Source organism: Pseudomonas sp. NY15437 (assembly GCF_048068435.1).
GTDB lineage: Bacteria > Pseudomonadota > Gammaproteobacteria > Pseudomonadales > Pseudomonadaceae > Pseudomonas > Pseudomonas nitroreducens_B.
The window spans coordinates 109495-162490 of sequence record NZ_JBLUQC010000002.1 but is presented as its reverse complement, the minus strand read 5'-3'; the positions used below and the strand labels follow the sequence as shown (position 1 = coordinate 162490).

Below are 52996 nucleotides of genomic sequence, written 5' to 3'. Positions count from 1 at the left end.
AAGCGGTGCCGGGCGCGCCGACACCGATCATCTGGCACCGGGACATCGAACGCGGCGTACTGGCGGGCGTGCGCAGCGCACTGGCCTTTCTCTGCATCGCGGGTTTCTGGGTGGTGACGGCCTGGCCCAGTGGCCTGGGCGCGGCGTCCATCACCGGCGTAGTGCTGAGCCTCTTCGCCAGTCGCGACAATCCAGCCGCCGCCGGCCTGAACTTCCTGCGCGGCATCGTGATATCGATTCCGGTCGCCGCCGTCGCCTTGCTATCGATTCTGCCACTGTGCGAGGGCTTCGCCGCGCTGTATGGCGTGCTGGGCGTGCCGCTGTTCATCGCTGCGCTGTGCATGACCCGGCCGCCCATCGCGGCGATGGCCTCGGCGTTCTGCATCTTCTTCGTCAAGAACGTGGGGCCGAGCAACCAGATGGTCTATGACCTCGACCACTTCCTCAATGGCGCACTGGCCACCGTGCTGGGAGTGGGGTTTGCCGTGCTGGTGTTCAGCCTCGTCGAACTGCGGCCTGGCCAGCGCCACTACCGGCGTGTGCTGGGCGCACTGCTGGCCGACCTCGCCTGGCTGACCCGCGGCCCGCTGGCGAAGCTGGAAGGGTGGTTCGATGGCCGCAGCGCGGACCGCCTGTTGCGCCTGATGCGCTACCAGGACAGCCTGCCGGAGGAGCGCCGCGCCCGTTGGCGGGGCGGGTTGTTCGTGCTGGGCATGGCCGATGAACTGTTGTTCCTGCGCGACAGCCTGAGCCAGGCGCGCGGGCCGTTGCGGCGGGCACGCGAGGCCTACCTGGCGCGCCTGCGGCAACTGCTGCTCGATGGCGGGCCGCGCCGCCATCGCGAACAGGCCCTGGACGAGGTGGAGCAGGTGCTGTTGCACGCCCTGCAGGCCAACCCATGGCTGGACGAAGGTGCCCGTCGCCAGGCGCGGGCCGCGCTGGGCCAACTGCGTGCCATCTGGGTGCGCTGGTGCCACGAGATGCCGCGCGAGACCTTCTCGCTGCTCGCCGGTATCGGCCTGGCCGACCGGCGCAATTGACCGTGGCCTGCGCCAGCCACTAAGCTGCGCGCCTGCTTCAGGTGCTCTCGGCGCGAGCCGCGAGTGAAACAGGGAAGCCGGTGACGTCGATGCGCAATCGACCATTCCGGCGCTGCCCCCGCAACGGTAAGCGAGCTTCGAACCGCATTCCGCCACTGTGCTCCGGCATGGGAAGGCGCGGTTCCTTCGGAAACGCCAGGCGCTTCCACTCGCAAGCCCGGAGACCGGCCTGCTGCATCGCATGGCATCGCGGGAGGCGCTGCCGACGTCGGCGCATCGCGCCGCGCGTTGCCGTCCTCCGCCTGCCCCGACTGGTCAGTGCCGCGCGGGTGAGAGCGGCGGAGAATCCTTCAGGTGAAATCCCTATTCCCCGGGTCGCCAGCCTTTGCGCTGGGCGGCCACTACCGCGTGGCGCCGTCGTGCACCGGCGGTGCGTCCCTGCTTTTTCCTCTTCCCGCGCGCTGCCACCTGGCCGGCAGGCCGACGCTCGTGCATTGCCTTTCAGGAGTCCCCTGCCATGACTGAATCCCCGGACAAGGACGAGCGCCATCGTTCGCGCATGCAGCGCAAGAAGGCGGTGATCGACGAGAAGATCGCCCAGGCCCAGGGCGAGCGCGGGGTGTTCCTGGTCAACAGCGGCAACGGCAAGGGCAAGAGCAGCGCGGCCTTCGGCATGGTCGCCCGTGCCCTCGGCCACGGCATGAAGGTGGGCGTGGTGCAGTTCATCAAGGGTGCCGCGACGACCGGGGAGGAAGCGTTCTTCCGCCGCTTCCCCGAGGAGGTTAGCTTCCACGTGATGGGCGAAGGCTTCACCTGGGAAACCCAGGACCGCCAGCGCGACATCGCCAAGGCCCAGGCCGCGTGGGACGTCGCCCGCCAGTTGCTCGGCGATCCGCAGGTCGGCCTGGTGGTGCTGGACGAAGTGAACATCGCGCTCAAGCACGGGTACCTGGAACTGGACACCGTGCTGGCCGATATCGCTGCGCGCCCGCCCATGCAGCACGTGGTCGCCACCGGCCGTGGCGTGCAGCCGGCGATGGTCGAGGCCGCCGACACCGTGACCGAGATGGGCCTGGTGAAACATGCCTTCAAGGCCGGCATCAAGGCGCAGAAAGGGGTGGAGTTCTGATGTGCGTGGCTCGCCCTCACCCCAGCCCTCTCCCGAGGGGAGAGGGAGCAGTTGGGTGCGTCCTGCTGCAATGCCATCAGTCGATTGACGACTACGCTGCCGTTGCGCTCCCACAGAACAGTTGCTGGCGAGCACCGATGGAGCGCGGCACGCCGAACGGCCCTCTCTCTCCCTGGGAGAGGGCTGGGGTGAGGGTGCTCTTTACTCACCACGGGGAGCGCTCCCGATGACGGCGCGCCAATGCCCCGCGCTGCTGATCGCCGCCCCCGCCTCGGGCCAGGGCAAGACCACCGTGACCGCCGCCCTGGCGCGCCTGCACACGCGCCTCGGGCGCACCGTGCGGGTGTTCAAGTGCGGCCCGGATTTTCTCGACCCGATGATCCTCGCCCGCGCCAGTGCCGCGCCGGTCTACCAGCTGGACCTGTGGATGGTCGGCGAGGAAGAGAGCCGTCGCCTGCTCTGGGAAGCGGCCGGCGAGGCCGACCTGATCCTCATCGAAGGGGTGATGGGCCTGTTCGACGGCTCGCCCTCGGCCGCCGACCTGGCGCGGCGTTTCGCCGTGCCGGTGATGGCGGTGATCAATGGCCAGTCCATGGCGCAAACCTTCGGCGCCATGGCCGTTGGCATGGCAACCTACCAGCGCGACCTGCCGTTCTCCGGCGTGCTCGCCAACCGCATCGGCAGCCAGCGTCACCGCGACCTGGTGCGCGACAGCCTGCCGGAGTGGATCCGCTGGTACGGCGCGCTGCCGCGCGATACCGAGGTGGAGCTGCCCAGCCGCCACCTCGGCCTGGTGCAGGCCGACGAGCTGGCCGACCTCGACGCCCGCCTGGACGCCGCCGCCGATGCCCTGGCCGCCAGCGCCAGTACCGAGCTGCCAGCGCCGGTGAGCTTTGCCGCGCCCGCGCCGCGCCGCGCGTCGTCGCGCCTTGATGGCGTGCGTATCGGCGTCGCGCGGGACAATGCTTTCGCCTTCCTCTACCAGGCCAATCTCGATCTGTTGCGTGAGCTGGGCGCCGAGCTGGTGTTCTTCTCGCCGCTGCGTGACGAGGCCTTGCCGGCGGTGGACAGCCTCTACCTGCCCGGCGGCTACCCGGAACTGCACTTGCCGGCGCTGGCGGAAAACCGCGCCATGGCCCAGGCCATCCACGCGCACCACGAGAGCGGCAAGCCGATCCTCGCCGAGTGCGGCGGCATGCTCTATCTGCTTGACGCGCTGACCGACGTGGCCGGCGAGCGCGCAGAGCTGGTCGGCCTGCTGCCCGGCGAGGCGCGCATGCAGAAACGCCTCGCCGCGTTGGCGCTGCAGGCGGTGACGCTGCCCGAAGGCACCCTGCGCGGGCACACCTTCCACCATTCGCTGCTGGAGAGCGGCGACGCGCCGCTGGCCCGTGGCGTCTGCCCCAACGACAAGCCGGTGGCCGAAGCGGTGTTCCGCCGCGGCCGGCTCACCGCGTCCTATATCCACTTCTACCTGCCGTCCGACCCGGACGCCGCCGCCGCGCTGCTGAGACCATGACCGAGCACGCCTACAGCCCTGAGGAGCGCGCCGCGCTCTACCGCGCCATCGCCGAGCGCCGCGACATGCGCCACTTCTGTGGCGGCGAGGTGGCGCCCGACCTGCTCGCGCGCCTGCTCGAAGCTGCGCACCAGGCGCCCAGCGTCGGCCTGATGCAGCCGTGGCGCTTCATCCGCGTCACCTCGCGGGCGCTGCGCCAGACGATCCACGGCCTGGTGGAAGCGGAGCGCGTGCGCACTGCCGAGGCATTGGGCGAGCGTTCCGACGAATTCATGCGATTGAAGGTCGAGGGCGTGCTCGACTGCGCCGAAGTGCTGGTGGCCGCGCTGATGGATGGCCGCGAGGCACACGTGTTCGGCCGCCGCACTTTGCCGCAGATGGACCTGGCCTCGCTGTCCTGCGCCATCCAGAACCTCTGGCTGGCCTCGCGGGCCGAGGGGCTGGGCATGGGCTGGGTGTCGCTGTTCGACCCGGCGGCGCTGGGCGAACTGCTCGGCCTGCCGGCGGGCGCCGAGGCCGTGGCGGTGATCTGCCTGGGGCCGGTCAGCGAGTTCTACCCGGCGCCGATGCTGGCCCTGGAAGGCTGGCGCCAACCGCGCGCGCTCAGCGAGCTGCTGTTCGAGAACCGCTGGGGAGAGCAGCCATGAGCCTGGCCCTGCTGAGCGTCCTTGGCGTGGCGCTGGATGCCCTGCTGGGCGAGCCGAAGCGCTGGCACCCGCTGGTGGCCTTCGGGCGCCTGGCGGATCGGCTGGAGCGGCGGTTCAATCGTTCGCGAGTGGCGGATAGCACCGAAAAGCCCCCTCTCCCTAACCCTGGCTGCGCGCCCCGCTCCGAAGGGAGAGGGGATATTCGAGCTGTGCCAAATTTCGAGGCTTCCGGCGAGCGCACTGCTGGCCTGCAGCTCCAGACTAACTCCCTCTCCCTTCATGGGGGGGACGCCCAGTCAGAGGGCGGGGGAGAGGGGCCTCCCACCTGCTCCGAAATCTCAGGAAGCGACACCCCCGGCCTCGCCTGGCGCAGCCACGGTGTCACCGCCTGGATCATCGCCGTCATCCCGCTGACCCTGATCGCACTGCTGCTCAGCCTGCTGCCCTGCGTCGGCTGGGTCGTCCAGGCGCTGGCCCTGTACGCTGCGCTGGGCCTGCGCAGCCTGGGCGAACATGCCGAGCCGGTGGCGCTGGCCCTGCGTGCCGGTGACCTGAGCGAAGCCCGGCTGCGCGTGGGGTACATGGTCAGCCGCGAAACCGCCGAACTGGACGACACCGCCGTGGCCCGCGCCGCCACCGAATCGGTGCTGGAGAACGGCAGCGACGCGGTCTACGCCGCGCTGTTCTGGTTCGCTGTGGCGGGCGCGCCGGGCGTGGTGCTCTATCGCCTGAGCAACACCCTCGACGCCATGTGGGGCTACCGCAACGCGCGCTTCGAGCGCTTCGGCTGGGCCGCGGCGAAGATCGACGACGTGCTCAACTACATCCCGGCGCGCCTGGTGGCCTGCACCTACGCGCTGCTCGGCCACACCCGCCTCGCCCTGCGCTGCTGGCGCACGCAGGCGCCGCAGTGGGACAGCCCCAACGCCGGGCCGGTGATGGCGGCCGGCGCGGGCGCGCTGGGCGTGTCCCTCGGCGGCGCCGCCCGCTACCACGGCGAGCTGCACCAACGCCCGCAACTGGGCGACGGCCCGGCGCCGACCGCTGCGGACATCTGGCGCGCGCTGGCCCTGGTGCGCCAGGGCGTGCTGCTGTGGCTGGCGGTCATCCTCATCCTCGGAGTGCTCTGATGCTCGAACATGGCGGACGGCTGCGCAAAGCGGCGCAGCAATACGGCATTCCACTCGCCGAGTGGCTGGACCTGTCCACCGGCATTTCGCCCTGGCCCTGGGCGCTGCCCAGCGTGCCGGCCGCCGCCTGGATGCGCCTGCCCGAAGACGGCGACGGCCTGGAAGCCGCCGCGCGCCGCTACTACGGCGCCGAGAAGCTGCTGCCGCTGCCCGGCAGCCAGGCGGCGATCCAGCTGCTGCCGCGCCTGCGCCGGCCGGGCAAGGTCGGCGTGGTGTCGCCCTGTTATGCCGAGCACGCCGAAGCCTGGCGTGCCGCCGGGCACATCCTGCGCGAGGTCAGCGACCAGGAAGTGCCCCATCACCTGGAGCGCTTCGACGTGTTGGTGGTGGTCAACCCGAACAACCCCACCGGCCGGCGCATCGATGCCGGCGTGCTGCTGGAATGGCATGCGCGCCTGCTGGAGCGCGGCGGTTGGCTGGTGGTGGACGAAGCCTTCATGGACTGCACGCCCGAGCACAGCCTGGCGCCCAGTTGCGCCAGCCGGCCGGGGCTGATCGTGCTGCGCTCCTTCGGCAAGTTCTTCGGCCTGGCCGGCGCGCGTCTGGGCTTCGCCTTCGCCGAGCCGCGCCTGCTGGAGAGCCTGGCGAAGCTGCTCGGCCCCTGGTCGGTGAACGGCCCGACGCGCTGGATAGCCCAGGCGGTGCTGGGTGAGTTTCAAGAGCAGATCCAGCGCCGCCGCGACCTGCATGACGGCAGCCGGCGGCTGGCCGGGGTGCTCGGCGAGCACGGCTTCGCCCCACAGGGCGGCACGGCGCTGTTCCAGTGGGTGGTATCGATGCGCGCCCAGGCGCTGCGCGATCACCTGGCGCGCCAGGGCATTCTGGTGCGCCTGTTCGAAACCCCGGCGAGCCTGCGCTTCGGGCTGCCGCCGGACGAGAAGGGCTGGCAGCGCCTGGAGCACGGCCTGCGCACCTTCAACCAGATGGAGAGCCTGCGGTGAGCACGCTGATGGTGCAGGGCACGACCTCCGATGCCGGCAAGAGCACTTTGGTGACCGCACTGTGCCGCTGGCTGCGCCGGCAGGGCGTGGCGGTGGCGCCGTTCAAGCCGCAGAACATGGCGCTCAACAGCGCGGTGACCGCCGACGGCGGCGAGATCGGCCGCGCCCAGGCGGTCCAGGCGCAGGCCTGCCACCTGGCGCCGCACACCGACATGAACCCGGTGCTGCTCAAGCCCAACAGCGACACCGGCGCCCAGGTGATCATCCATGGCCGCGCGGTGACCAGCATGAACGCCGTGGCCTACCACGACTACAAGCGCGTGGCGATGCAGGCGGTGCTCGAATCCCACCGGCGCCTCTGCGCGCAGTACCCGGTGGTGATGGTGGAGGGCGCGGGCTCGCCGGCGGAGATCAACCTGCGCGCCAACGACATCGCCAACATGGGCTTCGCCGAGGCGGTGGACTGCCCGGTGATCCTGATTGCCGACATCGACCGCGGCGGCGTGTTCGCTCATCTGGTCGGCACGCTGGAGTTGCTCAGCGAGAGCGAGCGTGCGCGGGTGAAGGGCTTCGTCATCAACCGCTTCCGCGGCGACATCGCGCTGCTGCAGGACGGCCTCGACTGGCTGGAAGAGCGCACCGGCGTACCGGTGCTCGGCGTGCTGCCATACCTCATGGACTTCCACCTGGAGGCCGAAGACGCCATCGACACCCGCCAGGCCGCCAAGAGCGGCGAGCGCCTGCGCGTGGTGGTGCCGGTGCTGCCGCGCATCAGCAACCACACCGATTTCGACCCGTTGCGCCTGCACCCCCAGGTGGAGCTGACCTTCGTCGGCCCCGGCCAGCCGATCCCGCCGGCGGACCTGATCATCCTGCCCGGCTCCAAGAGCGTGCGGCCGGACCTGGCCTTCCTCCGCGCCCAGGGGTGGGAAGAGGCGATCCGCCGTCACCTGCGCTATGGCGGCAAGCTGCTGGGCATCTGTGGCGGTTTGCAGATGCTCGGCCGGCGCCTTGCCGACCCGCACGGCCTAGAGGGCGCTGCAGGGGAGAGCGACGGCCTGGGCCTGCTGGACTTCCACACCGTGCTGGAGCCTGAGAAGCAGCTGCGCAATGTCAGCGGCCGGCTGGCGTTGGAAGACGCCCCGGTGAGCGGCTATGAGATTCATGCCGGCGTCAGCAAAGGCCGGGCCCTGTCGAACCCGGCCGTGCGGCTGGGCGACGGCCGCAGCGACGGTGCGCTCAGCGAGGACGGGCAGGTGATGGGGACCTATCTGCACGGCCTGTTCGAGTCCGCCGCCGCCAGCTCGGCGCTGCTGCGCTGGGCCGGCCTGCGCGAGGTGCAGAGCATCGATTACCACGCCCTGCGCGAACGCGACATCGAGCGCCTGGCCGACCAGGTCGAGGCGCATCTGGATACGGAAAAACTGAGGCGGCTGTGCGGACTGTAGGGCGGATAACCGTTCGCAGTTGCCCGCCGTTTCTGCTTGCCAATGTTCCGGCGGATAACGCTTGGGGCGTTATGCGCCCTACGGCAGCTTTTCGTAGGACCGAGGGGGACGCCCCAGTCCTTGCTCGCGAACCGCACGACACTGACGTGGCCGGCAAAAAACGTTCGCGAGCAAGCTCGCTCCTACAGGTCATGGTTTGCGCGGAGACAATATGCTTGAACTGATCCTCGGCGGCGCCCGTTCGGGCAAGAGCCGCCTGGCCGAACGCCTGGCGCTGGAAAGCGGTCTGCCGGTCACCTACGTCGCCACGGCCCAGGCCGGCGATGGCGAGATGTCCACGCGCATCCTCCAGCACCGCGAGCGCCGCCCCGCACACTGGGGCCTGGTGGAGGAGCCGCTGGCCCTGGCCGATGCGCTGGAGCGCCTGGCGGCGCCGCAGCAGTGCGTGCTGGTGGATTGCCTGACCCTGTGGGTCACCAACCTGCTGATCCATGAAGACGGCTGGCGTCTGCGTGGCGAGATCGATTCGCTGCTGGAAACCCTGCCGCAACTGCCCGGGCGTATCCTCCTGGTCAGCAACGAAACCGGGCTGGGCGTGGTGCCGATGGGCGAGCTCAGCCGCCGATATGTCGACGAGGCCGGCTGGTTGCACCAGTCGCTGGCCGAGGTCAGCGAGCGCGTGGTGTTCACCGTCGCCGGCCTGCCCATGGTGCTCAAGGGGGAAGCGTTATGAGTCTGCAATGGTGGCTGCAATCGACCCAGCCGATCGACCGCGTGGCGCAGGACAAGGCCGCCGCGCGCCAGGACCAGCTGACCAAGCCGCGCGGCGCGCTGGGCCGGCTGGAGGAGGAGACCATCCGCCTGGCCGGCCTGCAGGGCCGCGAGCGGCCGGGCCTGGAGCACCTCTGGATCGCCCTGTTCGCCGGTGACCACGGTGTGGTGGCGGAGGGCGTGTCGGCCTATCCGCAGGCGGTGACCGTCGAGATGTTGCGCAACTTCGTGCGCGGCGGTGCGGCGATCAGCGTGCTGGCCCGCGACCTCGATGCGCGCCTGGAGGTGATCGACCTCGGCACCGCCACGCCGCTGGAGCCGCTGCCGGGCGTGCTGCACGTGATGGTGGGCGCCGGCACCGCGAACTTCACCCGGGAGCCGGCGATGACCGCCGCCCAGTGTCTGATCGCCCTGGAGACCGGCCGCGAATCGGTGCGCCGCGCGCAACAGGCCGGTGCGGAGCTGTTCATCGGCGGCGAAATGGGCATCGGCAACACCAGCTCCGCGGCGGCTCTCGCCTGCGCCTTGCTGGACGAGCCGGCGCAGGCGCTGGTGGGCCCCGGTACCGGGCTGGACCCGCAGGGCGTCGCGCGCAAGGTCGAGGTGATCGACCGCGCGCTGGCGCTGCACCGCGCGCACTGCGACGAGCCTTTCGAGGCGCTGTGCCGTCTCGGCGGTTTCGAGATCGCTGCGCTGGTGGGGGCCTACCTGGCCTGTGCGCAGAAAGGCATCCCGGTGCTGGTGGACGGCTTCATCTGCACCACCGCCGCGCTGTGCGCCACGCAGCTGAACCCCGGTTGCCGCGACTGGCTGCTGTTCGCCCATGCCGGCGCCGAGCCGGGGCACAACCGCGTGCTCGCTGCGCTCAATGCGCAACCGCTGCTGGACCTCGGCCTGCGCCTCGGCGAAGGCAGTGGCGCGGCGCTGGCCGTACCGCTGCTGCGCCAGGCCTGCCGGTTGCACGCGGGCATGGCGACCTTCGCCGAGGCGGCGGTGTCGGATCGCCCGGCATGACGCTGCGCCTGGAGCTGCTGCGCCACGGCGAGACCGAACGGGGCGGCGGCTTTCGCGGCCGCCTGGATGACGCGCTGACCGAAACCGGCTGGGCGCAGATGCGCGGCGCGCTGGGGGATGCGTGTCGCTGGTCGGCGCTGGTCAGCTCGCCGTTGCAGCGCTGCGCGGCGTTCGCCGAGGAACTGGCGGCGCGCCACGGCTTGCCGCTGGGCTTCGAGCCGCGGTTGCAGGAGTTGGACTTCGGCCAGTGGGAAGGTCTGTCGCCCGCTACGCTGATGGAGACCGACGCCGCGGCGCTGGAGCGCTTCTGGAACGATCCGTACGCCTACCCGCCGCCCGGCGGCGAGGCGATGGGCGACTTCGAATCCCGCGTCTTCGCGGCGCTGGAACGCGTCTACCAGGCCCATGCCGGCTCGTCCGTGCTGGTCATTACCCACGGTGGGGTGATGCGTCTGCTGGGCGCCCTGGCCAATGGCCTGCCGGCGAAGCGGCTGTTGGAGGTGGTGGTGGCCCATGGCGAATGCATGGCGTTGGACGTGACCCGCGACGGCGCCGGCTGGCGCATCCACAAGGCAGAGTGCTGATGAACGACCCGCATCCGCAGCGCGAGCAAGAGCCAGCTGGTCCCGCCGAGCCGCTCAACGACTGGCTGCTGCCCCTGGTGGCGGTGCAGTTCCTCACGCGCCTGCCGGTGCGCCTGCGGCACATGCCGACGCCGGAGCAGTTCGGCCGCGCCACCCTGTACTACCCGCTGGTGGGCCTGCTGATCGGTGCCGTGCTGTTCGCCCTGGGCGAGCTGCTCAGTGGCGTGCACCTGCTGTTGCAGGCGGCGCTGATCCTGCTGGTGTGGGTGGCCCTGACCGGCGCGCTGCACCTCGACGGCCTGGCCGACACGGCCGATGCCTGGATCGGCGGGCTGGGCGACCGCGAACGCACCCTGGCGATCATGAAGGACCCGCGCTGCGGCCCGGGGGCGGTGGTCGCGCTGGTGCTGCTGTTGTTGCTGAAATTCGCGGCGATCAGTGCACTGCTCGGCAATCACCCGCACTGGGGATTGCTGCTGGCACCGTGGCTGGGGCGCTGCGCGCTGCCGCTGCTGTTCTTCACCACCGACTACGCGCGCAAGGGCGGGCTGGGCCAGGCGCTGGCCGACCACCTGCCACGCGGCGCGCTGCCGTGGATGCTGGCGGCCAACGCGGCGCTGATGGTGCTGGCGGGGCTTGCCGGACTGCTTGCGCTGGTGGTGGCACTGGTGCTGTTCGTCTGGCTGCGCAGCCGCTTCATCGCCCGCCTGGGCGGCACCACCGGCGACACCGCCGGGGCGATGCTGGAGATGATCGAGTGCGCTGTGCTGGTGGCGTTGGCGCTGTGAGGATGGATCTGCTCAGTATCCGCGCGGACTTGAATCTGTAGGAGCGAGCTTGCTCGCGAACTGCATGGCACGGGTGCGTCCGGCGAGATCGCTCGCGAGCAAGCTCGCTCCTGCAGCAAGCGCGTCAATCGAAGGCGAAATGCTCCGTCTTCAGGCCCATGATCGAACGCACCGGTTTGGCCATCGCCGCCGCATGCCCCTTGGCGCGTGGTAGCAGGCGGGCGAAGTAGAAGTCGCTGGTGGCGATCTTGGCCTTGTAGAAGTCGCTCGACTCGCTGCCGCCCTGGCGCAGGCGCTTGCGTGCGGTGGCTTCCTGCAGCGCCCAGGCGTAGGCCAGCGCGGCGTAGCCGGAGAACATCAGGTAGTCGTGGCTGGCGGTGCTCACCAGGTCGCGCTGCTTGCGGGCGGTGAGGGCGATGCGCAGGGTCAGCAGGTTCCACTGCGCGCAGAGTTTCAGCAGGGTGAGCGCGCGGCCGCGCATGGCCGGCTCCTGCTTGAGCAGTTCGACGGCGAACTTCGCCACCTGGGCGGTGAAGTCACGCACGGCCTTGCCCTGGGTCATCAGCAACACCTTGCGGCCGAGCAGGTCCAGCGCCTGGATGCCGGTGGTGCCTTCGTAGAGCGTGGCGATCCGCGCGTCGCGGACGATCTGCTCCATGCCGTGTTCCTTGATGTAGCCGTGGCCGCCGAACACCTGCATGCCCAGGTTGGCGCTCTCCAGACCCAGTTCGGTCAGGCAGCCCTTGAGGATCGGCGTGAGGAAGCCGAGCTTGTCGTCCCAGCGGTCGTACTCGGCGTTGTCGTGGGTCAGCAGGCCCTGGATCATCTTGTCGGCGTACTGGGTGGCCAGGTAGATCAGCGCGCGGCCGCCCTCGGCCACGGCCTTCTGGGTCAGCAGCATGCGGCGCACATCGCCGTGGTGCATCAGGCTGTCGGCGATCTCACCGGGCTCCTTGGTGCCGGACAGGGCACGCATGGAGCGGCGCTCGCGGGCGTAGGCGAGCGCGCCCTGGTAGGCCAGCTCGGCGGTGGCCACGCCCTGGATGGCGGTGCCGATGCGCGCGCTGTTCATGAAGGTGAACATGCACTCCAGGCCCTTGTTCGGCTCGCCGATCAGGTAGCCGGTGGCTGCGTCGAAGTTCATCACGCAGGTGGCCGAGGCCTTAATGCCCATCTTCTTTTCCAGCGCGCCGCAGGTCACGCCGTTGCGCGGGCCGAGGCTGCTGCCTTCGCCCGGCAGGAACTTCGGCACGATGAACAGCGAGATGCCGCGCGTGCCCTTGGGCGCATCCGGCAGGCGTGCGAGGACGATATGCACGATGTTCTCGGTGAGGTCGTGCTCGCCCGAGGAGATGAAGATCTTGGTGCCGGTGATGGCGTAGCTGCCGTCGGCATTGGGTTGCGCACGGGTCTTCACCTGGCCCAGGTCGGTGCCGCACTGCGGCTCGGTCAGGCACATGGTGCCGCCCCAGCGGCCTTCGGTGAGCGGGGTGAGGTAGGTCTGTTTCTGTTCCTCGGTGCCGTGCTGCATGAGCGTGTTCATCGCCCCCAGCGACAGCCCCGGGTACATGGAGAACGGCCAGTTGGCGGTGCCCAGCATTTCCTGCTTGAGTGCGCCCAGGCTCATCGGCAGGCCCTGGCCGCCGTATTCCACCGGGTGCGACAGGCCCTGCCAGCCGCCCGCGACGTAGGCGTCGTAGGCTTCCTTGAAGCCCTTTGGCGTGCGCACTTCGCCGTTCTCCAGGTGGCAGCCTTCCTCATCGCCGCTGTGGTAGAGCGGGGCGATCACTTCCTCGCAGAGCTTGGCGCATTCGCCGAGGATGGCATCGACCATGTCCGGCGTCGCGTCGCCGCCGTTGACCAGGTTCTGGTAGTGGCGGGGGAAATCGAAGACTTCGTTGAGCAGGAAGCGGGTGTCGCGCAGCGGGGCTTTGTAGATGGGCATCGGGGACCTCGGACCGTGATGCGCCCCGTCGAAAGCGCGGGGCTGGATGGCCGCAGTTATACGACCGGGGCGCCGCGGTGCCCTTGGCTGCGCCAACGCCGGGCGCTGGCAGATGGGACAATCGGTCGCGCCGGCCATTGACCGGGCGATTATGCGGGTATATACACGTATCCATGCTGACGACCCAATGCCTGTGTACCAAACTGCGCCGCTCGGCCCGCGCGGTGACCCGCGTGTACGACGATGCCCTGAAGGGTATCGGGCTGACCACGGCGCAATTCTCCCTGCTGCGGCACCTGTCGCGGCTGGAGCAACCAAGCATTTCCGACCTGGCTGACGCGATGGGGCTGGACCGCAGTACCCTCGGGCGCAACCTCAAGCCGCTGGAAGCCGAGGGCTTGGTGAAGCTGGAAGAGGGTGAGGACCAGCGCAACCGCATCGTGGTGCTGACGCCGACCGGGCTCGAACGCATCGTGCGCGGTCGCGATGCCTGGGATGCGGCGCAGCAGGACGTCGCCGCGCACCTGGGTGAGGAAAAACGTCGTCAACTGGAAACCCTGCTGGATGAGCTGGCCGCGCTGGAGCGCTAGCGGTGGCCGCCTTGCAACGGTAGGAATGCATAAAAGCGGGCATATACCCGCATAGGAGCAATCGATGTCGAAGCTGTCGCGCACGGGGTTCTGGATACTGCTATCCGGCGCCCTGATCCTCGCCCTGTCACTGGGCATCCGCCATGGCTTCGGCCTGTTCCTTGCGCCGATGAGCGCGGAGTTCGGCTGGGGCCGCGAGACCTTTGCCTTCGCCATTGCCCTGCAGAACCTCATCTGGGGCATCGCCCAGCCCTTCACCGGGGCCATCGCCGACCGCTTCGGCGCCATGCGCACGGTGGTGATAGGCGGCATTCTCTACGCTGTCGGGCTGGTGCTGATGGGCTATTCCGACTCGGCCTTCAGCCTGTCGCTGAGCGCTGGCCTGCTGATCGGCATCGGCCTGTCGGGCACCTCGTTCTCGGTGATCCTTGGCGCGGTTGGCCGCGCGGTGCCGCTGGAGCGGCGCAGCATGGCCATGGGCATCTCGGCGGCCGCCGGCTCGTTCGGCCAGTTCGCCATGCTGCCGGGCACCCTCGGGCTGATCGGCTGGCTGGGTTGGTCCGCCGCATTGCTGGCGCTGGGACTGCTGGTGGCATTGATCGTGCCGCTGGCGGCGCTGATGCGCGACAAGCCGCTGCCCGCCCAGGGCCATGAACAGACCCTTGGCGAGGCGCTGCGCGAGGCGGCCGGGCATTCCGGCTTCTGGCTGCTGTCGCTGGGCTTCTTCGTCTGCGGTTTCCAGGTGGTGTTCATCGGCGTGCACCTGCCCGCCTACCTGGTCGACCGCCACCTGCCGGCCACCGTCGGCACCACGGTGCTGGCGCTGGTGGGCCTGTTCAATGTGTTCGGCACCTACATCGCCGGCTGGCTCGGCGGGCGGATGAGCAAGCCCAAGCTGCTCACCGGCCTGTACCTGCTGCGCGGCGTGGTGATCGTGACCTTCCTCTGGGCGCCGCTGACGGTGTGGACGGCCTACCTGTTCGGCATCGCCATCGGCCTGCTCTGGCTGTCCACCGTGCCGCTCACCAACGGCACGGTCGCCACGCTGTTCGGCGTGCGCAACCTGTCGATGCTCGGCGGCATCACCTTTCTGTTCCACCAGGTCGGCGCCTTCCTCGGCGGCTGGCTGGGGGGCTACGTGTATGACCACACCGGCAACTACGACCTGGTCTGGCAGATTTCCATCCTCCTCAGCCTGCTGGCCGGCCTGCTCAACTGGCCGGTGCGCGAGCGCCCGGTCGAGCGCGTCGCGCTGGGGGCAGCGTGAAGCGCCCGGTGCTGCTCGCCCTTGCGCTGGGCCTCGGCCTGGCGCTGGCGGGCGCCGCGTGGTGGGGCTGGCAGCGTGGCGGACTGGCGCTCATGCAATTGGGCATGGGCAGTTGCTGATACCCGGCGCGCGGGGTAGCGTGGCCTGATCACCGGAGGATTCCCACGATGCGCCCACGTCTTTCCCTCCTCGCCCTGACCCTGCTGCTGCCCCTGGCGGCGCAGGCCGCCGACTGCCCGGCACTGCTCAAGACCCAGGGCGAGCTGCCCAAGCTGCGTTCCAAGGACGTGCTGGACCTTTGCGAGCTGTACGCCGGCAAACCCCTGGTGATCGTCAACACCGCCAGTCATTGCGGCTTCACCCCGCAGTTCAAGGGGCTGGAGGCCGTCTACCAGCAGTACAAGGGGCAGGGGCTGGAAGTGCTGGGCGTGCCTTCCGACGATTTCAAGCAGGAAGACGCCGACGCCGCCGAGACCGCGAAGATCTGCTACGGCAACTACGGCGTGACCTTCAACATGACCTCGGTGCAGCACGTGCGCGGCGACGAGGCGATCCCGCTGTTCAAGGATCTCGCCCAGCAGGCGGACCAGGCGCCGCGCTGGAACTTCTTCAAGTACGTGGTGGACCGCCAGGGCAAGGTGGTGGCGCAGTTCTCCAGCCTGACCAAGCCGGATGATCCGCAGCTGCAAGCCGCCATCGAGAAGGCCATCGCCAGCCAGCCCTGAGGCGCCGTTTTTCTTTTTTCGTAGGAGCGAGCTTGCTCGCGAACAGATCCTTGAACATCTGTATCAAGCGGTTCGCGAGCTAGCTCGCTCCTACAGGCAGCCATCAAGCCCGGCGAATGCCGGGCTTTTTTGTGCGCATGTGCCGAATGAGCAGAAAATTCCTGTTACAGAATCCGATGTGAATGCGACAATTCGCGTCCGGCGCCACGCCCGTTGGCCGCCGATGTCATGGATTCGATTCAGGAGATTTTCCCCATGGATGGCAAAGCCCTTTTCCTCGTTGCCCTGCTCGCCCAGGCCGTTGCCGCACCGGCATTCGCCGCGCCTGCCACGTCCAACCAGAACGAAGCGCCCGCCGCCACTGCGCCTGCCGCGGCCGCCGAGTCGGACGAGGAGATGTCGCCCGAGACCTTCGTCGCCAGCCTGCACTTCCAGAAGGGCAAGGTGGTGGTCGGCGACAACCTCGCGACCTTCGACCTGCCCGCCGATTTCGTCTTCCTCGATGGCAAGGATGCCGAGCGCGTCCTCGAGGCCTGGGGCAATCCGCCCAGTGCCGAGCCGCCGCTGGGCATGCTGATGCCCGCCGGTGTATCGCCCTTTGCCGCGGAATCCTGGGCGGTGACCGTGCAGTACGAGGAGAGCGGTTACGTCTCCGACGAGGACGCGGCGAAGATCGACTACGCCGAAATGCTCAAGGACATGCAGGACGACCTCAAGGAAGCCAATCCGCAGCGCGAGCAGCAGGGCTTCGAGGCGATCCAGCTGATCGGCTGGGCCGCGCCGCCGCACTACGATGCCGCCGAGAAGAAGCTGTACTGGGCCAAGGAGCTGCAGTTCGGTGACGCCAAGGAGCACACGCTGAACTACAACATCCGCGCGCTGGGCCGCAAAGGCGTGCTGGTGCTGAACTTCGTTGCCGGCATGGAGCAACTGCCGGAGATCGAGAAGAACGTCGGCAAGGTGCTGGCGATGACCGAGTTCAACCCGGGCAACCGCTACGTCGACTTCAACCCCAGCGTCGACAAGGTCGCCGCCTATGGCCTGGGCGCGCTGATCGCCGGCAAGGTCGCGGCCAAGGTCGGCCTGTTCGCCACCTTGCTGGTGCTGCTGAAGAAGCTGTGGATCGTCCCGGCCCTGGCCATCGGCTGGATCGCCCGGCGCTTCAAGCGCAAGCCGTCGAACGAAGGCTGATGCGCCGCTAAAGAAAAGCCGGGCAGATGCCCGGCTTTTTCGTTGTGGGTAGGAGCGAGCTTGCTCGCGAACGTGGATTCCGGCGGTGTCGGTGCCAAGCGGCTCGCGAGCAGGAAATGGGCGTCCCCTCATCCCGGACCTCTCCCGAGGGAGAGGGGGCAGACCGTGCCCGGCTGGCGCCATGGTTTCACCTTGCACCGACCGGTTCCCTCTCCCTCTGGGAGAGGGCTAGGGTGAGGGCGCGCCTTCGCGCAGGATTATCGACGGAGGAGCGAGCCTGCTCGCGAACGTGGTTTCCGGCGGCGTCGGCACCAAGCAGTTCGCGAGCAAGAGCTGGGCGCCCCCTCGCTCCTACAGGTCCGGTCTTGTGCGTGGCGCAGAAATGAAAAAGCCGGGCATCTGCCCGGCTTTTCGTCTGCGCTGAAGGATCAGCCTTTCTCGCCCTGGACGGTCCTGCCGCCCACGGTGCCGTCCTTGAGCATGATCTGGTATTCCTTGCCGTCGGACTCCTGCTGGTACAGGCGCACGAGGAGGAAGTCCCAGTCCTTGGCAAACCACAGGATGGTCTTGCGGTTGCTCTTGGTGGGATCGCGCACGCGCTCCACCTTGATCGCAGTGATCAGGCCGGCCTGGGTGCGGACCTTCTCTTCGCCGAGCACGCGGAAGTCGTAGGTATCGGTGTCGGTACCCTCGATCACCTGGTAGCTCATGGCCTTCTTGCCGACGGCCACATCGTGCTGCAGCGCGAGCTGGTAGGTGGACTTGTCCAGCTGGCCCTTGTTCAGTGGCTGGCGCACCTGGTCGCCACGGTCGCTGCCCAGCACCTGCTTCTCGGCCCAGTCGAAATCGAGCTCGGTCTGCTTGTTCTTGCCCAGGCCTTCGCGGGCCCAGCGGTAGGTCAGCGGCAGGTAGGTGTCGTTTTCCACCTTGAACGTGCTGCTTTCAGTGAGGCTGGCGAGCAGCATGGACGCCTTGAAATCCAGTTCCCAGCGGCCGCCGTCGCCTTGCTTGAGGCTGCGGGAAGCGGTCCCGCTGATCGGCATCTGTTTCCAGTCGGCGGTGTAGCTGGCCTCGAACGGCTTGAGCTCGAAAGCCTGGGCCGGCAGGGTCAGTACTGCCATCAGGAACAGCAGGGCTCTACGCATCGCGAATCTCCTAGGTTCGGTACGAATAGCCGGAGGCGGGCAGAAGCTCACCATCCAGCATGGCGCCGTGTTCGCCCAGCCGTACCCGGCCTTCGGCGAACCAGCGCATGGCCAGCGGATAGATCACATGTTCCTGCACGTGAACGCGCTGCGCCAGCGTTTCCGGCGTGTCGTCAGACTCTACCGGGATTGCCGCCTGTACGACCAGTGGACCACCGTCAAGTTCCTCGGTAACGAAGTGCACGCTGCAGCCGTGCTCGGCGTCGCCAGCCTCCAGCGCACGCTGGTGGGTGTGCAGGCCCTTGTACTTGGGCAGCAGGGACGGGTGGATGTTCAACAGGCGGCCCTGGTAATGACGCACGAAGTCCGCGCTCAGGATGCGCATGAAGCCGGCGAGCAGCACGAGGTCGGCGTCGAAGCTGTCGATGGCCTGGACCAGTGCGGCGTCGAAGCTTTCGCGGTCGGCGTAGGCCTTGTGGTCGAGGAAGCGGGTCTCGATGCCGGCCTGGCGCGCACGCTCGAGGCCGTAGGCATCCGCGCGGTTGGAGATCACCGCGCGGATGACGGCCGGCGTGTCAGCGCCGGCGAGACTGTCGATCAGGGCTTGCAGGTTGCTGCCGGAGCCGGAAATCAGCACCACGACATTGCAAGGTGTGGACATCAGTGGCCTTTCAGGTTGTTCAGGACCACGCGCTCGGCGTCGGCGGCGCACGCGTCGATGCTGCCGATGACCCACGGCTGTTCGCCGGCGTCACGCAGGGCCTTGAGCGAAGCCTCGACCTGGTCCTGGGCCACGCAGATGACCATGCCCACGCCGCAGTTCAGCACGCGGTGCATTTCGGTCTCGTCGACGTTGCCTTTTTCCTGCAGCCAGTCGAACACCGCCGGGCGCTGCCAACTGGCCACGTCGATGACGGCCTGGGCATTGTCCGGCAGTACGCGCGGGATGTTGTCCAGCAGGCCGCCGCCGGTGATGTGGGCCATGGCCTTGACCGCGCCGGTCTGCTTGATCAGCTGCAGCAGCGGCTTGACGTAGATGCGGGTCGGGGCCATCAGCAGGTCGGCCAGGGGCTTGCCGTCCAGCTGGGTGGCTTCGATGTCGGCGCCGGAGACTTCGATGATCTTGCGGATCAGCGAGTAGCCGTTGGAGTGCGGGCCGGAGGAGGGCAGGGCGATCAGGGCGTCGCCGGCGACCACTTTCGAGCCGTCGATGATTTCCGATTTTTCCACCACGCCGACGCAGAAGCCGGCCAGGTCGTAGTCTTCGCCTTCGTACATGCCCGGCATTTCGGCGGTTTCACCACCGACCAGGGAGCAGCCGGCCAGTTCGCAACCGGCGCCAATGCCGGTGACCACGGTGGCGGCCACGTCGACGTTGAGCTTGCCGGTGGCGTAGTAGTCGAGGAAGAACAGCGGCTCGGCGCCGCAGACCACCAGATCGTTCACGCACATGGCGACCAGGTCCTGGCCGATGCTGTCGTGCTTGTTCAGGTTCAGTGCCAGGCGCAGCTTGGTGCCCACGCCATCGGTGCCGGAGACCAGCACGGGTTGTTTGTAGCCGGCCGGGATTTCGCACAGAGCGCCAAAGCCACCCAGGCCGCCCATGACTTCCGGACGCGCGGTACGCTTGGCCACGCCTTTGATGCGTTCGACCAGGGCTTCGCCGGCGTCGATGTCCACACCGGCGTCCTTGTAGCTCAACGAGGGTTGCTTGTTGCTCATAAATCCAGGCCTATAGAAGGGATGATTCGTCTTGCCGCCGGTGCGCCGTTCGCGCTTGCCGGCCTGCGCGGGAGGCGCGGGATTTTATCAGGCTTGCCCGGCAGCGGCCATCTCGCGCTGTTGCTGCTGGCCGGACGGCTGTTTAAGGTATAGGCCTTCCTTGCCGACTCGTAGCAGTCGGTATTTCTGATTTTTCCCGCGAGAGCCCGCCATGCGTCTGACCGCCCGCCTGTTGATCCTCTGCCTGTCGCTGCTCAGCCTGCCGTCTTTTGCTGAAACGCTGGGCAACCTCTACCAGGTGCACGAACCGGTCGCCTCCCAGCAGCCGGACGAGCGCAACGCCGGCCTGACCCGCGCCCTGCAGACCCTGGTGCTGCGCCTGACCGGCAACACCGGCGCTGCGCAGAACCCGGCCCTGGCGGGGTACTTCAAGGATCCGCAACAGCTGATCAGCCAGTACGGCTACGAGGACGGCCCGCCCCTGGCGCTGGTGGTGGACTTCGACCCGACCGCCACCGACAACGCCCTGCGCCAGGCCGGCCTGCCGGTCTGGGGCGCCAGCCGCCCGAGCGTGCTGGCCTGGTGGCTGAACGAAAGCGCCAGCGGCAGCAGCCTGGTGGGCGACAGCCAGGAAGCGTCCGCGCCGCTGAACCGCGCCGCCCAGCGCCGCGGCCTGCCGCTGCGCCTGCCGATGGCTGATCTTGGCGAACAGCAACTCGGCACTGCCGAGAACCTCAACGCCGCCCAGCCGGACGCGTTGAAAGCCGCTTCCGAGCGTTACGGTGCCGATGCCCTGCTGGCGGTGGACGCCAAGGAAGCCGACGGCAAGTGGACCGCCACCTGGCGCGTGTGGATGGGGGACAGCCGCGAGCAGGGCCAAGCCCAGGGCGATACGCCGGACGCCCTGGCCGATGCGGTGATGCTGGGTGTCTCGCAGCGCCTGTCGCAGCGTTTCGTCGGTTCGGCGGGCTCGGCGTCCGCCCAGGTCCTGCAGATCGAGGGCGCCGACCTGGCGCGCTACGCCGAAGTGTCGCGCCTGCTGGAGCCGATGGGCGCCAAGCTGGTCGAGGTGCAGGGCGGCAATCTGGTGTACCAGGTCACCGCCAGCCCCGAACAATTGCGCGCCCAATTGGGCCTGGCCCGCCTGCAGGAAGCCCCCGCGGAGCCGGCGCAAGCGGCGGTGGACGCCAACGGCCAGCCGGTGCCCAACGCGGCCGTGGCCAAGCAGAACACCCTGCGCTTCCGCTGGTGATCAACGCTGCGGGGGCGGGCAAAGTCCCGCTTCCCGGCGCCGGCGGCTCTGAGTCGCACGTGGTAGCTGCGTTATCCTTCTGATTTGGATAAACTTTCAGTCACCAAGGCCCACCCCAAGCGATTGAAGAAACGCCCGGCCCGGCATGACTCCTATGCAGCTCCCACTCAGCGTACGTCTGCGCGATGACGCAACGTTCGCCAACTACTACCCCGGTGCCAACGCCGCGGCGCTCGGCTACGTCGAGCGTCTGTGCGAGCCCGAGGCGGGGTGGACGGAAAGCCTGATCTATCTGTGGGGCGCCGAGGGCGTGGGCCGCAGCCACCTGCTGCAGGCCGCGTGCATTCGTTCCGAACAGTTGGGTGAGCCGTCGGTTTACTTGCCCATGGCGGACCTGGTGGCCTATGGCCCGGAAATCTTCGACAACCTCGAACAGCGCGAGCTGGTGTGCCTGGACGATCTCGACGCCCTGGCCGGCAAGCGCGAATGGGAAGAGGCGCTGTTCCACCTGTTCAATCGCCTGCGCGATTCCGGCCGCAAGCTGCTGCTGTCGGCCTCGGTGTCGCCGCGCGAGCTGGGCGTGAAACTGCCGGACCTGAAGTCCCGCCTGACCCTCTCGCTGATCTTCCAACTGCACCCGCTGACCGACGACGAGAAGCTGCGCGCCCTCCAGCTGCGCGCGTCGCGCCGCGGCTTGCACCTGACCGACGAAGTCGGGCGCTTCATCCTCACCCGCGGCGCGCGCAGCATGCAGTTCCTCTTCGACCTGCTCGACGAGCTGGACAAGGCCTCGCTGCAGGCCCAGCGCAAGCTGACCATTCCCTTCCTCAAGGAAACCATGGGCTGGTAAACACCGTCAGGTTTCAGCTCAACTCGTTTAGAAACCCCATGATGGCCGTTGCGCAGGGCTGTGCTCGGCTCTGTAGGAGGAAGTGCGGGCCGTCGATTTCTTTCGTTTTGATAGTGCCGCAGCCGTCAGCAGCCATGATGCGTGCACGGCTGGTAACCAGGCGATCATTGGATGGCACCAGGTTCAGGCAGGGAGACGGTAGCGGTTCATTGGTGTTGCGTAGGTCAGCCAGAACTGTCAGACGCGCGCGAGCCAAGGCGGCAGGCATGCGCCTGATTTCATCGGCGATCAGGGCTACCAGCGCTTCTGGCGCGTCTGTCCCTGCACAGAACTGGCGAATCAGGTTGCGCTGCGCGAGGAGCGATGGCGGCAGCACGGGAAGCAATCTGAGAAGGCTGAGAAGCGGGTTCGGTTTGCTGGCAAAGGTTGCCGCGAAGACCACGCCACGTAGCCCGATCGGCCTTCGTCCAGCCAGCATCCGGGCAAGCGGGCCGGAGAATGACTCCCCCAGCAGGACGAAAGGGGCACTTCCAAGTCTGGGATACAGCGAGTCAGCCAGGCTTCGGTAGTCTTGTGGCCCGCACTCAGGTAGTTCGAGACACTCGACCGGCAGGCTGTCTGGGAGGCAGGCTAGCAGTGGGGCGAAGAGGCGGTTGCTACCATTGAGACCCGGCAGGAGTAGCAACCGCACTGATCAGTTCTCGCCAGCCAGCTTGCGGTCGTACTGGAAGCGCCAGCGCGTGTACATCAGCGCCGAACAGAACAGCGACACGCTGAGAATGATCTCTGCCCAGCCGAAGATGGCGTGGTTGGGATCGAAGGCGTTGAGCACGCCGAGGATGAAGTACAGGTTGATCACGTAGCAGGCCCAGGCGTGGCCGCGCGCGCTGCCGATCAGGATGCCCGGCGCTACGACGAGCAGCGGCAGCAGCTTGAAGCCGAGAAACACCCACGGCACCCATTGGGCGCCGCCGTGGGCGTCGGCGAACAGCACATCCCAGAGGACGATGAGCAGGATCAGCCCGATGAAGCTGCCGAGGGCGACCGCGCGGCTGGCGGCCAGCCGGGGTTTGAGCCATTCCATGGGCGGCAGCGGTTTGTTCTTGCGGGCCATTCAGCTCTCCAGTTTGCGCGCGACGTCGGCCAGGCGCTTGCCCAGCGCGCGGCACAGGGTGATTTCGTGCTCGTCCAGGCTTCGCTTGCCATCGGCCGTGGCGAAGTGGCTGGCACCGTAGGGCGTGCCGCCGCCGCGGGTTTCCAGCAGGGCGGGCTCGCTGTAGGGGATACCGGCGATGAGCATGCCGTGGTGCAGCAGCGGCAGCATCATCGACAACTGGGTGGTCTCCTGGCCGCCGTGGAGGCTGGCGGTGGAGGTGAACACCGCGGCCGGCTTGCCCACCAGGCCGCCGGTCAGCCACAGGCTGCTGGTGCCGTCGAGGAAGTACTTGAGCGGCGCCGCCATGTTGCCGAAGCGGGTCGGGCTGCCGAGGATGAGGCCGGAGCAGTCCTTGAGGTCATCCAGGGTAGCGTACAGGGCGCCTTCGGCCGGGATGTCCGGGGCGACCGCTTCGCACTCGGTGGAAACCGCCGGCACCGTGCGCACGCGGGCTTCCAGGCCGCCTTGCTCGACGCCGCGGGCGATCTGCCGGGCCATTTCGGCGGTGGCGCCGTGGCGGCTGTAGTACAGGACCAGGATGTAGGGCGTGCTCAAGGCAGGATCTCCAGCACGTTCTCCGGCGGACGGCCGACGACCGCCTTGTCGCCGACGATGACGATCGGCCGCTCGATCAGCTTGGGATGCCGGGCCATGGCGTCGATCAACTGGTCGTCACTCAACGCCGGGTTGGCCAGGTCCAGCTCCTTGTATTCGTCCTCGCCGGTGCGCAGTAGCTGGCGCACACCGATGCCCAGCTTGCCGAGCAGCGCCTTGAGCTCGGCGGCGCTGGGCGGGGTTTCCAGGTAGCGGACGATCTCCGGCTGGATGCCGCGCGCTTCGAGCAGTTCGAGGGCGCTACGGGATTTGGAGCAGCGCGGATTGTGGAAAATTGAAATCTGGCTCATGTGCCGGGACTCGCAAGGCCGATGAAGTGGCGGCTATTCTAACCGCCTCCTCGGACTGGACTGAACCGCTGTCGTTCGCCGTGATCCATGAGGACGGTTTTTTCGGTGCAGCCAAAGGACACTTCATGCACGAACGCTTGCAGGGCCTGGTCGAATTCGGCCGCTATCTGGTCCAGCGCTTTCTCGCCGACAAGGCGCCCAACAGCGCCGCGGCCCTGACCTACACAACGCTGTTCGCGGTCGTCCCGATGATGACCGTGACCTTCGCCATGCTCTCGGCCGTGCCGGCCTTCGAGGGCATGGGCGAGCGCATCCAGCTGTTCGTGTTCCGCAACTTCGTGCCGTCCACCGGCGAGGCGGTGGAGGCCTACCTGCGCAACTTCACCGTGCAGGCGCGCCACCTCACCTGGCTGGGCGTGGCGTTCCTGGCGGTCACCGCCTTTACCATGCTGGTGACCATCGAGAAGGCCTTCAACGCCATCTGGCGCGTGCGCCAGCCACGCCGGGGCGTGACCCGCTTCCTGCTGTACTGGGCGATCCTCAGCCTCGGCCCGCTGCTGCTGGGCACGGGGTTCGCGGTGTCGACCTATATCACGTCACTGTCGTTGCTCTCCGGCCCCCACGCGCTGCCGGGGGCGGCGATGCTGCTGAAATTCATGCCGCTGCTGGCCAGCGTGGCGGCCTTCACGCTGATCTACGCAGCGGTGCCCAACGCCCGGGTGCCGGTGTTGCACGCGCTGGCCGGCGGGGTATTCACCGCGATCCTGTTCGAGGCGGCCAAATCGCTGTTCGGCTTCTATGTCAGCTTCTTCCCCGGCTACAAGCTGATCTACGGCGCCTTCGCCACGGTGCCGCTGTTCCTGCTGTGGATTTATCTGTCGTGGCTGATCGTACTGTTCGGCGCGGAGCTGGTCTGCAACCTGTCCTCGACCCGCCTCTGGCGCCGTCGGGCGATGCCGCGCCTGCTGGTGATCCTGGGCGTGCTGCGGGTGTTCTTCGACCGCCAGCGCCACGGCCTGCCGACGCGCCTGGCGCACCTGCACCGCGCTGGCTGGCTGTTGCCGGAGGACGAGTGGGAAGAGGTGCTGGACTTCCTGGAGGGCGAACAACTGGTCTGCCGCGCCGGTTCGACCACCGCCGCCTGGGTGCTGTGCCGCGACCTGGGCAGCTACAGCCTGCATCACCTGCTCAACCGCAGCCCCTGGCCACTGCCGTGCCTGGAGGCGTTGCCGGCGCAGCTGGACGAACCCTGGTACGCGCAATTGCGCGAGACGCTGGCGCGCTATCAGGCTGATCGTGAGGCGCTGTTCGGGGACAGCCTGGCGAAATGGTTGAAGCCGTCACATTCCGAGTGACGCAAAACGTCAGTTTGCGGCGAAACTGTTGCTTGCGCGATGTTGCACTGGTCCTGACGGGGCACCAATTCTCGCTATTTCAGAATTGGCACACTTCTGGCTATAGATCTGACAGGACAAAGGAGTCCTTCAGAAGTTCCTTCAGGGCCAGTAAATCCATGAAAAAAGACCAGAACAACGTAGTGCACCTGCATCAGCGCGATCTGACGAGCGCTCTGGAGCGGTTGAATAGAATCACTGGTCTGCATTTCAGCAGCTGGCCCGAATCGCTCCTGCCGTCCGTTCCGCAGGAAACCACCGAACCCGTTGCGGCCCAGCCGTCGGACGACACCCTGGTGCGTCAGCTGGGCTGATGCGTCACAGGCTGGTGACGGCCGGGCGCGCCGCGCCTGCCTGCTGCTCCACCGCCTGCATGAAGACCTCCTCGGCGATGACCCGCGACAGGGGAACGGCCGCGCGCAGCTTGATCTGCGCTTCTTCGATCCGCTGGGAGAACGGCAGCCGCGCCACCCCGGACAGCAGGATGCGGCTCTGCTTGTTGACCGTGCCATGGTCGATCACCACCTCCCGGCTGCGCTCGCCATCGCGGTAGCTGAGCAGCAGCGTTACCGGCAGGTCCGCCACGCCGGGCAGATGCAGCCACACCGCGACGTTGAAGTCGGCCAGCCGCCCGCCATTGGCCGCATTGGCCGGCCGCGCACTGGCGACGATATGGCTGGGTACCTTGCTGACAAGCTGGTCTGTGGGCTGCATCGGGCTGTCCTGTCGATGAAGGCCGGCGTACGTGGCGCCAAGCGCATTCTGAAGGTCGCTGAGTGATCGGCGAGCGAGAATCGTCCCGAAAGTCAGAACGAACGTTCGAATTATAAAAAGGTGGGCGCCAGGCAATCCGGGCGTACTGCCGATCTTGCCTGTGACTTCTCTCCCAAATTCGACAATCAGGCCAGGCGCAGTGGGTGGCGAGCTACCAAGGGCGTGCTGAGGTTGGCGACGGGCAGCGGCAGGATGGTCTGGTTGTCGAAACTGGCCAGCTGCAGCCAGAGGTTCTCCCCTTCGACGAACTGCCCCTGGGCTACCCACAGCCCGTGATACCAGCCATTTCCCGGTTCCGGTGTGCTCTGCAGGACGCCGGGGTGCCGCTGGGCGTCCGGTGCGCGGCGCAGCCAGACTGGGCGAGGGAGTCCTTTCAGATAACGCAGCCCCAGGTGCAGGCCATCGCTGTTGAGATGCCGCCAGCGCACCACGGCAAGGGTGGGTGTGCCGCCGTTGCCTGGGATCAGCAGCAGCTGGCCGACGGGCAGTTGTCCGGCTTGCTGCCCGGCACAGAGGATGCGCGCGCCGCCAGGGCTGGCATCCATCAGCGCCGCTTCCCGACAGGGGCTGGCCGAACTGTCCAGCAGGTGCTGCTGGATTGCCGGGAGACCCACCACGACGCGGCAGGTGCCGCTTTGTTCGGCGCGCTCATGGCGACGCGGCTGATGCCCGAGCCAGTGGTGGCGCACGCGCTCCAGAAGTGCGCCTTGTTCGAGGCGGCGCAGCGGCGCCGGATCGTGCAGGGCGATCAGCAGGGCGCCCAGCTCCAGGCGCCGCAGCTGCTCGGCCGGCGCATCGGCGGCCTGCTCGGCGGCGAGGCAGGGCTCGTCCGAGCCAAGGTCGACCACGAAGCCTTCCTGTTCATCGTCATCCCACGGCAGCAGCCGGCCCAGCGCGGCCAGGGACGCCAGGGCGCTGAACAGTTGCGGTGCTTCGCCTTCGGTCAGGTGGAACGGGTTGCTCAGGGCCAGCAGCAGTATCTGCTGGTAGAGCCCGCGCAGGGTGCCGGCCGGGACGGGATCGAACGCCGCCGCCACCGGCTCGTCCAGGCAGTCCTGATGCTCGCCGATCCAGTACAGCAAATGGCTGTCGCGCCACAGGCTGCCCGGCGGTTGCTGGTACTGCTGGTAATGGCGCAGCAGGGCTTGGGCAAGAAAGTGCTGGGCCATGTATAGACACCAGGCCATGTGCGGCCGCGATGGCTTGCGGCCGTTGAGGATCTGCAGCAGCAGGCGCTTGAAGCCGGCGGCGAGTTCGCTGCAGAAGTGTACGAACAGCGCCGGCGGCGTCTTTTCCTGGCGGATCAGGCGTTCGTAATACCGGTATTCTTCGCTGAGGCTTTGCAGGGCGCGTTGCCTTTCCAGTAAGGTCAGCGCGCACCGGTTGAGGCGGAACAGCGTGCCCAGGGCTCTCTGCAGACCTTCCTGCAGGGGCTGAAGCCGCGATTCCTGAAGCCTGACCGCCAGGTTGCTCATTGCCTCGGCATCTTCTTCGAGGATGTCCGGCACCTCCAGGCGCAGGGCATCGAGCATCATGACCACCCCGCATACACGAGGATTGAAGGCATGGGAGTGCGGCTCCGTATTGTGATGGGCGTGATGGCTGGCCTGATCCTGGCCGGTTGCTCGGCGGACTATGGCACCGATCAGCATGGACAGAAAGTACCCGCTGCGAAGGTAGATGGCCAGTGGCTAGTGATCAATTACTGGGCCGAGTGGTGCGCGCCATGCCGCAAGGAGATTCCCGAGCTGAACCAGCTGGCGGAACAGGGCAAGACGCAGGGCTTCCGGGTGCTGGGGGTGAACTTCGACGGGCTGCGCGATGCTGAGCTGGCGAAGGCCTCGCAGGCCTTGGGCGTGCAGTACACCGTGCTGGCCGACGACCCCGCGCAGCGTCTGGGCCTGCCACGCAGCGACGCGCTGCCTGTCACCTATATCGTCGACCCTGATGGCAAGATGCGCGAGCAGTTGCTCGGCGAGCAGACCGCCCCCGGCGTGCAGGCGCGCTTGAGCGCATTGCGCGAGGAGAAGCAGTGATGGCCAGGATCTGTCTGCACGGCTACATCAGCGGCAAGGTGCAAGGCGTGTATTACCGCCAGAGCACGCAGGAACAGGCCGAGCGCCTGGATATCGACGGCTGGATACGCAACCTCGACGACGGGCGCGTGGAGCTGTTGATCGAGGGAGAGGACGATGCGGTGCGCGAGCTGGAGAAGTGGCTGGCGCGAGGGCCGGTGAAGGCCAAGGTGGCCGCAGTGGAGCTGGAGCCGATGACGCCCCAGGGCATCACCGGCTTCATCGTTCGCCGCTAGGCGTCAGTTGCTGACGCCGGGGTCCGCTGCCAGGCGACCGGCGTCGGTCATCAGGCTGTGGAGGAATTCCTTCTGCAGCTCCGGATCGTTGCGGGTCAGTTCGATCAGGCTCTGCTCCAACTCGCTGGCTTCTTCTTCCAGGCCGAGGTCGGACAGACGCTTTACCCGGTGCACCCAGCGGTGCACGTCCTCGCCTTCCAGGTCGTCATAGATCAGCGCGTGGGCTTCCTGCAGCTTGCCGCGCAGGGAGCGGCTGACCAGCAGGCTGGCATCGGCGCGGGTGTCGTCCGACGGGTCCTGGACGCTGAACTGCAGACGGCCGATGCGGCTGACTTCGTCGTCGCTGAACGGGCCTTCCAGCAGGTTCAGGCGCAGCACGCCATGGCGATCGGTGAGCAATTCCTGGGAGTTCTTGCCGGCGGTGACGGTCACCGGGCGCTCCGACCAGGGCAGGCTGGAGTACTCGGTGCGCTTGTCGCGCTGCGTCTCGTCGATCGAGGCCAGGTTCTGCTCGGCGCGGCCGTTGGACTCGACGTTCATGAACGGGTTCATGCCATCGATGCCATAGCGGATCCAGCCGCGGGTGATGCTCTCGGGCAGGTTGCCGAGGGCGAACACGTTGACCACGTTGGCGCCGATGCCGCCGACGAAGGCGACGACGCCCAAGGGCATTTCGTACACCTTGCGCCAGCCCTGGTAGGGCGTGTAGCGGTCGTAGCGACGGGTGACCTCGAACTCGGTGACTTCGAAGGTCTTCTGTTCCTGCACGCGAATGCGGCGCTGCGGCAGTTCCAGGGTGGCCGGCGTGCCCACGTCGATCTGCAGGCTGTGGTCGAGCAGCTTGCGCTCGACGCGCTCTTCATGCTCGCTGCGTTGCGGCAGCTGGTTGGCGCAGCCGCTCAGCAGGAGGCTGCCGCACAAGGCGGCAGCCGCGAGGCTGGAGGTACTTCCGGTGGACATCGCTCTGCTCAGTTGCGGATCTTGGCCGTGATGAAGGCTTGCAGGTCGGACAGGGCGACAGGCTGCGACTCGGCGTCACGGCGGCCCTTGTACTCCAGGGTGCCTTCGTCCAGGCCGCGCTCGCTGACCACGATGCGGTGCGGAATGCCGATCAGTTCCATGTCGGCGAACTTCACGCCGGGGCTGGTCTTCTTGTCGCGGTCGTCCAGCAGCACTTCGAAGCCGGCGGCGGTAAGGTCCGCGTACAGCTTGTCGGCGGCGGCGCGCACGGCTTCGTTCTCGTACTTCATCGGCACGATGGCGATCTGGAAAGGCGCCAGGGCGGCCGGCCAGAGGATGCCGCGGTCGTCGTAGTTCTGCTCGATGGCGGCGGCGACCACGCGGGATACCCCGATGCCGTAGCAGCCCATGATCAGCGTGACCGGCTTGCCGCTCTCGCCCAGTACGGAGAGCTTCATGGCTTCGCTGTACTTGGTGCCGAGCTGGAAGATGTGGCCAACTTCGATGCCGCGACGGATGACCAGCGTGCCCTTGCCGTCCGGGCTCGGGTCGCCCTCGACGACGTTACGCAGGTCGGCGATTTCCGGTACCGGCAGGTCGCGTTCCCAGTTGACGCCGAAGTAGTGCTTGTCGTCGACGTTGGCGCCGGCGGCGAAGTCGCTCATCAGCGCGACGGAGCGGTCGATGATGCAGGGCAGCGGCAGGTTCACCGGGCCGAGGGAGCCGGGTGCGGCGCCAATGGCAGCCTTGATGTCGGCTTCGCTGGCCATCTGCAGGGGGCTGGCCACCAGCGGGTGGTTGCCGGCCTTGATCTCGTTGAGTTCGTGGTCGCCACGGACGATCAGGGCGATCAGCTTGCCTTCCTCGGCGGCGTGAACCACCAGGGTCTTGATGGTCTTCTCGATCGGCAGGCCGAACTTTTCCACCAGGGCGGCGATGGTCTTGGTCTCGGGAGTGTCGACCAGGCGCAGTTCTTCGGTGGCGGCGCCGCGAGCGGATTCGCGGGGCAGGGCCTCGGCCTTCTCGATGTTGGCGGCGTAGTCGGTGGACTCGCCGAAGACGATGTCGTCCTCACCGGAGCCGGCCAGCACGTGGAATTCGTGGGAGCCGCTGCCGCCGATGGAGCCGTTGTCGGCCTGTACGGCACGGAAATCCAGGCCCAGGCGGGTGAAGATCTTGCTGTAGGCCTGGTACATGATGTCGTAGGTGGCCTGCAGCGAGTCCTGGCTGGTGTGGAAGGAATAGGCATCCTTCATGATGAACTCGCGGCCGCGCATCAGGCCGAAGCGCGGACGGATCTCGTCACGGAACTTGGTCTGGATCTGGTACATGTTGATCGGCAGCTGCTTGTAGCTGTTCAGCTCGTTGCGTGCCAGATCGGTGATCACTTCCTCGTGGGTCGGGCCGACGCAGAAGTCGCGGTCATGGCGATCCTTCAGGCGCAGCAGCTCGGGCCCGTACTGCTGCCAGCGGCCGGATTCCTGCCACAGTTCGGCGGGCTGGATGGCGGGCATCAGCACTTCCAGGGCGCCGGCGGCGTTCATTTCCTCGCGAACGATGGCCTCCACCTTGCGCAGTACCCGCAGACCCATTGGCAGCCAGGTGTAGAGACCGGACGCCAGCTTGCGGATCATGCCGGCGCGCAGCATCAGCTGGTGGCTGATGACGACCGCATCGGAAGGGGTTTCTTTCAGGGTGGACAGCAGGTACTGACTGGTACGCATCTTTGGCCGTTTTGTCGGTTGCGAAGGGGAATATAGGCTGGGCATTGTACGGTGCAGGTCTGGCTGCGTACAGGGCGCGGCGGGCGGAGACGGAGGAGTGGCGTGAGTCGTTTGAATGCAGCCCAGGTACAGGCGTTCATCCGCGCGGGATTGCCCATGGCGGACGACATGGATTTCCGCATCGATGCACTGGAAGGGCGCAGCGCCTTCGCGCGGATACCCTTCCATGGAAAGCTGGTACGCCCCGGCGGAACGGTGTCCGGGCCGACCATCATGGCGTTGGCGGATGCGGCAATGTATGCGGTGATCCTCGCGCAATTGGATAACGTCGAGATGGCCGTGACGTCCAACCTGAATATCAATTTTCTCAGCAAACCCAAGCCCGAAGACCTGTTGGCGGAAGCGAAGATATTGAAGCTGGGGCGCCGCCAAGTGGTGTGCGAAGTGGCTGTCTATTCGGTCAGTAATCCGCAGGAGTTGGTGGCCCATGTCACCGGCACCTATGTATTGCCGATGTAACGGATACGTTCGAAGTTGTAGGTAAGTTGCAATAAAAAAGCCCGGCGCAAGCCGGGCTTTTTTGTTACCTGCAGTTCGTTCTGGATTACAGAACGGACAGCGGGTAGTCGACGATCAGGCGGAACTCGTCGATATCGCCTTCGCCCTGGTCGGCGTTGGCACGGTGCCAAGATTGACGGATGCGGAACGACAGATCCTTGGCCGGGCCGTCTTGCAGTACATACTTGGCCTCGACGTTGGTTTCGTGGTGTTTGCCGTCCTCGCCGTACAGACCGACGTAATTGAACTCCCCGTTGGTCGGGGCGTTGGTGCCGTCGATGTCTTTACCATTGATGTAACGGGTCATGAAGGTCAGGCCAGGTACGCCGTACTCTTTCATGTTCAGGTCATAGCGAGCCTGCCAGGATTTTTCGCCCGGGCCGTTGAAGTCGGAGTACTGAACGGAGTTGGCGAGGAAGATCGAGTCGCCGCCCTTGTTGTTATCGCCGATACCGATGTAGTCAAACGGGGTATCGCCATTCACCTTCTGGAAGGCCAGGGTGAAGGTGTGCGCGCTGTAGGTGTAAGCGGCAGCCAGCGAGAAGGTATTGTTGCTGATATCGCCGGCCTTGGCCGAGCCTTCGTCGCGGGTGTTGTAGTAGTTGAAGTCGAAGCCCAGCGACTGCGCGTCAGCAATCGGCAAGGTGTAGTTCAGGTTGACGTAGTACTGATTCCAGATGTCTTCCAGCTTGGCGCCGTAGAGCGACGCGCTGAAGTTATCGGAGAATGCGTACTTGCCACCGATGAAGTCGGCAGACTTGGCGGTGGCGCCAGAGTAGTTGGCCCAGATTTCACCGTCGTGGCTGGTATCGTTTTGGCTGGTGCCGGAGTAGTAGTGGCCGCCTTCGACGTCCAGGCCAGCAATTTCACTGCTCATGATCGCCAGGCCGCTTGCGGTCTGGGGCAGAAGGCGAGAGCCGCCCACTGCGAATACGGGAGCGGTGGGTTGCATGTCGCCGGCTTTCAGTTCGGTCTTAGAAACACGAACCTTGACAGCGCCACCAGCTTTGCCAAAGGAGTCGGAAGGCTCACCGTCGCCGTTGATGGCGAGGTTCTCAGAGCCGGTACGGCCGCGACCGGAGTCCAGTTTCAGGCCCAGGTAACCGAAGGCGTCAACGCCAAAGCCGACGGTACCCTGGGTGAAGCCGGAGCTGTAGTTGCCCCAGAAGCCTTGGGTCCATTCTTCGCGGTAGCCGTTCTTGCGGCCATGTGCTGCGGCGGTGGGGTTGTCGCCTTCGCGGTAATCGCGATTGAAGTAGTAGTTGCGAACCAGGAAGTTCAGGCTGCTGTCTTCGACAAAGCCTTTTGCATCAGCCTGATTGCCTACGAAGGGCTCGGCCATTGCCAGTTGCGTGGTGCCTGCAGATACCGCCAGGGCGATGGCGCTCCACTTCATCACTTTCATTGTGATTGCTCCTTTGGTTTTGAAATTATCTGCCATCACAGTGCCGCGGTGACGGCTCATTCTTTTTGTCGGCGCTAACTTATAGCACGCGTGTTCAGTTGGCGATAGTTGCCCAAATAAACACACAAAAACTTTACGGGACTGTCGCAAAGCTGCATGACACATGTCGCATTCAAGCAGTTCTCATGTTGCAAAAAGAGATTGCCCCCTGATTGCTTCATTGGTACTTCAGTCCCTGTGGTTCTCTATTCCATTGACCACTTCTTAAGTTCTCCCGCGTCCGCGACCACTTCTTCGAATAGGGGTGGCCGTCGGTGCGATGTCCTTGGCTCTAGCAACAACCGTGCACAAATGCCCGGATGTGCCTTCACAGTGCCCGTCTTGCGACGCGATGACGCATTTCACGGCTTCTGTTGGCGATTTGCAACATGGGCGCGCACCGATGTCGTTTTCCAGCATCCCGTATTTGTAGCTGTTTAATCGATTTTTCGCCGCCGATGGCGGTGATTGCCGTGCAGATTCCCGCACGCGCCTGTTGTCGGGATATGCCAATCCGCGTCATGCGTCATGCTGGTGCGGGGTCTTGAGCGGCCTGCTCCGCGAGGGGGCGCGGGGTGGGCATGTTCGCCGGCGGGGCTCTCTAGTATTCTTCGCGCCCTTCGGCTCCTTCGGGGAGCTAGGCTTAAACAAGCTTCGTCGAACAGGAGAGGTCTTATGTTCGCCCTGGATTCCCGTCTTCAACAGGACACCATCGCGGTGGGTGACTTCCCGCTGAGCAGCCTGCTGCTGATGAACGACTCGCAGTACCCCTGGTTCATCCTGGTCCCGCGGCGGGAGGATGTCAGTGAAATCTTCCAGCTGGACGCCGCCGACCAGCAGCAGTTGTGGCGCGAAGCCACGCAATTGGCCGAAGTGCTCAAGGACACCTTCGATGCCGACAAGATGAACGTGGCCAACCTCGGTAACGTCGTCAGCCAGTTGCACGTGCACGTGATCGTGCGCAAGCACGGCGATGCCGCCTGGCCGGGCCCGGTATGGGGCAAGCACCCGGCTTTGGCATACACGGGCGAGGAGCTGGCGCGGGTGCGCGAGAAGCTGCGCATGGCGCTGGGCGATGGTTTTCGCTTCAGCCAGGAGTGAATGATGGATCTGGAAAACCGCGTGACCGACCTGGAGAGCCGACTGGCCTTTCAGGATGATGCGCTGCAGACCCTGAGTGATGTGGTCTACGAGCAGGAGCGGGTGATCGAGCGCCTGCGCCTGCAGATGCAGGCGCTGCTCAAGCGCCTGGAAGACCTCCAGGGGCAGGTGGGCGTGGCCGATGATGAAGCGCCGCCGCCGCACTATTGATGCGCCCATGAAAAAGCCCGCCTGATGGCGGGCTTTTTCATGGGGTGATACTTAGCGGCGGTTGGGCAGGGCGGCGATCACGTCCTCCGCCTGCAGGCCCTTGTCGCGCTGGACCACCGAGAACTCCACGCGCTGGCCTTCGATCAGGATGCGGTGGCCCTCGCCGCGGATGGCCCGGAAGTGGACGAAGATGTCCTCGCCGGAGTCGCGGGAAATGAAGCCGAAGCCCTTGGACGTGTTGAACCACTTCACGGTCCCGGTTTCGCGGTTCTCCCCGGCGAAGGTTTCGCTCGGCGCACTGCTGCGCCGCGGATTCAGGTTGGCCAGCCACTGCATGACCACCGCGCCTGCCAGGCTCAGCAATGGCAGGACGATGGCCGGCTGCTCGCCGATGAAGGGCAGTGGCGCGAGCAGAATCAGCACTTGCAGCACCACGGCCAGCACCACCAGGGCGGTGGCCAGGCCTTGCAGGGCTGAAGGCTGTTTCACTTGGCCGACCGGCGCGAGGAGCAGGCTGGTCAAGCCGAGCAGGGCCAGGTAAACGGCGTCGCTTTGTTGCAGGTAGGGAAGGGCATCGCTGCGCAGGCTCGGAATAAGAGACAGCACGAGTGCGGCGACGCCCGTCACGAGATGGACGATCTTCAGCATGGCTACGGATTCACCTTGAGCGGTAACGAAAAAAGAAGCAGCCGTCCCTGAGTGCGACGCCGGAAAAGAAAATGAAAGCGTGCCGGACGGCCTATGCGCGAAACGCACGGCGGTTATTTAACAGCAAACCACTTGCCTTCTCAAATCAACCGCTTAGGCCATTCGTAGGGGGAGCAAGCCCGCCGCGCGGCGGGCTTCCTTATATAGGGAGGGATCAGTCGGCGAGCAGGCTGCGCAGCATCCATGCGGTCTTCTCGTGAACCTGCATGCGTTGGGTCAGCAGGTCGGCGGTGGGCTCGTCGGCCACCTTGTCGGCCAGCGGGAAAATACTGCGCGCGGTGCGCACCACTGCCTCCTGGCCTTGCACCAGCAGCCGGATCATCTGCTGAGCATCCGGCACGCCTTCCTCTTCCTTGATCGATGACAGGCGCGCATACGCCGCATAGGTGCCCGGCGCCGGGAAGCCCAGCGCGCGGATGCGCTCGGCGATGCTGTCCACGGCCAGTGCCAGTTCGTTGTACTGCCCTTCGAACATCAGGTGCAGGGTGTTGAACATCGGTCCGGTGACGTTCCAGTGGAAGTTGTGGGTCTTCAGGTACAGCGTGTAGGTGTCGGCCAGCAGCCGGGACAGGCCTTCGGCGATGGCGGCTCGATCCTGCTCGGCGATTCCGATGTTGATTTCCATGGTGATCTCCTCATCGTGGGCATCGGTGGATTCAAAAGCGTTGCATTCGAGGCTATCACCCGGTCCGATGTGAAGCTCTTGGTCTATATCAAGGTAATCGATTGGGAATTTCTATTAACAGGCTGTGCAGCCGGCCGCTTCTTCCTTGCCGGAGCCTGGCTGCAACCTGCGGATTTTTCAGGCTATAATCCGCGTCTTTGCCGCGGGATGCGGGCCCGTGGCAGTGTGATCAGTCAAGGTGTCCCATGCCGATTTACGAGTACCAGTGCCAGTCCTGCGCGCATCAGCTGGAGTCGCTGCAGAAGATCAGCGATGCGCCGTTGGTCGATTGTCCGGCCTGCAAGGCTCCCGAATTGAAGAAGATGTTGTCGGCTCCGGGCTTCCGCCTGGGCGGCAGCGGTTGGTACGAGACCGACTTCAAGACCGGAGCGAAGAAGAACCTCGCCTCCGGCGATGCCCCTGCGGCCTGTCCGGCCACCGGTTGCGGTGGTGGCGGCTGCTCCGCCAGCGAATGAGCGGTTCCCTAGAATTCAAGACTTTCGAGAAGCGAAACACACCATGATGCGCAGCCACTATTGCGGCCAGTTGAACGAGAGCCTGGACGGCCAGGTAGTCACTCTTTGCGGTTGGGTCCATCGCCGCCGCGACCACGGCGGGGTGATCTTCCTCGACGTGCGTGATCGTGAAGGCCTGGCCCAGGTGGTGTTCGACCCGGATCGCGTCGAGACCTTCGCCAAGGCGGACCGCGTGCGCAGCGAATACGTGGTGAAGATCACGGGCAAGGTGCGTCTGCGTCCTGAAGGCGCGCGCAATGCCAACATGGCGTCCGGCGCCATCGAGGTGCTGGGCCACGAGCTGGAAGTGCTGAACCAGGCCGAAACCCCGCCGTTCCCGCTGGACGAGTACTCCGATGTGGGCGAGGAAACCCGCCTGCGCTACCGCTTCATCGACCTGCGTCGCCCGGAAATGGCCGCCAAGCTGAAGCTGCGCGCGCGCATTACCAGCAGCATCCGTCGCTACCTGGACGACAACGGCTTCCTGGACGTGGAAACCCCGATCCTCGGTCGACCGACCCCGGAAGGCGCGCGGGATTACCTGGTGCCGAGTCGTACCTACCCGGGCCATTTCTTCGCCCTGCCGCAGTCGCCCCAGCTGTTCAAGCAGCTGCTGATGGTCGCCGGCTTCGACCGTTACTACCAGATCGCCAAGTGCTTCCGCGACGAAGACCTGCGTGCCGACCGCCAGCCGGAATTCACCCAGATCGACATCGAGACCAGCTTCCTCGAAGAAAGCGACATCATCGAGATCACCGAGAAGATGGTTCGCCAGCTGTTCAAGGAAGTACTGGACGTCGAGTTCGACGAATTCCCGCACATGCCGTTCGAAGAGGCCATGCGCCGCTACGGTTCGGACAAGCCTGACCTGCGCATCCCGCTGGAACTGGTCGACGTCGCCGATCAGCTGAAGGACGTCGAGTTCAAGGTCTTCTCCGGCCCGGCCAACGATCCGAAGGGCCGCGTTGCTGCCCTGCGCGTTCCGGGCGGTGCGAGCATGCCGCGCAAGCAGATCGACGACTACACCAAGTTCGTCGGCATCTACGGCGCCAAAGGCCTGGCCTACATCAAGGTCAACGAGCGCGCCAAGGGCGTGGAAGGCCTGCAGTCGCCGATCGTCAAGAACATCGCCGAGCCGAACCTGAACGTGATCCTCGATCGCGTCGGTGCGGTCGATGGCGACATCGTGTTCTTCGGCGCCGACAAGGCCAAGATCGTCTGCGACGCCCTGGGCGCGCTGCGTATCAAGGTCGGCCATGACCTCAACCTGCTCACCAAGGAGTGGGCGCCGATGTGGGTCGTGGACTTCCCGATGTTCGAAGAGAACGACGACGGCAGCCTGACCTCGCTGCACCACCCGTTCACCGCGCCCAAGTGCACCCCGGAAGAGCTGGAGGCCAACCCGGCCGGCAAGCTGTCCCGTGCCTATGACATGGTGCTCAACGGCACCGAATTGGGCGGCGGCTCCATCCGTATCCACGACAAGGCCATGCAGCAGGCGGTGTTCCGCGTGCTGGGCATCGACGATGCGGAGCAGGAAGAGAAGTTCGGCTTCCTCCTCGACGCCCTCAAGTACGGTGCACCGCCCCACGGTGGCCTGGCCTTCGGCCTGGACCGCCTGGTGATGCTGATGACCGGCGCGGCGTCGATCCGCGAAGTCATCGCCTTCCCGAAAACCCAGAGCGCCGGCGACGTCATGACCCAGGCTCCGGGCACCGTGGATGGCAAGGCGCTGCGCGAGCTGCACATCCGCCTGCGCGAGCAGCAGAAGGCCGCCGAGTAAGTGATTCAGATTGCAGCGGCGCCGGCCACGCCGGGCGTCGCCTGCGAAGCAAACAAGCGATACGGAGTGAGTTATGGCTGGTCATTCCAAATGGGCCAACATCAAGCACCGCAAGGAACGTCAGGACGCCAAGAAGGGCAAGATCTTCACCAAGCTCATTCGTGAGCTGACCGTCGCCGCCAAGCAGGGCGGCGGGGTGCCGGCAGACAACCCGCGTCTGCGCCTGGCTGTGGACAAGGCGCTGACCGCCAACATGACCCGCGACACCATCGATCGCGCCATCCAGCGCGGTGTGGGCTCCAGCGAAGCGGACAACATGGCCGAGCTGACCTACGAAGGTTACGCGCCCAGCGGCGTGGCGATCATCGTCGAAGCCATGACCGACAACCGCAACCGCACCGCGGCCGAAGTGCGCCATGCCTTCAGCAAGTGCGGCGGCAACCTGGGTACCGATGGTTCGGTGGCCTACCTGTTCGAGCGCAAGGGCCAGATCAGCTACGCGCCGGGCGTGAACGAAGAAGCCCTGATGGATGCCGCGCTGGAAGCCGGCGCCGACGACGTGGTGGTCAACGACGATGGTTCCATCGACGTCTTCACCACCTTCGCCGACTTCATCTCGGTCAACGAAGCGCTGAACGAAGCCGGTTTCAAGGGCGAGGAAGCCGAGATCACCATGATCCCGTCGACCACCGCGACCCTGGACCTGGACACCGCGCAGAAGGTTCTCAAGCTGATCGACATGCTCGAAGACCTGGATGACGTGCAGAACGTCTACTCCAATGCGGATATCCCCGACGAGGTGATGGCCCAGCTGGGCTGATCCCACCGCCGGCGATGTGCGAAGCCGGAAGCGGGAGTGGTCGTCAGCGGCGCCTCCCGCTTCCGGTTTTTGTTATGTGAAATGCGCGTTGCAGACTAGGTGTGATCGAACGGACATGACCCTGATTCTCGGCATCGACCCAGGCTCACGGATTACCGGCTTCGGCGTGGTGCGCGACACCGGCCGCGGCTGCGAATACGTGGCGTCGGGCTGCATCCGGACCGGCAACGGCGAGCTGTTCGAGCGCCTGCAGATCGTCTTCCGTGGCGTGCGCGAGGTCATCCAGACCTACCAGCCGACCATGATGGGCATCGAGCAGGTGTTCATGGCGCGCAACGCCGATTCGGCGCTGAAGCTGGGTCAGGCCCGCGGCGCCGCCATCGTCGCGGCGGCGGAAGAGGGGTTGCAGATTGCCGAGTACACCGCCAGCCAGGTCAAGCAGGCCATCGCCGGCACCGGCGGGGCGGACAAGCAGCAGGTGCAGATGATGGTGATGCACCTGCTCAAGCTAACGCAGAAGCCGCAGATCGACGCCTCCGATGCGTTGGCCATCGCCCTGTGCCACGCGCACACCCGGCAGAGCCTGGTGCCGCACGGGCTGGTTGGCGCCCGTCGTCGTGGCGGTCGCCTGCGCCTGTGATATCCGGAAAAACATTGAGCAAGGACAAACACCCGTGATTGGACGCCTGCGTGGCACCCTGGCGGAAAAGCAGCCGCCGCACCTGATCGTCGACGTGAATGGCGTGGGCTACGAGCTGGAAGTGCCGATGACCACCCTGTACCGTCTGCCGAGCCTGGGCGAGCCGGTGACCCTGCACACCCACCTGGTGGTGCGCGAGGATGCCCACCTGCTCTACGGCTTTGCCGAGAAGCGCGAGCGCGAGCTGTTCCGCGAGCTGATCCGCCTCAACGGGGTGGGGCCGAAGCTGGCCCTGGCGCTGATGTCCGGCCTGGAAGTCGATGAGCTGGTGCGTTGTGTGCAGGCGCAGGATACTTCCACCCTGGTGAAGATTCCCGGCGTCGGCAAGAAAACCGCCGAACGCCTGTTGGTGGAGCTCAAGGATCGCTTCAAGGCGTGGGAGAATATTCCCTCCATCGCGCCGCTGGTGGTGGAACCCAGGCTGGTCGCCGCAGTCTCAAGCGCCGAGTCCGATGCGGTCAGCGCGCTGATCGCCCTGGGCTTCAAACCCCAGGAGGCGAGCCGTGCCGTGGCCGCTGTGCAGGAGGAAGGCTTGTCCAGCGAAGAACTCATCCGCCGCTCATTGAAAGGCATGGTCTAGGTAGCTATCGATGATCGAAGCCGATCGCCTGATTTCCTCTGTCTCCGGTCGCGACCGCGAAGAGCAGTTCGACCGCGCCATCCGCCCGCTCAAGCTGGCGGACTACGTCGGCCAGCCGGTGGTGCGCGAGCAGATGGAACTGTTCATCCAGGCGGCCCGTGGGCGTCAGGAAGCCCTCGATCACACGCTGATCTTCGGCCCGCCCGGCCTGGGCAAGACCACTCTGGCGAACATCATCGCCCAGGAGATGGGCGTTTCGATCAAGAGCACGTCCGGCCCGGTGCTGGAGCGCCCCGGCGATCTCGCCGCGCTGTTGACCAATCTCGAACCCAACGACGTGCTGTTCGTGGACGAGATCCATCGCCTGTCGCCCATCGTCGAAGAAGTGCTGTATCCGGCGATGGAAGATTTCCAGCTGGACATCATGATCGGCGAAGGCCCGGCCGCACGCTCGATCAAGCTCGACCTGCCGCCCTTCACCCTGGTGGGGGCGACCACCCGCGCCGGCATGCTCACCAACCCGCTGCGTGACCGTTTCGGGATCGTCCAGCGCCTGGAGTTCTACGGCGTGGAGGACCTGACCAGCATCGTCAGCCGTTCGGCAGGCATCCTGGGTCTTGAAATCGAGCCGGCAGGCGCCTATGAAATCGCCCGGCGCGCCCGTGGTACGCCGCGTATCGCCAACCGCCTGCTGCGGCGGGTGAGGGATTTCGCCGAAGTGCGTGGCACCGGACACATCAGCAGCGACATCGCCGACAAGGCGCTGAACCTGCTGGACGTGGACGAGCGCGGTTTCGATCATCAGGATCGCCGTCTGCTGCTGACCATGATCGACAAGTTCGACGGCGGTCCGGTGGGTATCGACAACCTGGCGGCGGCCATCAGTGAAGAAAGACACACGATTGAAGACGTGCTGGAGCCCTATCTGATCCAGCAAGGCTATATCATGCGCACACCTCGGGGGCGTGTAGTGACCCGGCATGCGTACCTGCATTTTGGCCTGAACGTGCCGAAGCGGATGGGGGAGGGGGCAACGCCGGATCTGTTTGCCCCTGAAGATGGTAATTAATTGCATTTGTAGACGATTGCCGATTGGCAAAGTCTTTACTTGGTTCTAGAGTATGCGCGCGCAACACGGGGGTCAGCCGTTCCAACAGCGGTATCGGGTCTATTACGAGGACACCGACGCCGGCGGCATCGTCTACTACGTCAACTACCTCAAGTTCATGGAGCGGGCTCGTACCGAGCGGCTGCGTGATCTGGGCTTCGCCCAGTCACAGCTGGCGGGGGAGAACCTGCTTTTCGTCGTTCACTCGGCCGAGGCGCGTTATCACGCCCCCGCCCGCCTGGACGATGAGCTGCTCGTCAGCGCCGAAGTGGAGGAGTTGAACCGTGCGAGCCTGAAGTTTCGTCAACAGGTTCGACGGGCGTCGGATTCGACCTTGCTCTGCGAGGGGCGATTCGTGGTGGCGTGCGTGCGGGCGGACACCTTGAAACCCCGCGCCATCCCAGATGTGTTGCGTGCGGCATTTGCCGGCAGTCCGGACACCCTTTCAGCAGGAGATTAACGTGGAACCGAACGTCGTCGACCATACTTCCATGTGGAGCTTGATCAGTAACGCCAGCGTCGTGGTACAGCTGGTGATGCTGACCCTGGTGGCCGCATCGGTCACTTCCTGGATCATGATTTTCCAGCGCAGCAACATGATGCGCTCGGCGAAGAAGGCCCTGGAATCCTTCGAAGAGCGCTTCTGGTCGGGCATCGACCTGTCCAAGCTCTATCGTCAGGCGGGCAGCAACCCCGATCCGGATTCGGGGGTCGAGCAGATCTTCCGCGCCGGCTTCAAGGAATTCTCCCGTCTGCGCCAACAGGCCGGCGTCGACCCGGATGCCGTGATGGAAGGCGTTTCGCGCGCCATGCGCGTCGCCATTTCCCGTGAGGAAGAGAAGCTGGAAACCAGCCTGCCGTTCCTCGCCACCGTCGGTTCCACCAGCCCGTACATCGGTCTGTTCGGCACCGTCTGGGGCATCATGAACTCCTTCCGTGGCCTGGCCACCGTGCAGCAGGCCACCCTCGCCACCGTGGCGCCGGGTATCGCCGAAGCGCTGATCGCCACCGCCATCGGCCTGTTCGCGGCCATCCCCGCCGTTATCGCCTACAACCGCTTCTCCGCTCGCTCGGAAATGCTCATCGGCCGCTACTACACCTTCGCCGACGAATTCCAGGCGATCCTGCACCGCAAAGTGCACACCAGCGACGATTGAAGACGACCAAGAGGTAAGCCGTCATGGCAAGAGTTCGTCACAAGCGCAAGCCGGTCGCGGAAATGAACGTGGTGCCCTACATCGACGTGATGTTGGTGCTGCTGGTCATTTTCATGGTGACCGCGCCCATGCTCAACCAGGGCGTCAAGGTCGACCTGCCCAAGGTTTCCAGCGAAGCGCTGCCGCAGGATAACGATTCCCGCGTGCTCACCATCTCCATCAAGGCCGACAAGACCTACTACTGGAACATGGGCTCCGAAGTGGACCCGGACCAGGGCAAGGCCAGCCAGACCGCCGTGTCGCTGGACCAGCTGGTCAGCGCGGCCTCCGGCATCATGGCCGAGAACAGCCGCCAGGGTAAGAAGGTCCAGGTCTTCGTCCGTGGGGACAAGGCTGTCGACTACGGCTCGGTCATGGCCGTCATGGGCGGCCTGCAGAAAGCCGGGGTCGGCAACGTCGGTCTGATTACCGAGGCACCAGGTAATTGATGCACCAGCTCGAGCGTTCTCAATCGGAAGGCTACTTCTGGCCCACGGTCCTCGCCGTGGCGCTGCACGTCCTGATCTTCGCCATGTTGTTCGTCAGTTGGGCCAGCACGCCTGAGCTGCCGCCGTCACGGCCGATCGTCCAGGCCACCCTGTACCAGCTCAAGTCCAAGAGCCAGGCGACCCAGCAGACCAACCAGAAGATAGCCGGCGAGGCGAAGAAGACCGCGGCCAAGCAGTACGAGCAGGAGCAGCTCGAGCAGAAGAAGGCTGAGCAGCAGGCATTGGCTGCTGCGAAAGCCGAGGAACAAAAGAAGGCCGACGCGGCTCAAAAGGCTGCTGAGGCCGCCGAGAAGGCAGAGAAAGCCGCAGAAGCCGAGAAGGCTGCAGAAGCCAAGAAGGCTGCAGAAGCCAAGAAGGCAGACGACGCCAAGAAGGCGGCCGATGCCGCTGCAGCCGCCAAGAAGGCCGCTGAGGCGAAGGCTGCCGAGCAGAAGCAGCAGGCGGATATCGCCAAGAAGAAAGCCGAGGAAGAGGCCAAGAAAGAGGCCGCTGAAGAGGCGAAGAAGAAAGCTGCCGAGGAGGCCAAGAAGAAGGCCGCCGAGGACGCGAAGAAGAAAGCCGCCGCGGACGAAGCCAAGAAGAAGGCTGCCGCGGTCGAGGCTGCGAAGAAGAAGGCTGCCGCTGCAGCCGCCGCCGCAGCCCGCAAGGCAACGGAAGATAAGAAGGCCCAGGCCCTGGCTGAGCTGCTGTCGGACACCCCGCAGCGGCAGCAGGCACTGGCCGACGAGCAGGGCAACGAGGTAGCGGGCAACTTCGACGATCTGATCGTCAGCCTGGTGAGCCAGCAATGGAACCGTCCGCCTTCAGCTCGCAATGGAATGAGCGTAGAAGTGCTGATTCAGATGCTGCCCAGCGGAGCCATCACTAACGTGAGCGTGACCCGCTCCAGCGGTGACAAGCCGTTCGACGATTCGGCCGTGGCTGCGGTCCGAAATGTGGGCCGTATTCCCGAACTGCAAAATCTGGATCGCGCCACTTTCGATAAGCTGTATCGTCAGCGCCGCATGGTCTTCAAACCGGAGGATTTAGATCTGTGAGTACCCTGATTCGCTTCGCGCTCTTCGCCCTGGCCCTGGTGGCCGGTGCAGCGCAGGCCGCCGACCCGCTGGTAATCTCCAGCGGCCGTGATTCGGCCGTCCCGATCGCCGTGGTCCCGTTTGGCTGGCAGGGCGGCAATGTGCTGCCCGAGGACATGTCGAACATCATCGGCAACGACCTGCGCAACTCCGGTTACTTCGAGCCGATCCCGCGCCAGAACATGATCAGCCAGCCGGCCCAGGCCAGCGAAGTGATCTACCGCGACTGGCAGGCTCTCGGCGCGCAGTACGTCCTGGTCGGCAGCATCGTGCCCAGCGGCGGCCGCCTGCAGATCCAGTACGCCCTGCTCAACGTGGCCACCCAGCAGCAGGTCCTGACCGGCAGCGTGGGCGGCACCAGCGAGCAACTGCGCGACATGTCGCACTACATCGCCGACCAGTCGTTCGAGAAGCTCACCGGCATCAAGGGGGCGTTCTCCACCAAGCTGCTCTACGTGACCGCGGAGCGCTTCTCGGTGGACAACACCCGCTACACCCTGCAGCGCTCCGACTATGACGGCGCGCGTCCGGTGACCCTGCTGCAATCGCGCGAGCCGATCCTGTCGCCGCGCTTCTCGCCCGATGGCCGTCGCATTGCCTACGTCTCGTTCGAGCAGAAGCGCCCGCGCATCTTCATGCAGTACGTCGACACCGGTCGCCGCGAGCAGATCTCCAACTTCGAAGGCCTCAACGGCGCCCCGGCCTTCTCGCCGGACGGCAACCGCCTGGCCTTCGTGCTGTCGCGCGACGGCAACCCGGAGATCTACGTGATGGACCTGGGCAGCCGCCAGCTGCGTCGCCTGACCAACAATTCGGCGATCGACACCGAACCCTTCTGGGGTGCGGACGGCTCGACCCTGTACTTCACCTCGGACCGTGGTGGCAAGCCGCAGATCTACAAGATGAACGTGAACTCGGGCGCCACCGACCGCGTGACCTTCATCGGCAACTACAACGCCAACCCGAAACTCTCGGCGGATGAGAAGACCCTGGTCATGGTTCACCGCCAGGACGGTTTTACCAACTTCCAGATCGCAGCGCAGGACCTTCAGCGCGGTAATCTCCGGGTACTTTCCAATACCAACCTGGATGACTCGCCCACTGTTGCGCCAAATGGCACGATGCTAATATACGCCACCCGCCAGCAGGACCGGGGCGTGTTGATGCTCGTGAGCATCAACGGACGTGTTCGGTTACCGCTACCCACCGCTCAAGGCGACGTGCGAGAGCCTTCCTGGTCCCCTTACCTGAACTGACGGTTGCCAACTGTTTCAAACTTATACACTGGGGTTCATTAGGAGTTACATGATGGAAATGCTGAAATTCGGCAAGTTTGCCGTTATCGCCCTCGCCATGGCTGTTGCCGTCGGCTGTTCGTCCAAGAAAGGCGATGCTACTGGCGAAGGCGCCAATGGCGGCGTTGATCCGAACGCTGGCTACGGCGCCAACAGCGGTGCCGTTGACGGCTCCCTGAGCGACGAAGCCGCTCTGCGCGCTATCACCACCTTCTACTTCGAGTACGACAGCTCCGACCTGAAGCCGGAAGCCATGCGTGCCCTGGACGTACACGCCAAGGACCTGAAAGGTTCCGGCCAGCGCGTAGTCCTGGAAGGTCACACTGACGAGCGCGGCACCCGCGAGTACAACATGGCTCTGGGCGAGCGTCGTGCCAAGGCCGTTCAGCGCTACCTGGTACTGCAGGGCGTTTCCCCGGCTCAGCTGGAACTGGTTTCCTACGGCAAAGAGCGTCCGGTTGCCACTGGCCACGACGAGCAGTCCTGGGCCCAGAACCGTCGCGTTGAGCTGAAGAAGTAAGACGTGATGCCGATGCGCCTGCGTTTTCTGACCTTGATCGCATGCGGACTGCCCCTGATGGCGGCAGCCGCGGTTCCGGTACAGGACGGCAATGGTGGCTATGCCAGCACGCCGCCCTCGGGTTATGGCACCGCAGGCGCTGATGGCGCCTACGCCGGAGGCGGGATGAACACTCCCGTCTCCGGTCAGGCTCAGCTGTTCATGCAGCTGCAGCAGATGCAGGACGAGCTGTCCCGTCTGCGCGGCATGCTCGAAGAGCAGCAGAACCAGATCCAACAGATGAAGCAGGAGAGCCAGGAGCGCTTCCAGGACATCGACAGCCGCCTTTCCAGCGGTGCAGGTGCAGGAGCGGCCGGTGCTGCTGTTCAACAGGATTCCTCCGCTGCCGGCGCCAGTGCCGGAGCTGCCGCCGGAGCAGGCGTCGCCGCCGCCCAGCAACAGCAGCCCGCCGCTAGCAGCGAGCCGGGTGACCCGGCGAAAGAGAAGCTCTACTACGACGCCGCCTTCGATCTGATCAAGGCCAAGGACTTCGACAAGGCCAGCCAGGCCTTCGGCGCTTTCCTGCGCAAGTACCCGAGCAGCCAGTACGCTGGCAACGCGCAGTACTGGCTCGGCGAAGTGAACCTTGCCAAGGGCGACCTGCAGGGCGCAGGCCAGGCTTTCGCCCGTGTCAGCCAGGCCTACCCGAGCAGCGCCAAGGTGCCGGATTCGCTGTACAAGCTCGCCGACGTCGAGCGTCGCCTGGGCAACTCCGACAAGGCCCGGGGCATTCTGCAGCAGGTCGTGGCTCAGTACCCGGGTACTTCCGCCGCACAGTTGTCGCAGCGTGATCTGAAGAATCTGAAGTAAGCTTCCGATACCGCTGTTTGAAAACCCGCGCTTGTCGCGGGTTTTTTCGTTAAAATCGCCGCCCCCGGAAATCGCCAGCGGTTTCAGCTCGGCTGATGTCTGCTGAGTTCCGGGCTTGCCGAGCGCCCACCCTGCGCTCACGACTTCAACGCAACGGAGGCGGATGGCCTGTATCGCCGTCACGCCCGTGGCTGATATGCAACAGACCCTGCGCATTACCGAGATTTTCTACTCGTTGCAGGGGGAAACGCGCACCGCCGGCTTGCCGACCGTGTTCGTACGCCTGACCGGCTGTCCCCTGCGCTGCAACTACTGCGATACCGCCTATGCCTTCAGTGGCGGTGAAATCCAGAGCGTTGATGCCATCCTCGAGCAGGTCGCGCAGTACCGTCCGCGCTACGTCTGCGTGACGGGAGGCGAGCCGCTGGCCCAGCCGAACTGCATCCCGCTGCTCGAGCGCCTGTGCAATGCCGGTTACGAGGTCTCGCTGGAGACCAGCGGTGCGTTGGATATTTCCGCAACCGACCGTCGCGTCAGCCGAATTCTTGATCTGAAAACTCCGGGTTCCGGTGAGGTGGCGCGCAACCGCTACGAGAATATCGGCGAGCTCACCCCCAACGACCAGGTGAAGTTCGTCATCTGCTCCCGCGAGGACTACGACTGGGCCGTGTCCAAGCTGATCGAGTACCGCCTGGAGCACCGCGCTGGCGAGGTGCTGTTCTCGCCCAGCCACCGCCAGGTGGATGCGCGCGCGCTGGCGGACTGGATCGTCGGCGATAACCTGCCAGTACGCTTGCAACTGCAACTGCACAAGATTCTCTGGAACGACGAGCCGGGCCACTGAGCGCGGAGGAGCCATTCATGTCCATCAAGAACTCCGTGAACCACAAGAAAGCCGTGATCCTGCTCTCTGGCGGCCTGGACTCCGCGACCGTGGTCGCCATGGCCAAGGCTGATGGCTACGACTGCTACACCATGAGCTTCGACTATGGTCAGCGTCACCGCGCCGAGTTGCAGGCTGCCGAACGCGTGGCGCGCCAGCAGGGCGTGATCGAGCACAAGGTGATCGGCCTGAACCTCAATGGCATCGGCGGTTCGGCGCTGACCGACAGCAGCATCGAGGTGCCGGAAGCGCCGAGCGAGGGTATTCCGGTGACCTACGTGCCGGCGCGCAACACGGTGTTCCTGTCCCTCGCGCTGGGATGGGCCGAGGTGCTGGGCGCGCGGGATATCTTCATCGGCGTGAACGCCGTGGATTATTCCGGCTACCCGGACTGCCGCCCGGAGTTCGTCGAAGCCTTCGAGCGCATGGCCAACCTGGCGACCAAGGCTGGCGTGGAGGGCGACGGTTTCCGCATCCAGGCGCCGCTGCAGTTCCTCTCCAAGGCGCAGATCATCGAGGCGGGCATCGCTCAGGGCGTCGACTACAGCCTCACGGTTTCCTGCTATCAGGCCGATGAGGATGGGCGTGCCTGTGGCAAATGTGACAGCTGCCGGCTGCGTTCCGAAGGCTTTATTGCCGCCGGGATTTCCGACCCAACGCGATATTTCTGAAAAAAGTTTTCACGGGGTGTTGTTTTTACGTTAGAAATCAGTATTATACGCACCACGTCGGGTCGTTAGCTCAGTCGGTAGAGCAGTTGGCTTTTAACCAATTGGTCGTAGGTTCGAATCCTACACGACCCACCACCACATCCAGTGAAAGCCCCGTGATCGAAAGGTCACGGGGCTTTTGCCATGTGCCGGAAAAAGTCCGCCATACGGCCATCGACGGCGCATCGCCGGCAGGGCGGTGGTGATAAAATCGCCCGCATAATCAGACCGTGCCTGTTGAGGTTTCCACACGATGTCCCAGATTTCCGAACGCCTGCTGGTCCAGGCCCATCTGGCGGCGAAGCAGCCGCGGGTGCTGAGCGCGCAGGAAGAAGCCGAGTACCGGGCGGCCATCGCGGCCGAGTTGAAGGCGCAGAACGCCGTGCTGGTCGCGCACTACTACTGCGACCCGGTCATCCAGGCGCTGGCCGAGGAAACCGGCGGCTGCGTTTCCGATTCGCTGGAAATGGCCCGCTTCGGCAACCAGCATTCGGCCCAGACCGTGGTGGTGGCCGGGGTTCGCTTCATGGGCGAAACCGCGAAGATCCTCAACCCGGAAAAGCGTGTGCTGATGCCGACCCTGGAGGCGACCTGTTCGCTGGACCTGGGCTGCCCGGTGGAAGAATTCTCTGCGTTCTGCGACCAGCATCCCGAGCGCACCGTGGTGGTCTACGCGAACACCTCGGCGGCGGTAAAGGCGCGCGCCGACTGGGTGGTGACCTCCAGTTGCGCCGTGGAAATCGTCGAGCACCTGATGGACAACGGCGAGCCGATCCTGTGGGCGCCGGACCAGCACCTGGGCCGCTATATCCAGCGTGAAACCGGCGCGGACATGCTGCTCTGGGACGGTGCCTGCATCGTTCACGAGGAGTTCAAGGCCAAGCAGCTGGAAGACCTCAAGGCGGTCTACCCGGACGCCGCGATCCTGGTGCACCCGGAGTCGCCGGAAGCCGTCGTGGAACTGGCCGATGCGGTGGGCTCTACCAGTCAGTTGATCAAGGCGGCGCAGACGATGCCGAACAAGCGCTTCATCGTCGCCACCGACCGCGGCATCTTCTACAAGATGCAGCAGCTGTGCCCGGACAAGGAATTCATCGAGGCGCCCACCGCCGGTAATGGCGCGGCCTGCCGCAGTTGTGCGCATTGCCCGTGGATGGCCATGAACACCCTGGAGCGCACCCTGGCGTGCCTGAAAGAAGGCTCGGGAGAAATCTTCGTCGACCCGGCACTGATTCCCAAGGCGATCAAGCCGCTCAAGCGCATGCTCGACTTCACCCAGGCGGCGAAGCTGAAGCTGGCGGGCAATGCCTGATCGACTGCGTGAATGAAAAAGCCCGGCAAATGCCGGGCTTTTTCTTGGCTTTGTGTAAGAGCGAGCTTTCTCGCGAACCGCATGACACCGAAACCAGTGCGTTCGCGAGCAAGCTCACTCCTACGGGTTCCGCTCAGCGGCCCATCATCTCCTTGAGGATGCGTTCCTGTTCGCGGAACTCCTGCTGGCGGGCATCCAGGCGGGCGGCGAGGGTGAAGTTGCCGCCGGCGCGGCGCTTGGCGAAGTCCAGCTGCTCGATGGCCTGCTTGTAGTCGCCAGTCAGTGCGTAATATTCCGCGCGGGCCTGGTACACGCCGATGGCGTTGCCGCTGAGGGTGCAGGCGTCGGCCAGGCGGTTCCACACGTCCGGGTCCAGCGGGCGGCGCTGGGACAGCTTGAACAGCGTCTTCTCGGCGTCGGGCGCGCGGTTGGTCTTCATCATCAGGTCGGCGTTGGCCTGGATCAGCGGGTAGCTGTCCGGGTACTGGCCGAGCATCTTCTGTACCCGCGCCTGGGCGTCAGACAGCTTGTTGGCGGTGATATCCACGTCGGCCATCGCCAGGTTGTAGCTGATGTCGTTGGGCGCCTTGGCCAGCAACTGCTGAAGGTTGCTCCGGGCTTCGTTGAGCTGGCCGATCTTGGTCTGCGACAGGGCCAGCCCATAGCGGGCGGCGTCGTTCTTCGGGTCTTCGTCAAGCTGGGCGCGGAACTGCTTGCTGGCCATGCCCGGCGTGTCCTCGAACATCTGCTGGACGCGAGCGCGCATCAGCTCGTAGCGCAGCGAGTCTTCCTTGCCGCCCTTGGGGTACTGCTCGGCGCGGTTGCGGGTGTCGGCGATACGCGATTCGGTGACCGGGTGGGTCAGCAGGAATTCCGGCGGCTTGCCCTCGTAGCGGTACTGGCGGGCCAGGCGTTCGAACATGTTGGGCATGGAGCGCGGGTCGTAACCGGCGCGAACCATCGTGGCGACGCCGACGCGGTCGGCTTCCTGCTCGTTCTGCCGCGAGAAGCGCAGCTGGTTCTGGATCGCCGCGGCCTGGGTACCGGCAATCGCGGCGATGCCGGCATCGCCGGCTCCGGCTGCGGCGGCGACGATGCCCGCGAGCATGGCGGCCATCACCGGAATCTGCATGCGCTGCTGCGCTTCGATTCCGCGGGCGAAGTGGCGTTGGCTCAGGTGGCCAAGTTCGTGCGCCAGTACGGCGATGTATTCGCCTTCGGTCTGGGCGTAGATGAACAGGCCGCCGTTCACACCCACAACGCCGCCCGGCGCGGCGAAGGCGTTGATCTGCTTGTCACGGATCAGGATGAAGGCCAGGCGGTGGTCCTGCAGTTCGCTGGACTCGGCCAGGCGATAGACGCTGGACTCGACGTAGTCCTTGAGTTGGGGATCGTTGAGCGTGTCGACCTGGTTGCGCAGCATGCTCAGCCAGGCGCGTCCGAGCTGGAACTCCTGCTCCGGGGAGACGATGGACGAGCTGGCGTCCCCCAGTGAAGGCAGGTCGTCCGCCAGGGCCGGCGTGGCGAGGGCGATAGCGAGCGACAGCAGGGCAGGGCGGAGTACTTTCATGTACACGAGGCTCGTTCCGAGAAAGGCTCTACTTTAGCCGCAGGCTAACGCCTATGCCTAGTTTGCAGGTCGCAAGTGCGGCGCAATTCAAAACGGGTATTTCCCCGTTGTCGTCCTTTTTAAAACCTGAGGCTGACGGCCGGATTAACGAATCGCTGATTCGACGGGCCTGGTTACTTTTCCAACGCTTTCGGTATTCTTGGGCGCCCTCACCGGAGTTCGTTTCGATGTCCGATTCCACGCCGTCCGTCCCCGCCTGTGACGCGGAGCTGGACGCCAGCGGTCTCAATTGTCCGTTGCCGCTGCTCAAGGCCAAGCTCGAGCTGAACCGTCTGCCCAGTGGCGCGGTGCTCAAGGTGACCGCCACCGACGCTGGCTCCCAGCGTGATTTCCGCGTTTTCGCCGATCTGGCCGGGCACTCGCTGCTGCATGAAGAGGTCGAAGCCGGCGTCTATCGCTACTGGCTGCGCAAGAAGTAGCCCCCGATCGCGGGTAGCCGCGACGTTATCCCTTTCGTTTCGCAGGTTCGTTGATGCTCAAGGTTTTGCAGGACTGGATGCAGCGCTATTTCTCCGATGAGGAGGCGATAGTGCTGGCGGTCATTCTCGGGCTGGGATTCACCGTCATCCTGGCCTTTGGCGGGATGCTCGCGCCGGTGCTGGCGGCGATGGTCATCGCCTTCCTCATCCAGGGCATGGTCGGCGTGCTGGAGCGCTTGCGCGTACCACACCTGTTCGCGGTGTGGCTGGTGTATTCGCTGTTTCTCGGCCTGCTCGCGGTGTTCCTGCTGGTGCTGGTGCCGCTGTTGTGGAAGCAGTTGTTCACCCTGTTCAACGAGTTGCCCGGCATGCTCGGCGAATGGCAGGCGACCCTGTTGATGCTGCCCGAGCGCTACCCGGACATGGTCACCGAGGAGCAGGTACTGCGCACCGTCGAGGCGGCGCGCAACGAGTTGGGCCAGCTCGGCCAGTGGGCGCTGACCTTCTCCCTGTCGGGCCTGCCGGTGGTGGTCAACATCATGATCTACCTGGTGCTGGTGCCGATCCTGGTGTTCTTCTTCCTCAAGGACCGCCGGCGCTTCTACCACTGGTTCCGCCGCTACCTGCCCCGCGAACGCGGGCTGATGAAGCAGGTGTGGAACGAGATGAACCAGCAGATCGCCAACTACATCCGGGGCAAGGTCATCGAGATCTTCATCACCGGCGTGGCGACCTACATCGCCTTTGCGGTGCTGGGCCTGAACTACGCGGCCCTGCTGGCCCTGCTGGTCGGCCTGTCGGTGGTGGTGCCCTACATCGGCGCGGTGGTCGTCACCGTGCCGGTGGCGATGATCGGGCTGTTCCAGTGGGGCTGGAGCGACCAGTTCATCTACCTGATGGCCGCCCACGCGATCATCCAGGCGCTGGATGGCAACGTGCTGGTGCCGCTGCTGTTCTCCGAAGCGGTGAACCTGCACCCGGTGGCAATCATCTGCGCGGTGCTGCTGTTCGGCGGGCTGTGGGGCTTCTGGGGCGTGTTCTTCGCTATTCCGCTGGCGACCCTGGTGAAAGCGGTGCTCGATGCCTGGCCGCGGCAACCGGCCGCGCAGCCGCAGGTCAGCCCGATGATGTGAATGCGTTCCGGGATCGAAAAAGAAAAAGGCCGCTGATCAGCGGCCTTTTTCATCTGCGGCGTGGCTGCCGCCGGGTTCGACTGCTCAGCCGTTGAGTGCCTGGGCCGCGGCGAGCACGGCATCCACATGGCCCGGCACTTTCACGCCGCGCCACTCCTGGCGCAGCACGCCCTGGGCATCGATGAGGAAGGTGCTGCGGTCCACGCCCAGGTATTCCTTGCCGTAGAGCTTCTTCAGCTTGATCACGTCGAACAGCTGGCAGACGGCCTCATCCTTGTCGCTGATCAGCTC

General features: G+C 65.6%; 60 protein-coding genes, 1 tRNA gene, 1 pseudogene and 1 riboswitch (2 of these 63 running past the window's edge). Of the genes and pseudogenes, 44 read left to right on the top strand and 18 right to left on the bottom strand.

Annotated elements, in window-relative coordinates; translation table 11 throughout:
• From ACNFIA_RS04845 to ACNFIA_RS04795, 11 genes are all read left to right on the top strand, one after another.
• Positions 1-1040, top strand: the 3' portion of a protein-coding gene (locus tag ACNFIA_RS04845) for an FUSC family protein (RefSeq protein ID WP_416783188.1). Its footprint begins 1003 nt before the window's first position; 1040 of the gene's 2043 nt are visible here — the last part of the coding sequence; the start codon falls outside the window, past its left edge; it ends in the stop codon at positions 1038-1040.
• A gap of 22 nt (positions 1041-1062) precedes the next feature.
• Positions 1063-1288: riboswitch (cobalamin riboswitch) on the top strand.
• Between the two features lie 269 nt (positions 1289-1557).
• Complete coding sequence (cobO, locus tag ACNFIA_RS04840) at positions 1558-2169, top strand: cob(I)yrinic acid a,c-diamide adenosyltransferase (RefSeq protein ID WP_259753472.1); 612 nt, start codon at positions 1558-1560, stop codon at positions 2167-2169.
• A gap of 226 nt (positions 2170-2395) precedes the next feature.
• Entirely contained in the window at positions 2396-3688 is a 1293-nt protein-coding gene (locus ACNFIA_RS04835) for a cobyrinate a,c-diamide synthase (RefSeq protein ID WP_416783187.1), read from the top strand.
• Positions 3685-4335: a 5,6-dimethylbenzimidazole synthase gene (gene bluB / locus ACNFIA_RS04830; RefSeq protein ID WP_416783185.1), complete on the top strand. Its 651-nt coding sequence runs from the start codon at positions 3685-3687 to the stop codon at positions 4333-4335. Before ACNFIA_RS04835 ends, bluB begins: the two co-directional genes overlap by 4 nt.
• Positions 4332-5465, top strand: a complete 1134-nt coding sequence (gene cbiB / locus ACNFIA_RS04825; protein WP_416783183.1) for an adenosylcobinamide-phosphate synthase CbiB — start codon at positions 4332-4334, stop codon at positions 5463-5465. The genes bluB and cbiB overlap by 4 nt, the downstream gene beginning before the upstream one ends.
• The gene (gene cobD, locus ACNFIA_RS04820; protein ID WP_416783181.1) at positions 5465-6466 is read left to right on the top strand and encodes a threonine-phosphate decarboxylase CobD; all 1002 of its coding nucleotides are present in this window, start codon (positions 5465-5467) and stop codon (positions 6464-6466) included. The genes cbiB and cobD overlap by 1 nt, the downstream gene beginning before the upstream one ends.
• Positions 6467-6474: 8 nt before the next feature.
• Entirely contained in the window at positions 6475-7914 is a 1440-nt protein-coding gene (locus ACNFIA_RS04815) for a cobyric acid synthase (protein ID WP_416783730.1), read from the top strand.
• 211 nt (positions 7915-8125) lie between these two features.
• The gene (gene cobU, locus ACNFIA_RS04810) at positions 8126-8647 is read left to right on the top strand and encodes a bifunctional adenosylcobinamide kinase/adenosylcobinamide-phosphate guanylyltransferase (RefSeq protein ID WP_416783179.1); all 522 of its coding nucleotides are present in this window, start codon (positions 8126-8128) and stop codon (positions 8645-8647) included.
• Positions 8644-9699 carry a nicotinate-nucleotide--dimethylbenzimidazole phosphoribosyltransferase gene (cobT, locus tag ACNFIA_RS04805; RefSeq protein ID WP_416783178.1) on the top strand — a complete coding sequence of 352 codons (1056 nt, stop codon included), beginning with the start codon at positions 8644-8646 and terminating at the stop codon, positions 9697-9699. Before cobU ends, cobT begins: the two co-directional genes overlap by 4 nt.
• On the top strand, positions 9696-10283 hold the full coding sequence (gene cobC / locus ACNFIA_RS04800; RefSeq protein WP_416783176.1) for an alpha-ribazole phosphatase family protein: 588 nt from the start codon (positions 9696-9698) through the stop codon (positions 10281-10283). The genes cobT and cobC overlap by 4 nt, the downstream gene beginning before the upstream one ends.
• Positions 10284-10348: 65 nt before the next feature.
• Entirely contained in the window at positions 10349-11071 is a 723-nt protein-coding gene (locus tag ACNFIA_RS04795; protein ID WP_416783729.1) for an adenosylcobinamide-GDP ribazoletransferase, read from the top strand.
• A gap of 124 nt (positions 11072-11195) precedes the next feature.
• On the opposite strand, the gene ACNFIA_RS04790 is transcribed toward ACNFIA_RS04795, so the two are convergent.
• Positions 11196-13016: an acyl-CoA dehydrogenase C-terminal domain-containing protein gene (locus ACNFIA_RS04790; protein WP_416783174.1), complete on the bottom strand. Its 1821-nt coding sequence runs from the start codon at positions 13014-13016 to the stop codon at positions 11196-11198.
• 173 nt (positions 13017-13189) lie between these two features.
• Here ACNFIA_RS04790 and ACNFIA_RS04785 point away from each other — a divergent pair, with 173 nt between their 5' ends.
• The 5 genes from ACNFIA_RS04785 (at position 13190) to ACNFIA_RS04765 (ending at position 16789) form a co-directional block, all read left to right on the top strand.
• Positions 13190-13606, top strand: coding sequence for a MarR family winged helix-turn-helix transcriptional regulator (locus ACNFIA_RS04785; RefSeq protein WP_416783172.1), 417 nt, complete (start codon positions 13190-13192; stop codon positions 13604-13606).
• 73 nt (positions 13607-13679) lie between these two features.
• Positions 13680-14873 (top strand): MFS transporter, encoded by a 1194-nt coding sequence (locus ACNFIA_RS04780; RefSeq protein WP_416783727.1) that lies wholly within the window; start codon positions 13680-13682, stop codon positions 14871-14873.
• The gene (locus ACNFIA_RS04775; RefSeq protein WP_259759728.1) at positions 14870-14992 is read left to right on the top strand and encodes a hypothetical protein; all 123 of its coding nucleotides are present in this window, start codon (positions 14870-14872) and stop codon (positions 14990-14992) included. Before ACNFIA_RS04780 ends, ACNFIA_RS04775 begins: the two co-directional genes overlap by 4 nt.
• 48 nt (positions 14993-15040) lie before the next feature.
• The gene (locus ACNFIA_RS04770; protein WP_259753481.1) at positions 15041-15598 is read left to right on the top strand and encodes a glutathione peroxidase; all 558 of its coding nucleotides are present in this window, start codon (positions 15041-15043) and stop codon (positions 15596-15598) included.
• A gap of 255 nt (positions 15599-15853) precedes the next feature.
• Positions 15854-16789, top strand: coding sequence for a DUF2167 domain-containing protein (locus ACNFIA_RS04765; RefSeq protein ID WP_259753482.1), 936 nt, complete (start codon positions 15854-15856; stop codon positions 16787-16789).
• Between the two features lie 428 nt (positions 16790-17217).
• On the opposite strand, the gene ACNFIA_RS04760 is transcribed toward ACNFIA_RS04765, so the two are convergent.
• From ACNFIA_RS04760 to purM, 3 genes are read right to left on the bottom strand one after another with little or no spacing between them, the layout of a single operon-like run.
• Entirely contained in the window at positions 17218-17934 is a 717-nt protein-coding gene (locus ACNFIA_RS04760) for a DUF3108 domain-containing protein (RefSeq protein ID WP_259753483.1), read from the bottom strand.
• Positions 17935-17944: 10 nt separating this feature from the next.
• Positions 17945-18595, bottom strand: a complete 651-nt coding sequence (gene purN, locus ACNFIA_RS04755; RefSeq protein ID WP_416783170.1) for a phosphoribosylglycinamide formyltransferase — start codon at positions 18593-18595, stop codon at positions 17945-17947.
• A complete protein-coding gene (purM, locus tag ACNFIA_RS04750; protein ID WP_207885055.1) occupies positions 18595-19656 on the bottom strand; it encodes a phosphoribosylformylglycinamidine cyclo-ligase in 1062 nt (353 codons plus the stop codon). The genes purN and purM overlap by 1 nt, the downstream gene beginning before the upstream one ends.
• 211 nt (positions 19657-19867) lie before the next feature.
• Between purM and ACNFIA_RS04745 the strand changes: the two genes are divergently transcribed.
• Positions 19868-20908 (top strand): DUF2066 domain-containing protein, encoded by a 1041-nt coding sequence (locus ACNFIA_RS04745; RefSeq protein WP_416783168.1) that lies wholly within the window; start codon positions 19868-19870, stop codon positions 20906-20908.
• Between the two features lie 145 nt (positions 20909-21053).
• On the top strand, positions 21054-21758 hold the full coding sequence (hda, locus tag ACNFIA_RS04740) for a DnaA regulatory inactivator Hda (RefSeq protein WP_024764559.1): 705 nt from the start codon (positions 21054-21056) through the stop codon (positions 21756-21758).
• A 13-nt stretch (positions 21759-21771) separates the two neighbouring features.
• Here hda and ACNFIA_RS04735 read toward each other — a convergent pair whose 3' ends face one another.
• Genes ACNFIA_RS04735 through arsC form a run of 4 tightly spaced genes read right to left on the bottom strand, consistent with a single transcriptional unit; the run spans position 21772 to position 23819 of the window.
• Positions 21772-22449, bottom strand: a complete 678-nt coding sequence (locus tag ACNFIA_RS04735) for an alpha/beta fold hydrolase (protein ID WP_259753487.1) — start codon at positions 22447-22449, stop codon at positions 21772-21774.
• 3 nt (positions 22450-22452) lie between these two features.
• The gene (locus ACNFIA_RS04730; RefSeq protein WP_259753488.1) at positions 22453-22872 is read right to left on the bottom strand and encodes a DUF2069 domain-containing protein; all 420 of its coding nucleotides are present in this window, start codon (positions 22870-22872) and stop codon (positions 22453-22455) included.
• Entirely contained in the window at positions 22873-23469 is a 597-nt protein-coding gene (gene wrbA / locus ACNFIA_RS04725; RefSeq protein ID WP_259753489.1) for an NAD(P)H:quinone oxidoreductase, read from the bottom strand.
• On the bottom strand, positions 23466-23819 hold the full coding sequence (arsC, locus tag ACNFIA_RS04720; RefSeq protein ID WP_416783165.1) for an arsenate reductase (glutaredoxin): 354 nt from the start codon (positions 23817-23819) through the stop codon (positions 23466-23468). The genes wrbA and arsC overlap by 4 nt, the downstream gene beginning before the upstream one ends.
• 125 nt (positions 23820-23944) lie before the next feature.
• Here arsC and ACNFIA_RS04715 point away from each other — a divergent pair, with 125 nt between their 5' ends.
• Complete coding sequence (locus tag ACNFIA_RS04715; RefSeq protein WP_259753491.1) at positions 23945-25174, top strand: YihY family inner membrane protein; 1230 nt, start codon at positions 23945-23947, stop codon at positions 25172-25174.
• 158 nt (positions 25175-25332) lie between these two features.
• On the top strand, positions 25333-25527 hold the full coding sequence (locus ACNFIA_RS04710; protein WP_416783163.1) for a hypothetical protein: 195 nt from the start codon (positions 25333-25335) through the stop codon (positions 25525-25527).
• Between the two features lie 4 nt (positions 25528-25531).
• On the opposite strand, the gene ACNFIA_RS04705 is transcribed toward ACNFIA_RS04710, so the two are convergent.
• Together ACNFIA_RS04705 and ACNFIA_RS04700 are read right to left on the bottom strand one after the other, a co-directional pair.
• A complete protein-coding gene (locus ACNFIA_RS04705) occupies positions 25532-25927 on the bottom strand; it encodes a hypothetical protein (protein ID WP_416783162.1) in 396 nt (131 codons plus the stop codon).
• A gap of 185 nt (positions 25928-26112) precedes the next feature.
• Positions 26113-27522, bottom strand: a complete 1410-nt coding sequence (locus ACNFIA_RS04700; protein ID WP_259753494.1) for a PilZ domain-containing protein — start codon at positions 27520-27522, stop codon at positions 26113-26115.
• A 30-nt stretch (positions 27523-27552) separates the two neighbouring features.
• Between ACNFIA_RS04700 and ACNFIA_RS04695 the strand changes: the two genes are divergently transcribed.
• Positions 27553-28023: a TlpA disulfide reductase family protein gene (locus ACNFIA_RS04695; RefSeq protein WP_416783159.1), complete on the top strand. Its 471-nt coding sequence runs from the start codon at positions 27553-27555 to the stop codon at positions 28021-28023.
• Positions 28023-28298 (top strand): acylphosphatase, encoded by a 276-nt coding sequence (locus ACNFIA_RS04690; RefSeq protein WP_259753496.1) that lies wholly within the window; start codon positions 28023-28025, stop codon positions 28296-28298. The genes ACNFIA_RS04695 and ACNFIA_RS04690 overlap by 1 nt, the downstream gene beginning before the upstream one ends.
• Before the next feature lie 3 nt (positions 28299-28301).
• On the opposite strand, the gene ACNFIA_RS04685 is transcribed toward ACNFIA_RS04690, so the two are convergent.
• Positions 28302-29258 (bottom strand): hypothetical protein, encoded by a 957-nt coding sequence (locus tag ACNFIA_RS04685; RefSeq protein WP_416783157.1) that lies wholly within the window; start codon positions 29256-29258, stop codon positions 28302-28304.
• An 8-nt stretch (positions 29259-29266) separates the two neighbouring features.
• Positions 29267-30982: a proline--tRNA ligase gene (locus ACNFIA_RS04680; protein WP_416783155.1), complete on the bottom strand. Its 1716-nt coding sequence runs from the start codon at positions 30980-30982 to the stop codon at positions 29267-29269.
• A gap of 111 nt (positions 30983-31093) precedes the next feature.
• Here ACNFIA_RS04680 and ACNFIA_RS04675 point away from each other — a divergent pair, with 111 nt between their 5' ends.
• Positions 31094-31501 (top strand): PaaI family thioesterase, encoded by a 408-nt coding sequence (locus ACNFIA_RS04675; RefSeq protein WP_259759582.1) that lies wholly within the window; start codon positions 31094-31096, stop codon positions 31499-31501.
• Between the two features lie 85 nt (positions 31502-31586).
• On the opposite strand, the gene ACNFIA_RS04670 is transcribed toward ACNFIA_RS04675, so the two are convergent.
• Positions 31587-32945, bottom strand: coding sequence for an OprD family porin (locus ACNFIA_RS04670; protein WP_416783154.1), 1359 nt, complete (start codon positions 32943-32945; stop codon positions 31587-31589).
• Positions 32946-33659: 714 nt separating this feature from the next.
• Here ACNFIA_RS04670 and ACNFIA_RS04665 point away from each other — a divergent pair.
• Both ACNFIA_RS04665 and ACNFIA_RS04660 read left to right on the top strand, forming a co-directional pair.
• Entirely contained in the window at positions 33660-34085 is a 426-nt protein-coding gene (locus tag ACNFIA_RS04665; protein WP_416783153.1) for an HIT family protein, read from the top strand.
• Between the two features lie 3 nt (positions 34086-34088).
• Entirely contained in the window at positions 34089-34295 is a 207-nt protein-coding gene (locus ACNFIA_RS04660) for a SlyX family protein (RefSeq protein ID WP_259753501.1), read from the top strand.
• 51 nt (positions 34296-34346) lie between these two features.
• On the opposite strand, the gene ACNFIA_RS04655 is transcribed toward ACNFIA_RS04660, so the two are convergent.
• The 3 genes and pseudogenes from ACNFIA_RS04655 to ACNFIA_RS04645 form a co-directional block, all read right to left on the bottom strand.
• Complete coding sequence (locus ACNFIA_RS04655) at positions 34347-34613, bottom strand: cold-shock protein (RefSeq protein ID WP_311197250.1); 267 nt, start codon at positions 34611-34613, stop codon at positions 34347-34349.
• Positions 34614-34679: 66 nt separating this feature from the next.
• Positions 34680-34943 (bottom strand): annotated as a pseudogene (locus tag ACNFIA_RS04650) (cold shock domain-containing protein membrane protein); the annotation flags it as partial.
• A gap of 214 nt (positions 34944-35157) precedes the next feature.
• Complete coding sequence (locus ACNFIA_RS04645) at positions 35158-35628, bottom strand: Dps family protein (protein ID WP_259753502.1); 471 nt, start codon at positions 35626-35628, stop codon at positions 35158-35160.
• A 245-nt stretch (positions 35629-35873) separates the two neighbouring features.
• Here ACNFIA_RS04645 and ACNFIA_RS04640 point away from each other — a divergent pair, with 245 nt between their 5' ends.
• The 17 genes from ACNFIA_RS04640 (at position 35874) to nadA (ending at position 49523) form a co-directional block, all read left to right on the top strand.
• A complete protein-coding gene (locus ACNFIA_RS04640; RefSeq protein ID WP_015478285.1) occupies positions 35874-36143 on the top strand; it encodes an FmdB family zinc ribbon protein in 270 nt (89 codons plus the stop codon).
• Positions 36144-36186: 43 nt separating this feature from the next.
• Positions 36187-37965 carry an aspartate--tRNA ligase gene (aspS, locus tag ACNFIA_RS04635; RefSeq protein ID WP_259753503.1) on the top strand — a complete coding sequence of 593 codons (1779 nt, stop codon included), beginning with the start codon at positions 36187-36189 and terminating at the stop codon, positions 37963-37965.
• Between the two features lie 73 nt (positions 37966-38038).
• Positions 38039-38785 (top strand): YebC/PmpR family DNA-binding transcriptional regulator, encoded by a 747-nt coding sequence (locus ACNFIA_RS04630; protein WP_416783152.1) that lies wholly within the window; start codon positions 38039-38041, stop codon positions 38783-38785.
• A gap of 115 nt (positions 38786-38900) precedes the next feature.
• Positions 38901-39425: a crossover junction endodeoxyribonuclease RuvC gene (gene ruvC / locus ACNFIA_RS04625; RefSeq protein WP_207885031.1), complete on the top strand. Its 525-nt coding sequence runs from the start codon at positions 38901-38903 to the stop codon at positions 39423-39425.
• Positions 39426-39459: 34 nt separating this feature from the next.
• On the top strand, positions 39460-40065 hold the full coding sequence (ruvA, locus tag ACNFIA_RS04620) for a Holliday junction branch migration protein RuvA (RefSeq protein ID WP_017522106.1): 606 nt from the start codon (positions 39460-39462) through the stop codon (positions 40063-40065).
• 10 nt (positions 40066-40075) lie between these two features.
• Entirely contained in the window at positions 40076-41134 is a 1059-nt protein-coding gene (ruvB, locus tag ACNFIA_RS04615; protein WP_259753505.1) for a Holliday junction branch migration DNA helicase RuvB, read from the top strand.
• Between the two features lie 52 nt (positions 41135-41186).
• Positions 41187-41633, top strand: a complete 447-nt coding sequence (gene ybgC / locus ACNFIA_RS04610) for a tol-pal system-associated acyl-CoA thioesterase (protein WP_259753506.1) — start codon at positions 41187-41189, stop codon at positions 41631-41633.
• 1 nt (position 41634) lies between these two features.
• Positions 41635-42330, top strand: a complete 696-nt coding sequence (tolQ, locus tag ACNFIA_RS04605; RefSeq protein ID WP_259753507.1) for a protein TolQ — start codon at positions 41635-41637, stop codon at positions 42328-42330.
• Positions 42331-42353: 23 nt separating this feature from the next.
• Positions 42354-42818, top strand: a complete 465-nt coding sequence (gene tolR / locus ACNFIA_RS04600) for a protein TolR (protein WP_259753508.1) — start codon at positions 42354-42356, stop codon at positions 42816-42818.
• On the top strand, positions 42815-43915 hold the full coding sequence (gene tolA, locus ACNFIA_RS04595; RefSeq protein WP_416783149.1) for a cell envelope integrity protein TolA: 1101 nt from the start codon (positions 42815-42817) through the stop codon (positions 43913-43915). The genes tolR and tolA overlap by 4 nt, the downstream gene beginning before the upstream one ends.
• Positions 43912-45210: a Tol-Pal system beta propeller repeat protein TolB gene (gene tolB / locus ACNFIA_RS04590; RefSeq protein WP_416783148.1), complete on the top strand. Its 1299-nt coding sequence runs from the start codon at positions 43912-43914 to the stop codon at positions 45208-45210. Before tolA ends, tolB begins: the two co-directional genes overlap by 4 nt.
• Before the next feature lie 52 nt (positions 45211-45262).
• Positions 45263-45769, top strand: a complete 507-nt coding sequence (gene pal, locus ACNFIA_RS04585) for a peptidoglycan-associated lipoprotein Pal (protein WP_017522099.1) — start codon at positions 45263-45265, stop codon at positions 45767-45769.
• Between the two features lie 6 nt (positions 45770-45775).
• Positions 45776-46618, top strand: coding sequence for a tol-pal system protein YbgF (ybgF, locus tag ACNFIA_RS04580; protein WP_416783146.1), 843 nt, complete (start codon positions 45776-45778; stop codon positions 46616-46618).
• Between the two features lie 196 nt (positions 46619-46814).
• Positions 46815-47462 (top strand): 7-carboxy-7-deazaguanine synthase QueE, encoded by a 648-nt coding sequence (gene queE, locus ACNFIA_RS04575; protein WP_416783144.1) that lies wholly within the window; start codon positions 46815-46817, stop codon positions 47460-47462.
• 35 nt (positions 47463-47497) lie between these two features.
• Positions 47498-48172 (top strand): 7-cyano-7-deazaguanine synthase QueC, encoded by a 675-nt coding sequence (queC, locus tag ACNFIA_RS04570; protein ID WP_416783725.1) that lies wholly within the window; start codon positions 47498-47500, stop codon positions 48170-48172.
• 59 nt (positions 48173-48231) lie between these two features.
• Positions 48232-48307, top strand: a tRNA-Lys gene (locus ACNFIA_RS04565).
• A gap of 157 nt (positions 48308-48464) precedes the next feature.
• Positions 48465-49523, top strand: coding sequence for a quinolinate synthase NadA (gene nadA, locus ACNFIA_RS04560; protein WP_259753514.1), 1059 nt, complete (start codon positions 48465-48467; stop codon positions 49521-49523).
• Positions 49524-49656: 133 nt separating this feature from the next.
• Here nadA and ACNFIA_RS04555 read toward each other — a convergent pair whose 3' ends face one another.
• Positions 49657-51093 carry a M48 family metalloprotease gene (locus ACNFIA_RS04555; protein ID WP_259753515.1) on the bottom strand — a complete coding sequence of 479 codons (1437 nt, stop codon included), beginning with the start codon at positions 51091-51093 and terminating at the stop codon, positions 49657-49659.
• Positions 51094-51320: 227 nt separating this feature from the next.
• Between ACNFIA_RS04555 and ACNFIA_RS04550 the strand changes: the two genes are divergently transcribed.
• Together ACNFIA_RS04550 and ACNFIA_RS04545 are read left to right on the top strand one after the other, a co-directional pair.
• On the top strand, positions 51321-51572 hold the full coding sequence (locus ACNFIA_RS04550) for a sulfurtransferase TusA family protein (protein ID WP_416783142.1): 252 nt from the start codon (positions 51321-51323) through the stop codon (positions 51570-51572).
• A gap of 53 nt (positions 51573-51625) precedes the next feature.
• On the top strand, positions 51626-52705 hold the full coding sequence (locus ACNFIA_RS04545; protein WP_416783141.1) for an AI-2E family transporter: 1080 nt from the start codon (positions 51626-51628) through the stop codon (positions 52703-52705).
• An 84-nt stretch (positions 52706-52789) separates the two neighbouring features.
• On the opposite strand, the gene ACNFIA_RS04540 is transcribed toward ACNFIA_RS04545, so the two are convergent.
• Positions 52790-52996, bottom strand: partial view of a peroxiredoxin gene (locus ACNFIA_RS04540; RefSeq protein ID WP_416783138.1) — the 3' portion only. 264 nt of this gene lie beyond the right edge of the window; the window shows 207 of its 471 coding nt (coding positions 265-471); its start codon lies off the right edge, out of view — the gene reads right to left on this strand; its stop codon occupies positions 52790-52792.

What these genes read in the sequence shown, in the direction of transcription:
- purN (WP_416783170.1), bottom strand. Translation starts at nt 18,595, where the DNA reads ATGTCCACACCTTGCAATGTCGTGGTGCTGATTTCCGGCTCCGGCAGC.
- ACNFIA_RS04555 (WP_259753515.1), bottom strand. Translation starts at nt 51,093, where the DNA reads ATGAAAGTACTCCGCCCTGCCCTGCTGTCGCTCGCTATCGCCCTCGCC.
- ACNFIA_RS04685 (WP_416783157.1), bottom strand. Translation starts at nt 29,258, where the DNA reads ATGTCCACCGGAAGTACCTCCAGCCTCGCGGCTGCCGCCTTGTGCGGC.
- ACNFIA_RS04690 (WP_259753496.1), top strand. Translation starts at nt 28,023, where the DNA reads ATGGCCAGGATCTGTCTGCACGGCTACATCAGCGGCAAGGTGCAAGGC.
- ACNFIA_RS04545 (WP_416783141.1), top strand. Translation starts at nt 51,626, where the DNA reads ATGCTCAAGGTTTTGCAGGACTGGATGCAGCGCTATTTCTCCGATGAG.
- cobU (WP_416783179.1), top strand. Translation starts at nt 8,126, where the DNA reads ATGCTTGAACTGATCCTCGGCGGCGCCCGTTCGGGCAAGAGCCGCCTG.
- ACNFIA_RS04765 (WP_259753482.1), top strand. Translation starts at nt 15,854, where the DNA reads ATGGATGGCAAAGCCCTTTTCCTCGTTGCCCTGCTCGCCCAGGCCGTT.
- ACNFIA_RS04695 (WP_416783159.1), top strand. Translation starts at nt 27,553, where the DNA reads ATGGGAGTGCGGCTCCGTATTGTGATGGGCGTGATGGCTGGCCTGATC.
- ruvB (WP_259753505.1), top strand. Translation starts at nt 40,076, where the DNA reads ATGATCGAAGCCGATCGCCTGATTTCCTCTGTCTCCGGTCGCGACCGC.
- cobD (WP_416783181.1), top strand. Translation starts at nt 5,465, where the DNA reads ATGCTCGAACATGGCGGACGGCTGCGCAAAGCGGCGCAGCAATACGGC.
- ACNFIA_RS04670 (WP_416783154.1), bottom strand. Translation starts at nt 32,945, where the DNA reads ATGAAAGTGATGAAGTGGAGCGCCATCGCCCTGGCGGTATCTGCAGGC.
- bluB (WP_416783185.1), top strand. Translation starts at nt 3,685, where the DNA reads ATGACCGAGCACGCCTACAGCCCTGAGGAGCGCGCCGCGCTCTACCGC.
- ACNFIA_RS04715 (WP_259753491.1), top strand. Translation starts at nt 23,945, where the DNA reads ATGCACGAACGCTTGCAGGGCCTGGTCGAATTCGGCCGCTATCTGGTC.
- tolR (WP_259753508.1), top strand. Translation starts at nt 42,354, where the DNA reads ATGGCAAGAGTTCGTCACAAGCGCAAGCCGGTCGCGGAAATGAACGTG.
- ACNFIA_RS04710 (WP_416783163.1), top strand. Translation starts at nt 25,333, where the DNA reads ATGAAAAAAGACCAGAACAACGTAGTGCACCTGCATCAGCGCGATCTG.
- ACNFIA_RS04660 (WP_259753501.1), top strand. Translation starts at nt 34,089, where the DNA reads ATGGATCTGGAAAACCGCGTGACCGACCTGGAGAGCCGACTGGCCTTT.
- cobT (WP_416783178.1), top strand. Translation starts at nt 8,644, where the DNA reads ATGAGTCTGCAATGGTGGCTGCAATCGACCCAGCCGATCGACCGCGTG.
- ACNFIA_RS04640 (WP_015478285.1), top strand. Translation starts at nt 35,874, where the DNA reads ATGCCGATTTACGAGTACCAGTGCCAGTCCTGCGCGCATCAGCTGGAG.
- ACNFIA_RS04785 (WP_416783172.1), top strand. Translation starts at nt 13,190, where the DNA reads ATGCTGACGACCCAATGCCTGTGTACCAAACTGCGCCGCTCGGCCCGC.
- ACNFIA_RS04550 (WP_416783142.1), top strand. Translation starts at nt 51,321, where the DNA reads ATGTCCGATTCCACGCCGTCCGTCCCCGCCTGTGACGCGGAGCTGGAC.
- nadA (WP_259753514.1), top strand. Translation starts at nt 48,465, where the DNA reads ATGTCCCAGATTTCCGAACGCCTGCTGGTCCAGGCCCATCTGGCGGCG.
- hda (WP_024764559.1), top strand. Translation starts at nt 21,054, where the DNA reads ATGACTCCTATGCAGCTCCCACTCAGCGTACGTCTGCGCGATGACGCA.
- ACNFIA_RS04790 (WP_416783174.1), bottom strand. Translation starts at nt 13,016, where the DNA reads ATGCCCATCTACAAAGCCCCGCTGCGCGACACCCGCTTCCTGCTCAAC.
- ACNFIA_RS04770 (WP_259753481.1), top strand. Translation starts at nt 15,041, where the DNA reads ATGCGCCCACGTCTTTCCCTCCTCGCCCTGACCCTGCTGCTGCCCCTG.
- ACNFIA_RS04665 (WP_416783153.1), top strand. Translation starts at nt 33,660, where the DNA reads ATGTTCGCCCTGGATTCCCGTCTTCAACAGGACACCATCGCGGTGGGT.
- ACNFIA_RS04745 (WP_416783168.1), top strand. Translation starts at nt 19,868, where the DNA reads ATGCGTCTGACCGCCCGCCTGTTGATCCTCTGCCTGTCGCTGCTCAGC.
- ybgC (WP_259753506.1), top strand. Translation starts at nt 41,187, where the DNA reads ATGCGCGCGCAACACGGGGGTCAGCCGTTCCAACAGCGGTATCGGGTC.
- cobC (WP_416783176.1), top strand. Translation starts at nt 9,696, where the DNA reads ATGACGCTGCGCCTGGAGCTGCTGCGCCACGGCGAGACCGAACGGGGC.
- cbiB (WP_416783183.1), top strand. Translation starts at nt 4,332, where the DNA reads ATGAGCCTGGCCCTGCTGAGCGTCCTTGGCGTGGCGCTGGATGCCCTG.
- ACNFIA_RS04835 (WP_416783187.1), top strand. Translation starts at nt 2,396, where the DNA reads ATGACGGCGCGCCAATGCCCCGCGCTGCTGATCGCCGCCCCCGCCTCG.
- ACNFIA_RS04645 (WP_259753502.1), bottom strand. Translation starts at nt 35,628, where the DNA reads ATGGAAATCAACATCGGAATCGCCGAGCAGGATCGAGCCGCCATCGCC.
- ACNFIA_RS04730 (WP_259753488.1), bottom strand. Translation starts at nt 22,872, where the DNA reads ATGGCCCGCAAGAACAAACCGCTGCCGCCCATGGAATGGCTCAAACCC.
- ACNFIA_RS04680 (WP_416783155.1), bottom strand. Translation starts at nt 30,982, where the DNA reads ATGCGTACCAGTCAGTACCTGCTGTCCACCCTGAAAGAAACCCCTTCC.
- ACNFIA_RS04760 (WP_259753483.1), bottom strand. Translation starts at nt 17,934, where the DNA reads ATGCGTAGAGCCCTGCTGTTCCTGATGGCAGTACTGACCCTGCCGGCC.
- ACNFIA_RS04630 (WP_416783152.1), top strand. Translation starts at nt 38,039, where the DNA reads ATGGCTGGTCATTCCAAATGGGCCAACATCAAGCACCGCAAGGAACGT.
- pal (WP_017522099.1), top strand. Translation starts at nt 45,263, where the DNA reads ATGGAAATGCTGAAATTCGGCAAGTTTGCCGTTATCGCCCTCGCCATG.
- ACNFIA_RS04705 (WP_416783162.1), bottom strand. Translation starts at nt 25,927, where the DNA reads ATGCAGCCCACAGACCAGCTTGTCAGCAAGGTACCCAGCCATATCGTC.
- ACNFIA_RS04700 (WP_259753494.1), bottom strand. Translation starts at nt 27,522, where the DNA reads ATGATGCTCGATGCCCTGCGCCTGGAGGTGCCGGACATCCTCGAAGAA.
- arsC (WP_416783165.1), bottom strand. Translation starts at nt 23,819, where the DNA reads ATGAGCCAGATTTCAATTTTCCACAATCCGCGCTGCTCCAAATCCCGT.
- queE (WP_416783144.1), top strand. Translation starts at nt 46,815, where the DNA reads ATGCAACAGACCCTGCGCATTACCGAGATTTTCTACTCGTTGCAGGGG.
- ACNFIA_RS04815 (WP_416783730.1), top strand. Translation starts at nt 6,475, where the DNA reads ATGGTGCAGGGCACGACCTCCGATGCCGGCAAGAGCACTTTGGTGACC.
- ybgF (WP_416783146.1), top strand. Translation starts at nt 45,776, where the DNA reads ATGCCGATGCGCCTGCGTTTTCTGACCTTGATCGCATGCGGACTGCCC.
- ruvC (WP_207885031.1), top strand. Translation starts at nt 38,901, where the DNA reads ATGACCCTGATTCTCGGCATCGACCCAGGCTCACGGATTACCGGCTTC.
- aspS (WP_259753503.1), top strand. Translation starts at nt 36,187, where the DNA reads ATGATGCGCAGCCACTATTGCGGCCAGTTGAACGAGAGCCTGGACGGC.
- purM (WP_207885055.1), bottom strand. Translation starts at nt 19,656, where the DNA reads ATGAGCAACAAGCAACCCTCGTTGAGCTACAAGGACGCCGGTGTGGAC.
- cobO (WP_259753472.1), top strand. Translation starts at nt 1,558, where the DNA reads ATGACTGAATCCCCGGACAAGGACGAGCGCCATCGTTCGCGCATGCAG.